The 55,541-nt window shown below is 69.9% G+C and carries 54 protein-coding genes and 2 pseudogenes (1 of these 56 cut by a window edge); 25 read left to right on the top strand and 31 right to left on the bottom strand.

Annotation, left to right across the window (positions count from 1 at the left end; translation table 11 throughout):
• A pseudogene (locus ACZ6B8_RS26355) lies at positions 1 to 812 on the bottom strand (NAD(P)/FAD-dependent oxidoreductase); it reaches 308 nt to the left of the window's first position.
• A 370-nt stretch (positions 813 to 1,182) separates the two neighbouring features.
• A complete protein-coding gene (locus ACZ6B8_RS26360) occupies positions 1,183 to 2,652 on the bottom strand; it encodes a helix-turn-helix domain-containing protein (RefSeq protein ID WP_471608868.1) in 1,470 nt (489 codons plus the stop codon).
• A gap of 244 nt (positions 2,653 to 2,896) precedes the next feature.
• Between ACZ6B8_RS26360 and ACZ6B8_RS26365 the strand changes: the two genes are divergently transcribed.
• Positions 2,897 to 4,240 carry a M64 family metallopeptidase gene (locus tag ACZ6B8_RS26365; RefSeq protein WP_471608869.1) on the top strand — a complete coding sequence of 448 codons (1,344 nt, stop codon included), beginning with the start codon at positions 2,897 to 2,899 and terminating at the stop codon, positions 4,238 to 4,240.
• A gap of 114 nt (positions 4,241 to 4,354) precedes the next feature.
• On the opposite strand, the gene ACZ6B8_RS26370 is transcribed toward ACZ6B8_RS26365, so the two are convergent.
• Complete coding sequence (locus ACZ6B8_RS26370; protein WP_471070913.1) at positions 4,355 to 5,428, bottom strand: LacI family DNA-binding transcriptional regulator; 1,074 nt, start codon at positions 5,426 to 5,428, stop codon at positions 4,355 to 4,357.
• 266 nt (positions 5,429 to 5,694) lie between these two features.
• Here ACZ6B8_RS26370 and uriH point away from each other — a divergent pair, with 266 nt between their 5' ends.
• Both uriH and uriT read left to right on the top strand, forming a co-directional pair.
• On the top strand, positions 5,695 to 6,642 hold the full coding sequence (gene uriH / locus ACZ6B8_RS26375) for a uridine-preferring nucleoside hydrolase UriH (RefSeq protein WP_471608870.1): 948 nt from the start codon (positions 5,695 to 5,697) through the stop codon (positions 6,640 to 6,642).
• Positions 6,639 to 8,090, top strand: a complete 1,452-nt coding sequence (uriT, locus tag ACZ6B8_RS26380) for a uridine transporter UriT (protein WP_471608871.1) — start codon at positions 6,639 to 6,641, stop codon at positions 8,088 to 8,090. The genes uriH and uriT overlap by 4 nt, the downstream gene beginning before the upstream one ends.
• Before the next feature lie 25 nt (positions 8,091 to 8,115).
• Here the strand turns inward: uriT and ACZ6B8_RS26385 are convergent, their stop codons facing one another.
• The gene (locus ACZ6B8_RS26385) at positions 8,116 to 9,042 is read right to left on the bottom strand and encodes an SMP-30/gluconolactonase/LRE family protein (RefSeq protein WP_471608872.1); all 927 of its coding nucleotides are present in this window, start codon (positions 9,040 to 9,042) and stop codon (positions 8,116 to 8,118) included.
• 86 nt (positions 9,043 to 9,128) lie between these two features.
• Between ACZ6B8_RS26385 and ACZ6B8_RS26390 the strand changes: the two genes are divergently transcribed.
• The gene (locus tag ACZ6B8_RS26390; RefSeq protein WP_471608930.1) at positions 9,129 to 9,572 is read left to right on the top strand and encodes an Lrp/AsnC family transcriptional regulator; all 444 of its coding nucleotides are present in this window, start codon (positions 9,129 to 9,131) and stop codon (positions 9,570 to 9,572) included.
• A 134-nt stretch (positions 9,573 to 9,706) separates the two neighbouring features.
• On the opposite strand, the gene ACZ6B8_RS26395 is transcribed toward ACZ6B8_RS26390, so the two are convergent.
• Positions 9,707 to 10,672: an ArsR/SmtB family transcription factor gene (locus tag ACZ6B8_RS26395; protein ID WP_471608873.1), complete on the bottom strand. Its 966-nt coding sequence runs from the start codon at positions 10,670 to 10,672 to the stop codon at positions 9,707 to 9,709.
• A gap of 240 nt (positions 10,673 to 10,912) precedes the next feature.
• On the opposite strand from ACZ6B8_RS26395, the gene ACZ6B8_RS26400 reads away from it, so the two are divergent.
• From ACZ6B8_RS26400 to ACZ6B8_RS26410, 3 genes are all read left to right on the top strand, one after another.
• Positions 10,913 to 11,359: a peptidase inhibitor family I36 protein gene (locus ACZ6B8_RS26400; protein ID WP_471070898.1), complete on the top strand. Its 447-nt coding sequence runs from the start codon at positions 10,913 to 10,915 to the stop codon at positions 11,357 to 11,359.
• 35 nt (positions 11,360 to 11,394) lie between these two features.
• Complete coding sequence (locus tag ACZ6B8_RS26405; protein ID WP_471608874.1) at positions 11,395 to 12,309, top strand: hypothetical protein; 915 nt, start codon at positions 11,395 to 11,397, stop codon at positions 12,307 to 12,309.
• Between the two features lie 311 nt (positions 12,310 to 12,620).
• Complete coding sequence (locus tag ACZ6B8_RS26410) at positions 12,621 to 13,607, top strand: GNAT family N-acetyltransferase (protein WP_471608875.1); 987 nt, start codon at positions 12,621 to 12,623, stop codon at positions 13,605 to 13,607.
• 203 nt (positions 13,608 to 13,810) lie between these two features.
• Here ACZ6B8_RS26410 and ACZ6B8_RS26415 read toward each other — a convergent pair whose 3' ends face one another.
• The 3 genes from ACZ6B8_RS26415 to ACZ6B8_RS26425 all read right to left on the bottom strand — a co-directional run bounded on the left by ACZ6B8_RS26415 (position 13,811) and on the right by ACZ6B8_RS26425 (position 15,612).
• The gene (locus ACZ6B8_RS26415) at positions 13,811 to 14,224 is read right to left on the bottom strand and encodes a VOC family protein (RefSeq protein ID WP_471608876.1); all 414 of its coding nucleotides are present in this window, start codon (positions 14,222 to 14,224) and stop codon (positions 13,811 to 13,813) included.
• Positions 14,221 to 14,805, bottom strand: coding sequence for a dihydrofolate reductase family protein (locus tag ACZ6B8_RS26420; protein WP_471070886.1), 585 nt, complete (start codon positions 14,803 to 14,805; stop codon positions 14,221 to 14,223). The genes ACZ6B8_RS26415 and ACZ6B8_RS26420 overlap by 4 nt, the downstream gene beginning before the upstream one ends.
• Positions 14,806 to 15,114: 309 nt before the next feature.
• Positions 15,115 to 15,612, bottom strand: a complete 498-nt coding sequence (locus ACZ6B8_RS26425; RefSeq protein WP_471070883.1) for a cupin domain-containing protein — start codon at positions 15,610 to 15,612, stop codon at positions 15,115 to 15,117.
• A gap of 575 nt (positions 15,613 to 16,187) precedes the next feature.
• Between ACZ6B8_RS26425 and ACZ6B8_RS26430 the strand changes: the two genes are divergently transcribed.
• The 3 genes from ACZ6B8_RS26430 to ACZ6B8_RS26440 all read left to right on the top strand — a co-directional run bounded on the left by ACZ6B8_RS26430 (position 16,188) and on the right by ACZ6B8_RS26440 (position 18,369).
• On the top strand, positions 16,188 to 16,991 hold the full coding sequence (locus ACZ6B8_RS26430; protein ID WP_471070880.1) for a methyltransferase domain-containing protein: 804 nt from the start codon (positions 16,188 to 16,190) through the stop codon (positions 16,989 to 16,991).
• 97 nt (positions 16,992 to 17,088) lie between these two features.
• Complete coding sequence (locus ACZ6B8_RS26435; RefSeq protein ID WP_471070877.1) at positions 17,089 to 17,661, top strand: putative immunity protein; 573 nt, start codon at positions 17,089 to 17,091, stop codon at positions 17,659 to 17,661.
• A gap of 81 nt (positions 17,662 to 17,742) precedes the next feature.
• Positions 17,743 to 18,369 (top strand): TOPRIM nucleotidyl transferase/hydrolase domain-containing protein, encoded by a 627-nt coding sequence (locus ACZ6B8_RS26440; RefSeq protein WP_471070874.1) that lies wholly within the window; start codon positions 17,743 to 17,745, stop codon positions 18,367 to 18,369.
• Positions 18,370 to 18,490: 121 nt separating this feature from the next.
• Here ACZ6B8_RS26440 and ACZ6B8_RS26445 read toward each other — a convergent pair whose 3' ends face one another.
• The gene (locus ACZ6B8_RS26445; protein ID WP_471070871.1) at positions 18,491 to 19,159 is read right to left on the bottom strand and encodes a hypothetical protein; all 669 of its coding nucleotides are present in this window, start codon (positions 19,157 to 19,159) and stop codon (positions 18,491 to 18,493) included.
• 370 nt (positions 19,160 to 19,529) lie between these two features.
• Positions 19,530 to 21,008 (bottom strand): MFS transporter, encoded by a 1,479-nt coding sequence (locus ACZ6B8_RS26450; RefSeq protein WP_471070868.1) that lies wholly within the window; start codon positions 21,006 to 21,008, stop codon positions 19,530 to 19,532.
• Between the two features lie 468 nt (positions 21,009 to 21,476).
• Between ACZ6B8_RS26450 and ACZ6B8_RS26455 the strand changes: the two genes are divergently transcribed.
• Positions 21,477 to 22,166 carry an SMI1/KNR4 family protein gene (locus ACZ6B8_RS26455; RefSeq protein WP_471070865.1) on the top strand — a complete coding sequence of 230 codons (690 nt, stop codon included), beginning with the start codon at positions 21,477 to 21,479 and terminating at the stop codon, positions 22,164 to 22,166.
• 147 nt (positions 22,167 to 22,313) lie between these two features.
• Here the strand turns inward: ACZ6B8_RS26455 and ACZ6B8_RS26460 are convergent, their stop codons facing one another.
• Positions 22,314 to 22,748, bottom strand: coding sequence for a hypothetical protein (locus ACZ6B8_RS26460; protein ID WP_471070862.1), 435 nt, complete (start codon positions 22,746 to 22,748; stop codon positions 22,314 to 22,316).
• A gap of 677 nt (positions 22,749 to 23,425) precedes the next feature.
• Here ACZ6B8_RS26460 and ACZ6B8_RS26465 point away from each other — a divergent pair.
• Positions 23,426 to 23,830 (top strand): hypothetical protein, encoded by a 405-nt coding sequence (locus ACZ6B8_RS26465; RefSeq protein WP_471070859.1) that lies wholly within the window; start codon positions 23,426 to 23,428, stop codon positions 23,828 to 23,830.
• A gap of 669 nt (positions 23,831 to 24,499) precedes the next feature.
• Here the strand turns inward: ACZ6B8_RS26465 and ACZ6B8_RS26470 are convergent.
• Genes ACZ6B8_RS26470 through ACZ6B8_RS26480 form a run of 3 tightly spaced genes read right to left on the bottom strand, consistent with a single transcriptional unit; the run spans position 24,500 to position 27,047 of the window.
• On the bottom strand, positions 24,500 to 25,150 hold the full coding sequence (locus ACZ6B8_RS26470) for a hypothetical protein (RefSeq protein WP_471608877.1): 651 nt from the start codon (positions 25,148 to 25,150) through the stop codon (positions 24,500 to 24,502).
• Positions 25,151 to 25,191: 41 nt separating this feature from the next.
• On the bottom strand, positions 25,192 to 25,830 hold the full coding sequence (locus ACZ6B8_RS26475) for a response regulator (protein ID WP_471608878.1): 639 nt from the start codon (positions 25,828 to 25,830) through the stop codon (positions 25,192 to 25,194).
• The gene (locus ACZ6B8_RS26480; protein ID WP_471608879.1) at positions 25,827 to 27,047 is read right to left on the bottom strand and encodes a sensor histidine kinase; all 1,221 of its coding nucleotides are present in this window, start codon (positions 27,045 to 27,047) and stop codon (positions 25,827 to 25,829) included. Before ACZ6B8_RS26480 ends, ACZ6B8_RS26475 begins: the two co-directional genes overlap by 4 nt.
• Positions 27,048 to 27,219: 172 nt before the next feature.
• Between ACZ6B8_RS26480 and ACZ6B8_RS26485 the strand changes: the two genes are divergently transcribed.
• Positions 27,220 to 28,308 (top strand): ABC transporter permease, encoded by a 1,089-nt coding sequence (locus tag ACZ6B8_RS26485; protein ID WP_471608880.1) that lies wholly within the window; start codon positions 27,220 to 27,222, stop codon positions 28,306 to 28,308.
• Complete coding sequence (locus ACZ6B8_RS26490) at positions 28,305 to 28,988, top strand: ABC transporter ATP-binding protein (protein ID WP_471608881.1); 684 nt, start codon at positions 28,305 to 28,307, stop codon at positions 28,986 to 28,988. Before ACZ6B8_RS26485 ends, ACZ6B8_RS26490 begins: the two co-directional genes overlap by 4 nt.
• A gap of 130 nt (positions 28,989 to 29,118) precedes the next feature.
• Here the strand turns inward: ACZ6B8_RS26490 and ACZ6B8_RS26495 are convergent, their stop codons facing one another.
• On the bottom strand, positions 29,119 to 29,424 hold the full coding sequence (locus ACZ6B8_RS26495; protein WP_471070840.1) for a DUF1330 domain-containing protein: 306 nt from the start codon (positions 29,422 to 29,424) through the stop codon (positions 29,119 to 29,121).
• Positions 29,425 to 29,612: 188 nt separating this feature from the next.
• Between ACZ6B8_RS26495 and ACZ6B8_RS26500 the strand changes: the two genes are divergently transcribed.
• The 3 genes from ACZ6B8_RS26500 to ACZ6B8_RS26510 all read left to right on the top strand — a co-directional run bounded on the left by ACZ6B8_RS26500 (position 29,613) and on the right by ACZ6B8_RS26510 (position 32,007).
• On the top strand, positions 29,613 to 30,515 hold the full coding sequence (locus ACZ6B8_RS26500; RefSeq protein WP_471608882.1) for a LysR family transcriptional regulator: 903 nt from the start codon (positions 29,613 to 29,615) through the stop codon (positions 30,513 to 30,515).
• 169 nt (positions 30,516 to 30,684) lie between these two features.
• A complete protein-coding gene (locus ACZ6B8_RS26505) occupies positions 30,685 to 31,488 on the top strand; it encodes a hypothetical protein (protein ID WP_471608883.1) in 804 nt (267 codons plus the stop codon).
• Positions 31,489 to 31,803: 315 nt separating this feature from the next.
• A complete protein-coding gene (locus ACZ6B8_RS26510) occupies positions 31,804 to 32,007 on the top strand; it encodes a hypothetical protein (protein ID WP_471608884.1) in 204 nt (67 codons plus the stop codon).
• A 569-nt stretch (positions 32,008 to 32,576) separates the two neighbouring features.
• Here the strand turns inward: ACZ6B8_RS26510 and ACZ6B8_RS26515 are convergent.
• Positions 32,577 to 34,151, bottom strand: a pseudogene (locus tag ACZ6B8_RS26515) (oxidoreductase).
• A gap of 188 nt (positions 34,152 to 34,339) precedes the next feature.
• Between ACZ6B8_RS26515 and ACZ6B8_RS26520 the strand changes: the two are divergent.
• The gene (locus ACZ6B8_RS26520; protein ID WP_471608885.1) at positions 34,340 to 34,747 is read left to right on the top strand and encodes a hypothetical protein; all 408 of its coding nucleotides are present in this window, start codon (positions 34,340 to 34,342) and stop codon (positions 34,745 to 34,747) included.
• Positions 34,748 to 34,959: 212 nt separating this feature from the next.
• On the opposite strand, the gene cobF is transcribed toward ACZ6B8_RS26520, so the two are convergent.
• The 4 genes from cobF to ACZ6B8_RS26540 all read right to left on the bottom strand — a co-directional run bounded on the left by cobF (position 34,960) and on the right by ACZ6B8_RS26540 (position 38,502).
• Complete coding sequence (gene cobF, locus ACZ6B8_RS26525) at positions 34,960 to 35,754, bottom strand: precorrin-6A synthase (deacetylating) (protein WP_471070826.1); 795 nt, start codon at positions 35,752 to 35,754, stop codon at positions 34,960 to 34,962.
• A 300-nt stretch (positions 35,755 to 36,054) separates the two neighbouring features.
• The gene (locus ACZ6B8_RS26530; RefSeq protein WP_471608886.1) at positions 36,055 to 36,456 is read right to left on the bottom strand and encodes a response regulator; all 402 of its coding nucleotides are present in this window, start codon (positions 36,454 to 36,456) and stop codon (positions 36,055 to 36,057) included.
• 598 nt (positions 36,457 to 37,054) lie between these two features.
• A complete protein-coding gene (locus tag ACZ6B8_RS26535; protein WP_471608887.1) occupies positions 37,055 to 37,924 on the bottom strand; it encodes a SigB/SigF/SigG family RNA polymerase sigma factor in 870 nt (289 codons plus the stop codon).
• Entirely contained in the window at positions 37,912 to 38,502 is a 591-nt protein-coding gene (locus ACZ6B8_RS26540) for an STAS domain-containing protein (RefSeq protein WP_471608888.1), read from the bottom strand. Before ACZ6B8_RS26540 ends, ACZ6B8_RS26535 begins: the two co-directional genes overlap by 13 nt.
• A gap of 123 nt (positions 38,503 to 38,625) precedes the next feature.
• Here ACZ6B8_RS26540 and ACZ6B8_RS26545 point away from each other — a divergent pair, with 123 nt between their 5' ends.
• Positions 38,626 to 38,958 carry a helix-turn-helix transcriptional regulator gene (locus ACZ6B8_RS26545; protein WP_471070814.1) on the top strand — a complete coding sequence of 111 codons (333 nt, stop codon included), beginning with the start codon at positions 38,626 to 38,628 and terminating at the stop codon, positions 38,956 to 38,958.
• A gap of 101 nt (positions 38,959 to 39,059) precedes the next feature.
• Here the strand turns inward: ACZ6B8_RS26545 and ACZ6B8_RS26550 are convergent, their stop codons facing one another.
• Positions 39,060 to 39,233, bottom strand: coding sequence for a CsbD family protein (locus tag ACZ6B8_RS26550; protein WP_471070811.1), 174 nt, complete (start codon positions 39,231 to 39,233; stop codon positions 39,060 to 39,062).
• Between the two features lie 156 nt (positions 39,234 to 39,389).
• On the opposite strand from ACZ6B8_RS26550, the gene ACZ6B8_RS26555 reads away from it, so the two are divergent.
• Both ACZ6B8_RS26555 and ACZ6B8_RS26560 read left to right on the top strand, forming a co-directional pair.
• The gene (locus ACZ6B8_RS26555) at positions 39,390 to 39,944 is read left to right on the top strand and encodes a DUF6328 family protein (RefSeq protein ID WP_471070808.1); all 555 of its coding nucleotides are present in this window, start codon (positions 39,390 to 39,392) and stop codon (positions 39,942 to 39,944) included.
• Between the two features lie 327 nt (positions 39,945 to 40,271).
• Positions 40,272 to 41,117 carry a hypothetical protein gene (locus tag ACZ6B8_RS26560; protein WP_471608889.1) on the top strand — a complete coding sequence of 282 codons (846 nt, stop codon included), beginning with the start codon at positions 40,272 to 40,274 and terminating at the stop codon, positions 41,115 to 41,117.
• A 105-nt stretch (positions 41,118 to 41,222) separates the two neighbouring features.
• Here ACZ6B8_RS26560 and ACZ6B8_RS26565 read toward each other — a convergent pair whose 3' ends face one another.
• From ACZ6B8_RS26565 to ACZ6B8_RS26585, 5 genes are all read right to left on the bottom strand, one after another.
• Positions 41,223 to 42,392 (bottom strand): alanine--tRNA ligase-related protein, encoded by a 1,170-nt coding sequence (locus tag ACZ6B8_RS26565; RefSeq protein WP_471608931.1) that lies wholly within the window; start codon positions 42,390 to 42,392, stop codon positions 41,223 to 41,225.
• Positions 42,393 to 42,881: 489 nt separating this feature from the next.
• Positions 42,882 to 43,733 carry an RNA polymerase sigma factor SigJ gene (gene sigJ, locus ACZ6B8_RS26570; protein WP_471608890.1) on the bottom strand — a complete coding sequence of 284 codons (852 nt, stop codon included), beginning with the start codon at positions 43,731 to 43,733 and terminating at the stop codon, positions 42,882 to 42,884.
• The gene (locus tag ACZ6B8_RS26575; RefSeq protein ID WP_471608891.1) at positions 43,730 to 44,332 is read right to left on the bottom strand and encodes a carboxymuconolactone decarboxylase family protein; all 603 of its coding nucleotides are present in this window, start codon (positions 44,330 to 44,332) and stop codon (positions 43,730 to 43,732) included. Before ACZ6B8_RS26575 ends, sigJ begins: the two co-directional genes overlap by 4 nt.
• Before the next feature lie 169 nt (positions 44,333 to 44,501).
• A complete protein-coding gene (locus ACZ6B8_RS26580; protein ID WP_471608892.1) occupies positions 44,502 to 45,050 on the bottom strand; it encodes an HPP family protein in 549 nt (182 codons plus the stop codon).
• A 263-nt stretch (positions 45,051 to 45,313) separates the two neighbouring features.
• Positions 45,314 to 45,823 carry an NUDIX hydrolase gene (locus ACZ6B8_RS26585; RefSeq protein ID WP_471608893.1) on the bottom strand — a complete coding sequence of 170 codons (510 nt, stop codon included), beginning with the start codon at positions 45,821 to 45,823 and terminating at the stop codon, positions 45,314 to 45,316.
• Positions 45,824 to 46,218: 395 nt separating this feature from the next.
• Here ACZ6B8_RS26585 and ACZ6B8_RS26590 point away from each other — a divergent pair, with 395 nt between their 5' ends.
• A complete protein-coding gene (locus ACZ6B8_RS26590) occupies positions 46,219 to 47,805 on the top strand; it encodes an acyl-CoA carboxylase subunit beta (protein ID WP_471608932.1) in 1,587 nt (528 codons plus the stop codon).
• Positions 47,806 to 48,050: 245 nt separating this feature from the next.
• Positions 48,051 to 48,611, top strand: a complete 561-nt coding sequence (locus ACZ6B8_RS26595) for a TetR family transcriptional regulator (RefSeq protein WP_471608894.1) — start codon at positions 48,051 to 48,053, stop codon at positions 48,609 to 48,611.
• Between the two features lie 78 nt (positions 48,612 to 48,689).
• Here ACZ6B8_RS26595 and ACZ6B8_RS26600 read toward each other — a convergent pair whose 3' ends face one another.
• Both ACZ6B8_RS26600 and ACZ6B8_RS26605 read right to left on the bottom strand, forming a co-directional pair.
• Positions 48,690 to 48,893 (bottom strand): hypothetical protein, encoded by a 204-nt coding sequence (locus tag ACZ6B8_RS26600; RefSeq protein ID WP_471608895.1) that lies wholly within the window; start codon positions 48,891 to 48,893, stop codon positions 48,690 to 48,692.
• Positions 48,894 to 48,943: 50 nt separating this feature from the next.
• Entirely contained in the window at positions 48,944 to 49,756 is an 813-nt protein-coding gene (locus ACZ6B8_RS26605) for a class I SAM-dependent methyltransferase (protein WP_471608933.1), read from the bottom strand.
• A gap of 464 nt (positions 49,757 to 50,220) precedes the next feature.
• Here ACZ6B8_RS26605 and ACZ6B8_RS26610 point away from each other — a divergent pair, with 464 nt between their 5' ends.
• Together ACZ6B8_RS26610 and ACZ6B8_RS26615 are read left to right on the top strand one after the other, a co-directional pair.
• Positions 50,221 to 51,177, top strand: coding sequence for an AfsR/SARP family transcriptional regulator (locus tag ACZ6B8_RS26610; protein ID WP_471608896.1), 957 nt, complete (start codon positions 50,221 to 50,223; stop codon positions 51,175 to 51,177).
• A gap of 442 nt (positions 51,178 to 51,619) precedes the next feature.
• Positions 51,620 to 52,441 (top strand): AfsR/SARP family transcriptional regulator, encoded by an 822-nt coding sequence (locus tag ACZ6B8_RS26615; RefSeq protein ID WP_471608897.1) that lies wholly within the window; start codon positions 51,620 to 51,622, stop codon positions 52,439 to 52,441.
• 180 nt (positions 52,442 to 52,621) lie between these two features.
• Here ACZ6B8_RS26615 and ACZ6B8_RS26620 read toward each other — a convergent pair whose 3' ends face one another.
• The 3 genes from ACZ6B8_RS26620 to ACZ6B8_RS26630 all read right to left on the bottom strand — a co-directional run bounded on the left by ACZ6B8_RS26620 (position 52,622) and on the right by ACZ6B8_RS26630 (position 55,460).
• Positions 52,622 to 53,026: an STAS domain-containing protein gene (locus tag ACZ6B8_RS26620; RefSeq protein ID WP_471608898.1), complete on the bottom strand. Its 405-nt coding sequence runs from the start codon at positions 53,024 to 53,026 to the stop codon at positions 52,622 to 52,624.
• Positions 53,027 to 53,314: 288 nt separating this feature from the next.
• Complete coding sequence (locus tag ACZ6B8_RS26625; protein WP_471070771.1) at positions 53,315 to 53,704, bottom strand: ATP-binding protein; 390 nt, start codon at positions 53,702 to 53,704, stop codon at positions 53,315 to 53,317.
• 490 nt (positions 53,705 to 54,194) lie between these two features.
• Positions 54,195 to 55,460, bottom strand: coding sequence for a phospholipase D-like domain-containing protein (locus ACZ6B8_RS26630; RefSeq protein WP_471608899.1), 1,266 nt, complete (start codon positions 55,458 to 55,460; stop codon positions 54,195 to 54,197).
• Between the last annotated feature and the right edge of the window lie 81 nt (positions 55,461 to 55,541).

Here is a 55,541-nt window from a genome sequence, read left to right on the forward strand (position 1 = left end):
GCCACTCCGGGGTCCACGTGGTGTCGAAGCCCTCGCTCTGCGCGGGGTCGGCGAGCCCGAACAGCAGCCCGTCGTCGCTGTTGTGGAAGTACGCCGAGGAGGTGAAGTCGATGGTGAAGGGGACGCGTGGTGCGGCGGGCGACAGGGGCACGGTGAAGGCGAGTTGGCGGCGCAGCGGCCGCACCGGCAGCTCGACGCCGGCCATGGAGCCGATCCGCGCGGACCAGGCGCCGGCCGCGCAGACCACCGCCGAGCAGGCCACCGGGCCTCGGTCGGTGTGGACGACGGTGACGCGGTCCCCGGCGGTGTCCATGCCGACGACCGACGTGTGCGTGGCGATCACGGCGCCGGCCCGCGCCGCGGCGCGCGCGTACCCGCGGACGACCTGTGCGGGCCGCGCGTGCCCGTCGTCGGGCGAGTACGCGGCGGCCACCAGGCCCTCGGTGCTGAGATTCGGTGCTGAGATAGGGACAGAGGGCCCGTGCCTCGGCGGGGCCGATCATGCGGCTCGGGACGCCGAGACCGTTCTGCGTCCGCACACTGTGCGTGAACTCCGCGGCCTGGCCCGCGGTGGTCAGCACAAAGAGATAGCCGACGGTCTCCAGCCCGATGTCCGCGCCGGGACGGCGATGGAAGTCCCGGAACGCCCGCAGACTCCGCCGGCCCAGCTCGATGTTGAGGGGATCGGAGAACTGCGCCCGCACACCGCCGATCGGCTTTCCCGAACTGCCGCCGGCCAGCCGGCCGCGCTCCACGAGGACGATGCGGCGTACGCCTGCCTCGGCGAGGTGGAAGGCGATGCTCGCGCCCATCACACCGCCACCGATGATCACGACGTCGGCGGTGGCGGGGAGGGCGCGGAACGCGTCGGCAGCGGGGGAGGAGGGCGGTGACGGCGACGAGGGCGGCCGGAACGAGGATGGCGAGGACGACGACGGCGTGGGCTGCGGTGCGGGGGCCGACGAGGCCAAGTGGCCGCTCCCTTCCAGGCGTTGGCCTGGGCTGTCATGGCGTGACGCGGAACGCTGAACAGCTGTCTGCCCGCCATGGTGCAGCACACCTCCCGTCGGCGTCCATGAGCCGTCACCGCATCCGGCCCCGTCGCGTCCGGTTCCCGACCGGGCATCTCCGCCCGCTCCCGCCCTTACCTGAGTCGGTGCCCGGTCGGTGCGTCCGCCGGACTTACATCGGGGGAGCGGCGGGCGCGGGACCCAGCGTCGTCGTACCCGGCGCGGCCCGGTGCCCGAGCCCCGTGCGGTACGCGTCCATCGCGGCCTCCACCCGTCCGGTGCGCCGCAGCAAGTCGCCGAGGAGGCGACAGAGGTCGGCCAAGTCGCCCACGGCACTGGAGCGTTCGAGGAGGGAGAGCGCCGCGCAATAGTGTTCCTCGGCGCGTTCCGTGTCGCCCCGCTCCTCGGCGATCAGCCCGAGCAGCCGGTGCGCGCCGCCCGCGTGCACCGCCCCGCGCCCGGCACCGAGCGTCCCCGTGCCGGTCCCGACCGTGTCGGGGTCCGCACCGGTCTGATGCGCGCCCGCCTCGTCCGGTTCGGCCCCGTCCACGTCGGCACCGGAGACGAGCAGCGGCCGCAGGAGGGCCTGCGCCTCATCGGTCTTGCCGCGACGTCTCAGCACGTCGGCCAGCTCGACCTCCACCTGCCCGGTGAAGAGCGCGGCCCGCTTGGAGGCGAGGATCTCGCGTGCCGTGCGCAGTTCGTTCTCGGCGTGCTCCAGGTCGCCGTCCTGAGCGTGGACGTAGCCGCGCATCCAGTGGCAGTGCGCGAGTTCGGTGCGGATGTGCAGATGGCGGTAGAGCTCCTGCGCCTTGGTGAGCGAGGCGTCCGCCTCGGCGATGCGGCCCTCGGCGATGAGGGTGCGGGCCACCCCGCGGTGCATCCCCGCGACCAGCGCCGGGTCGTCGACGCGCGGGGCCAGCGCGAGGGCCAGCTCGGCGGCGTGCGCGGCCCGCGCGTGGGCGCCCATGTCCATGTAGGGGGCGATGGACGCCGTGTAGAGGAGGAGCAGCGCCTCCGGGTCGTGCAGCCCGGCGGCGTTCAGCTCGTCGAGTGTGCTCTCCAGGAGGTAGCAGGCGTACCGGAGTTCGCCGGTGAGGAGGTGGGCGGTGGCGCGGCCCCGGATGGCGGGCACGCGGCGCGGCAGCGGCTCGTCGGCGAGGAGGCGTTCCGCGGCGGCGAAACGGTCCCGGGCGCCGGCGAGTTCACCGGCTTCCAGGAGGCAGTCGCCGAGGCCCAGGAGCGCGTCGGCCTGCTCCTGGGTGAGCGCGTGGGTGACGGCCTCCTCGTGCAGGGCGCGGTAGAGCTCGGCGGCGTCCTCGGGTGCGCCGGTGGCCAGGGCGCGCCGGGCGTCGGTGAGCCGTAGGCGCAGCCCGGCGGCCAGATGCGCGGGGCGGCCGGTGGCCAGCTCCTCGTAGCCCACACCGAGGCGCTCGGCGAGATGGCGCAGCGCGGCCTCGGAGGGCCGGACCTTGCCCGACTCCAGGGTGGAGACGTACGCGGGTGTATAGGCGGGCTCGGCCAACTGCCGCTGTGTGAGGCCGCGTTCACCGCGCAAGCGCAGGACGCGCCGTCCGATCTCGGCCGGGTCGTCGGGTCGTACGCCCTCGGGGGGTCCCTCCTGGGGAACGTTCTGAGCCACCGCTGCCTCTCCGTACGTACGTACGTCACTTCACTGCACCGGACCGATGCGCAGGACCCCTGAACAGGACCGCTGAACTGGACGCGCGGCCCACGGGGTGACGGGCCTGACGGCCGAGAACTCCCCTTCACCACAGGCAACTTGCAGCACACCCATTGCCTGGCGCCCCGGAAGCCTCTACGTTGATCCGCGCCTTAACCCTGCTTAACCCGCCATTTATATCGCGGACTTCGGAAGGACGCCCATGCCCCCCACAAACCGAATACCCGGAGCACCCGGCCGTGCCAGACGCACGCCGCTGAGCGTCGCCCTCGCCACGGGCATCGCGCTCACGGCCGCGACCGTCGCCATGGGTCCCGCGGGCACCGCCATCGCCGCGGATCCGGAACGGACCGCCTCGCAGACCCAGCGCGTCGAGTACTTCACCGGCCCCGACGCCCACCCCCGGCACACAGAAGTCGCCGCGCCCCGTGCTCTGTCCGCGCAGCAGCGCGCGAAGATCGAGGGCGACGGAGACGTGACTCCGATCGTGCAGGCCGGGCCGGCCGCCGACAAGCTCGACGTCGTCTTCATAGGCGACGGCTACACCGCCTCCCAGCAGGAGGACTTCCACGCCGACGTGCGTGCCAAGTGGGCGAAGGTCTCCGCCGTCGAGCCGTACGCCTCGTACAAGGGTCTCTTCAACGTGTGGGCGGTCGACGCGGTCTCCCGGCAGTCCGGCGTCTCCGGCGACCCGACCAGCGACGTCGTCAAGGACACCGCCCTCGGGTCGGCCTTCTTCTGCGACGGCATCGAACGCCTGCTGTGCGTGGACACCAACAAGGTCGAGTCGTACGCGAAGAAGGCCGCGGACCCCGACCTGGTGATCGTCCTCGGCAACTCCACCAAGTACGGCGGCGCCGGCTACAACGACATCACCTCGCCGTCCGGCTACGACGGCATCGCCACCGCCTCCTCGGACAACGCGCAGTCCGACCAGGTCGCCGTCCACGAGACCGGCCACTCGCTGGGCAAGCTGGCCGACGAGTACTGGTACGACGAGTACGGCACCTACACGGGCGCCGAGCCCTGGGAGGCCAACACCAGCAAGCTGACGGCCGACGAACTCACCGCGCAGCGGAAGAAGTGGTACCGGTGGATCGGCCAGGCCTCGCCGGACGGCGGCACGGTCGGCGCGTACGAGGGCGGCGGCTACTACCCGCGCGGTCTCTACCGTCCGACGGAGGACTCGATCATGCGGACGCTCGGCCGGGAGTTCAACCTGCCCGGCCGCGAGGCGATGATCGCGGGCTTCCACCGGCACGCCTCCGTGGTCACCGCGCAGACACCCACGGACCGTGCGGTGCGGCGCGACGACAAGGTCCGGGTGCGGGTGGCGGACGGCATCCGACTGCGCTGGAGCGTCGACGGCCGCGAGGTCAGGAAGGCGCGAGGCGACGCCACCGTGACGCCCCGCTCCCTGGGCACCCCCGCTGACGGCCGCCCCCACACCCTGTCGCTCCGCGCCACGGACCCGACCGGCGCGGTCCGCGACCCAGCCCTGCGCACCCTGCTGACGGACTCGCTCACGTGGCGGGTACGGCGCTGATCCGCCACTCGCTCCCTGCCGACCCTCGAAGGAGCTGAGGCGCGGCCGGACGGGTCGTACGGTCGGGCCCCGCACCCGCGGCGGGGCCCGACCCGCCCTCCGTCGAACCTCCGGTCAGCGACCGGAGTGGTCCAGGGGCGCCGGCACCCGGAGCCGGGCCGCCTCCGCGCGCGCGGCGGCCGCGCCGCCGGGGCCGCTCGACTCGCGGACCACGAGTTCGGGCGCGAGCCGTAGCGCACGCCGCGGTCCGCCGCCGTCGTCGCCGGAGAGGCGCCGCCCCAGCAGTCGTGCCGCTTCGGCGGCCAGCTCGGCCACCGGCTGGCGGACCGTCGTGACGCCCGGCGCGGAGAGCGCCGCCATCGGGATGTCGTCGAAACCGGTGACCGCGACGTCGCCCGGCACGTCGGCGCCGAGCTGCTGCAGGCGTTGCAGGGCCCCGATGGCGATCAGGTCGTTGGCGCAGACCAGCGCGTCGGGCCGGGCGGACCACACCTCGTCGACCGCGGCCCTGCCCCACTCCACGGAGAAGTCGCCGAGGGCCACCCGCTCCGGCGCCCCGGCATCGAGCGCGCCGGCCCCCGCCGCGTAGGCCGCACGCCGCTCGGCCGCGGCCGACGCGGTCCCGGCGGCGCCGAGGAAACAGACCCGACGGCGGCCCGTCGCGGCCAGGTGGTCGAGGACCAGAGCCATACCCGCGGCGTTGTCGACCGCGACGGAGTCGGCGACCGCCGGCCCGCAGCCCCGGTCCATGAGGACGAGCGGGACCCGTTCCGCCGCCGCCGTCACCGCCTCCCTGCTGCGCTCCTCGTGCGCCGGAATCACCAGGAGCGCGTCGACCCGCCGGCCCAGCAGATCGGCGATGTACTCCGCCTCGGCCGCCGGGTCGTCGTCGCAGTCGGCCAGCAGCACGGCCCGCCCCTCGGCGTGCAGGGCGTGCGTCAACTCCCGTACCAGCGTGGGGTAGAAGGGGTTCGTGATCTGCGGCAGGACCAGTCCGACCGTGCCGGTCGAGCGGCTGCGCAGTGCCCGGGCGGCGTGGTTGGGCCGGTAGCCGAGCGCTTCGGCGGCCTCGCGCACGCGGCGGGCGGTCTCGGCGCCGACGGGGCGCGTGCCGGCCAGGACCCGGGAGACCGTGGCGACGGAGCAGCCGGCGGCCCGGGCCACATCTCTCAGCGTTACGTCGGCCACGCCGCGCCCACCCTTCGAGGAACTTCGGCAAACGTTATCAGCGGGCCTGACGGGTCACCAGACCCAATTTTCCGGGTTATTTAGACCCTTCCATCCCTATTTGAAGGCCCTTGGCGGGGGCATCTCTCATGTCCGTTGCGGGGGATTTTGCCGGGGTGTGTCGTCGGCCATTGACAGAATTCGTGCCGGTGCACAAAGTCTTGGGAGAACGTTTTCCCGAGCTCTCGCTCCGCAGCGTCAGCTCAGCCGAACAAAGAGGTTCCGCGATGCCCCGAAAGATCATCCTGGACTGCGACCCCGGACATGACGACGCGATCGCCATGCTCCTGGCGCACGGCAACCCGGATGTCGAGCTGGTCGCCGTCACCACCGTGGTGGGCAACCAGACCCTGGAGAAGGTCACCCGCAACGCCCTGTCGGTGGCCCGCATCGCGAACATCACCGGTGTCCCCTTCGCCGCGGGCTGCCCCCGTCCCCTCGTACGCGACGTCGAGACCGCCCCGGACATCCACGGCGAGAGCGGCATCGACGGCCCCGTCATGCCCGAGCCGACCCTGGCCCTCGACGCACGGCACGCCGTCGACCTCATCATCGACACGGTCATGGCGCACGAGCCCGGCGAGATCACCATCGTGCCCACCGCCGGCCTGACCAACATCGCCCTCGCCGCCCGCAAGGAGCCCCGCATCGTCGAGCGGGTCCGCGAGGTCGTGCTGATGGGCGGCGGCTACCACACCGGCAACTGGAGCCCGGTCGCCGAGTTCAACATCAAGATCGACCCCGAGGCCGCGCACATCGTCTTCAACGAGAGCTGGCCGGTCACCATGGTCGGCCTGGACCTCACCCACCAGGCCCTCGCCACCCCCGAGGTCGTCGAGCGCATCGGCAAGGTCGGCACCGCCCCCGCCCGCTTCGTCAACGAGCTCCTCGACTTCTTCGGCGCCATGTACCTGGAGGCCCAGGGCTTCGACGCCCCGCCCGTCCACGACCCGTGCGCCGTCGCGTACGTCATCGACCCCGGCGTCATGACGGTCCGCAAGGCCCCCGTGGACATCGAGCTCACCGGCACCCTCACGCTCGGCATGACCGTGACGGACCTGCGCGCCCCCGCCCCCGACGACTGCCACACCCAGGTCGCCGTCGACCTGGACCACCAGCGCTTCTGGGACCTCGTCGTGGACGCGCTCGAGCGGATCGGCGACGTGCGCGCATGAACGCCTCCCTCACCGAACCCGCCGCCGCGCCCGGCGGACCCCGCGCCTCCCGGCCGGTGCGCATCGGGGTCCTGGTCGCCGCGCTCCTCGCGGCGTGCTTCGCCTTCCAGCTCAACGCGAGCATGCTCAGCCCCGCCTTGAAGAACGTCGAGGACTCCCTCGGGGCGACCTCCGCCGAGGTCGGCCTGACCCAGACCGCGTTCTTCACGTCGGCCGCGCTCTTCTCGCTCTTCCTGCCGCGCCTCGGCGACCTCATCGGCCGCCGCAAGGTGCTCGCCGGCATGCTGACGCTCATGGTCGTCGGCTGTGTGGTGGCGGCCCTCGCCGAGAGCGTGCCGATGCTCTTCGCGGGACGCGTCATCCAGGGCGTCTCCGGACCCACCGTGCCGCTCTGCCTCATCATGCTGCGCAACGAGGTCCACGAGCCGAAGAAGTACGGCACCCTGCTCGGCGTCATCACCGCCGTCAACGGCGGCATCGCCGGTCTCGACTCCCTCGCGGGCGGCTTCCTGTCCGACCACTACGGCTTCGGTGCGGTGTTCTGGGCGATGGCCGGCGTGGCCGCGATCGCCGCGCTCCTCGTCGCCACCCTCACCCCCGAGTCCAAGGCCGCCGGCACCGCCGACACGCGCATGGACTGGCCCGGCGTCACCCTCCTGGTCGTCTCCGTCGGCGCGGCCCTGATCGCCCTGAACGAGGCGGGCAAGCTCGGTGCCGCGAACTGGCTCCTCGTCGTCGCCCTGTTCGCCGTCACGGCCGTCGCCTTCGCCCTGTTCTGGCGCACCGAGGACCGCAGCAGCCACCCCTTGGTCGCCACCCGGCACCTGCGCCAGCGCTCCACCTGGGCGCTCCTGCTGACCACGGTGCTCACCATGACGGGCGTCTTCGCCGTGATGAACGGCATGATCCCCGCCTTCGCCCAGGACGCCCAGGCCGGCTTCGGCATGGGCGCCGAGCAGTCGGCCTGGTGGACCCTGACGCCGTACGCCCTCGCGGGCCTGGCCATGGGCCCGCTCGCCGGACGCCTCGCCGCCACATACGGCTACGGCCGCATCCTGCGCCTCGGGCTCATCGGGTCGGCCGTGACGGTCGCCCTGATGCTGTTCACGCTGCACGCCGACTCGCGGCTGCTGCTCCTGCTCGCCTCGGTCCTCATCGGCGTCACCTACGCGGGTGTGGGCAACATCGTCCTCAACGGCCTCGGCATCGTGCTCTCCCCGAAGGAGAACCCGGGCTTCCTGCCGGGGCTGAACGCGGGCGCCTTCAACCTCGGCGCGGGCCTCAGCTTCGCGGTCCTGTACGCCGTGCAGACCGCCGCGGAGCCGGCGGACAAGACCTCGCCCGCCGGATACACGGCAGGCATGATCGCCGGAGTCGCCCTCATCGCGGCGGCCTTCGCGACGTCCTTCCTCATCCCCAAGCCGGTGGAGGCGGAAGCCTCGGAGTGAGCGTGCGCGCGGGTCGGGCGGCCGGTCAGGCGCGGACCCTCGGCAGCCCCGTCACGGACACCACCAGCGAGTACAGCGAGCTGGTGGCCGTGATGAAGAGCCGGTTGTTCTTCGGCCCGCCGAACGCGATGTTGGACACCGGCTCGGGCACCCGCAGCCGCCCGATGAGGGTGCCGTCGGGGTCGTAGCAGTGCACCCCTCCCGCGATGGCGGCGGCCCACAACCGGCCGCCGTCGTCGAAGCGGATGTTGTCGAACCGGCTGACGCCGTCCGTCGCCTCGGCGAAGACCTTCCCGTCGGACAGCGTGCCGTCCTCGCGCACGTCGAACACCCGGATGCAGCCGCCCCGCGTGTCCGACACGTACAACTGCCGCTCGTCCGGCGAGAAGACCAGACCGTTCGGCCCTCCGAAGCCGTCCGCGACCAGACGCACCTCACCGGTGGACGGATCGATCCGGTAGACATTGAGGCCGTCGATCTCGGGCTCGGCCCGGAAACCCTCGTAGTCGCTGGTGATCCCGAAGTCCGGATCCGAGAACCACACCGAGCCGTCGGAGCGGACGACCGCGTCGTTCGGGCTGTTCAGCCGCTTGCCGTCGTACCGGTCGGCGAGCACGGTGATCCGGCCGTCGGGTTCGGTGCGGGTGACCCGGCGATTGCCCTGTTCACAGCTGATCAGCCGGCCCTCGCGGTCGAGGGTGTTGCCGTTGACGTGCCCGGCGGGGGAGCGGAAGACCGCGACCTCGCCGGTCGTCTCGTCCCAGCGCAGCAGCCGGTCGTTGGGAATGTCGCTCCACACCAGCTGACGCCAGGCGGGCAGGTACAGCGGCCCCTCGGCCCACCGGCAGCCCCCGTACAGCTTCTCGAGCCGGTCGTCGCCGTTCGCGCACCGGCCGGTGCGGAACCGCTCGTCCAGGATCTCGTACGGCGAGGTGCGGTCGTTGCCGGACATGGGTGCCCCCTGATGAGTCTTCGCTCGAATGACGTTCTGTCGATCATGACTATGCCAGAACGTTGTATGGTTTCGCCATGGTGACTGTGGATGACGTGGACCGCCGGCTGATCGCTCTCCTCCAGGAGGACGCGACCATCTCGTACGCCGCACTCGGCAAGGGCGCCGGTCTCTCCGCGGGCGCTGCCCACGAACGGGTGCGCAAGCTGCGTGAGCGCGGGGTCATCCGGCGCACCACCGTCGAGGTGGACCCCGCGGCGCTCGACCGCGGCGTGCTGGCCTTTGTGATGGTCGACTCGACGGCGTGGATGGGGGAGTCCGCGGACGCGTTCGCGGCCATCCCCGAGATACAGGAGGCGCACGTCATCGCGGGAAGCGCGTCGCTCCTGGTCAAGGTCCGCACCGAGACGACCGCCCAACTCCAGCACGTGCTGCGGCGGTTGTACGCGATCGAGGGGGTCAGCGGCACGCACGCCACGGTCTCCCTGGAGACGTTCTTCGAACGTCCGGTGTCGCCTCTTCCCGGGTGATCCGGAGGCGGCGACGGCTACCGCGGCGGTGGACGATCATCTTGGCGTCGGACTCGTCGCCACTGGAGCAGGTGAGCCTGCCCTCGATGGGGTACCCGGCCGCCTTGAAGGTGAGCTTCCCGGCCTGAGTGCCGTCAGGTGCGAGGACTCACTGAACTCCGGAGCAATTCCAGTCCGAGCGGTGTGCAGGAGTGCCAGACGGACGTGCCGTCTCGCTGGGTGACGATGAGGCGGGCCGCGCGAAGAGCCCTGGTGTGCTCGGAGGCGGACGCTTTACTGATGCTGAGTTCCTTGGCGATGTCCGACGTACTGTGTTCCCGTAGCAGCAGATCCAGGATCGCTGCCCGGGTACGGCCCAACAGAGCGCCCAGGGGATCGGCGGCTGAACCTTCCGGCCGCAGCTGAAGCGGAGCGAAGGCCGGGTAGATGAGAATGCTCGGCGCGTCTTCGTGCAGCGAGATCATGGGGGTGGGCCACAGCACGGACGGCAGCAGCACCACGCCATGGCCGCGCAGGCGGACCTCCACGGTTTCGGGCCGGGGGTAGACCAGGGTCGTTCCCTCCCAGTGCCCTCCGGGCGTGAGGCCGGCCAACGTCGCACGGATTCCGTCTCCGGCCAACAGCCGGGAACGCCAGACGTGTTCAGCGGCAAACGCCGTTTCGATACCTTTCCAGCGCTCCGTCAGCAACGCGGAGTGGGCCGAGCGCAGAGCACGTTCGAGCGTCTGCCAGGCATCCCGGTCCTGGCGGCTGAGGGCCTTGGTCCAGGGCGTGACCGGCCGGCTTGTCGGGCATACACGGCTCAGTTCCGCCCGTACGCGTTGAGTGGGAGTTCCGCGGATCTCGTCGATGCCGTCGTCGATCCCCTTGCTGAGCGGGTCGAGGAACATCGGGCCCCTGGCTGTCGGCGGCACCAGAGCGAGCAGCGCCCGCGCCTCTCGGGGAAGAGTCTTCCGCGCCTTTCGCAGCCAGTACGAATGGCCGGGTACATCGCGCCGCTGGAGCATCGCCACAGCGAAGCCCAGTTCCATCATCGGCGCCGGTCGGGCCGCGTACGTCACCCGTAACAAGTCGTCAGCGGTGAAGTGCAAGCGCAGCAAGGCTTCCTCCTCATGAGCTGCATCCGCCGCACGCCCCCGGTCGTGGCCCTTCACCGGTCACTGTTCGGCCACAACCGAAACCATTGCTGTCCCCGGCGGTCGAGGCCGAGCATGGCTCGCACGAATACGCCCGATGATTTCGGCGGCCCTGCCATGACGAAAGGGCTTCTTCGGCCACCTGTCATGGAGTTCGAGCAAGTCCGTCGCCGCCGGGCGCCGCCACTGTCCTAGGGAGAGCACGTGAAACGGAAACTCGCCGTCCTGTTCGCCGCCACGGCACTGGGTCTGGGAACCGTCCCGGTGGCTCAGGCCTCCGTGAACACGGGGAAGGCCGCTGGGGGGCAGCCAGAGGTACAGGCGTCCTGTCCCTCCGGCTACGCCTGCTTCTGGCCGGGCCAGAACTTCACCGGAAACCGGGGCCAGGTCTCGGGCAACAACCCCAACTTCGCCCTGTTGGGCAACTCCACCAACTCCTGCGGCAGCGGAAAGGGGTGGGAGGACTGCATCAGCTCGCTGCGGAACAGCGGTACACAGTGCACGGTGTTCTTCTACTCGCTCCGTAATTACAGCAAGTCGGGGAAGTGGCACAGCCTCTCCAGGGGGGACGAGGTCGGCAACTTCGCCCGGGACTACAACGATGCCGGCTTCGACAACACCATCAGCTCCAACCGCTGGTGCAGCTCGTAGTGACAACGGCTGCAAGGGGCCTGGGCCGTGCGCTGGTGCTCCTGCTCCTGACCGCGTCGGCCGGTTGCGCGGGCGCGCAACCGGCCGGCCGGTCGGCGACCCCATTGCCGGAGCCGAGGCCCTTCACCGGTCGACTCAGTACTGCGGCGATCGATCTCGCCACGCACTCAGGAACCTGGCCGACGACCCAGCAGACATTGATCACGGCGGAGATCCGGCTTGTCCGGGCCTGTATGGAGGAGAAGGGTTTCCGTTACCCGGCGGGAACTCCTTTGTCTCGACCCGCGCCCGAGGACGAGGCGGCAGCCGTTGAACTGGCCGATCGCCGAAGGACGGGGTACGGCATCTCGACGCCGGTGGCGCCGAACACGAATGTGTCCGAGGCTCCTGTGGACCGCTATTACCGAGGGCTGTCCACCTCCCGGAAGAGGAAATTCGACCTTGCGCTCAACGGACCGGCCGACAAGAAGGCGACGGTGAGCGGAACGGACTGGGGAGAGGTGCGCGTGGCCACCGAAGGCTGCACCGCCGAGAGCCGGGCGCAACTGGCGGGCAGCCCGGCGCTGTGGGCACGCATGCAGTACGTACCGGAGAAATACGACAACGCACTCGGGCAACGCGTGGCTGCGACCCCCGCCTATGCGAAGGCATTGGCCCAATGGCGCTCCTGCATGGCTGACCTGGGCCATCCGTACCGCAGCCCCGAACAGGCCCAGAGAACCTTGCGGAAGGAGCAGCGGAACACAGCCACGGACGAGGCATTCCGCCGCAAGGAGATCACGGTCGCCGTCGCGGACGGTCAATGCGCTCTGCGAAACCATCTGCCTGCCCTGTCACTGCGGGTGCAACGCGAACTCGCCCTCACCATGAGTCCGGACGCGCAGCGAACCCTGTCCGATCTCGCCGCGTACCGCGAGGAGGCACTGCGGCGGGCCCGGACGATTCACTGAGCTTGACCCTGTCGGGGATCTTGGCGTTCGGCTGCCGAAGCTCGCAGGCGTCTGTGCCGTCCTGAACCTGCATCAGCACCACCTCGACCGGACAGTCCACTCCCGGAGTCGGCCGATCGATCTGCCTGCCGGCGGAGTCGATTCATTGTGCTGCGCATGCACCCCTGACAAGATCGCTCGAGGTCGGCGCGACGCGCACCGGTCGTCATACACGACCAGCCGCCGGTGGCGGTCCGGTCGTGGCCCTCTCCTCTCCGGTCGTCCCGCCAGTGCGCCGCCGACCGGTGCTCTCGCACGCGAAGGGTGCCTGAATGCATTTGCTGAGCGGTGCCGCTCCTCGTCTCTCCGCCGTGCCGGGACCCGGCACGGAGCTTGACCAAGTCCTGGCCCTCACCTCGGTGGAGCCCGTGTGGCGGTTGCCCGCCGACGCGTACCGGGAGGAGGCCGCCCAGCGGATGTACCGCCCGGAGTGGACCTGGGCCGCCTGGGGGCCGAACGGCCGGGTGCTGGCCCGCGCGCTGTGGTGGGGGCAGAGCGACAGCGCGCACCCGCTCGCGCTGGACTGTCTCGCCGTCGCGGACGAGGTGCCCGCCACCGAGCGGGCCGCTCTTGCCGCCGCGCTCCTCGACGCGGGGCACCAGTCGTTCCGTGCAGCGGGGGCCGGAGCCTCACCGCTGTACAACCTCATGAAGCTGCCCGGCTCGTGGCGGAACGACCCTGAGCACGTCGCCGCCGTGGCCTGGCGCCAGGAGGCCGCCCTTCGCGCGGGCCTGACGGTCGAGGTGGAGCGACTGCAGTTCGAGTGGACGCCCGAGGTCCCGCTGCCGGCCGAGCCCGAGCGGCTGGTCTTCTCGCCGGAACCGGACGACGAGGTGTTCCTGCAGGCGATGCTGCGGGTCGCCGAGGGCACGCTCGACGCCCACACCGTGGAGAGCGAGGCGGCCAACGGGCCGGAGGCCACGGCCCGCGAACGCCTGCGGTTCTACCTCGACCGCCCCGGCAAGCGGGACTGGTGGCGCCTGGCGCACACTCCCGACGGCGCCCTGGCCGGCCTCGCGATACCGTCGGCCACGCCGTACAGCCGCAACGTCGGCTATCTCGGCGTCGTGCCCGAACTAAGGGGCCGCGGCTACGTGTCGGAGATCCTGGCCGCCATCACCCGCTTCCAGGCCGAAGACGGTGCGGACCGCATCACCGCCACGACCGACCTCGGCAACGGTCCGATGGCGGCGGCCTTCACCCGCGCCGGATACCGCACCACGGAAGTCCGCCTCATCTTCTCCGAACCGCTGGACTAGAACGACGAACCCGCCTGGCGAACGCGGCGGAGGGCGGTGCACCGAGCAGGTTCGTCGAACGACCTTACGCAGTCCGCCAGTTCCTCCCGTCCATGGTGCTGGGGGAAGTCACCTCCTCGCCCCGCAGAGATGGGCCCGGCACCGGGCCGGGCCCGAGCGGTCGGGTGAGTGGGGGACCGAAGAGGCGGCCGGTTCGGCGTGCGTCAGGCGAAGTCCGCCGCGGTCATGCCGGCGGGATGTCCGGGCGGCCACTCCACCAACTCGATCCGGTAGCCGTCCGGGTCCGTGAGCCATGACGTCTTCGGGCCGTGGGATCCGCCCGGATACTGGAGCGCCTCGGGTCTCAGGCCGGCTTCGGTCAGCCTCTCCAGCGTGGCGTCGAGCCCGTTCACCTGGATGGCGAGGTGGTCGAAACCGCTGCCCACGTCGACCGGGCCGCTGCCGGGGCGGTGGACCAGTTCGAGGGAGGCGGCCGGCTCCTCGGGAAACTTGAGGATCACCAGGCGGGCCCCGTCACCGGTCTCGACCCTGCCCAGTTCGCGGTAGCCCAGAGCGGTGTAGAAACCGAGCGATCGGTCCAGGTCGCTGACGCGGTACGAGACGAAGAGCGTCTTCACGCGGCCTCCCCAGGCCGACGCACCCGGTAGCGCAGATGTGTGACGTCACGGTCCTCGAGTCGTCGGACGAGGTCGAGTTCGATGTGGTCGCCGCCCAGGTGGTCGAACAGCCGTCGTCCCTCACCGAGGAGGACCGGAACCACATGGATCTCCATCTCGTCCATCTGTCCGGCCCGGAGCAGCGCTTGGGCCGCCCCCGCTCCGTGGACCATGACAGGGCGGTCCCCAGCGGCAGCGCGAGCCTGACGGGCGCACTCCTCGACATCGGTGACGAAACGCGCGTGGCCGGGGGGAACGTCCGTCTCGTCCACCTGGTGGGTGAGCACGAAGATCGGCACGCCGCCGTGGTGATCTCCCTGCCAGCGTCCGGCGAGTTCGAAGGTGCGACGGCCGGAGATCACCGCGCCGGTCGCCAGCGCTTCGCGGTAGACCTGGCCGCTCGGGCCGTCGGACTCCCGGTCGTCGAGCCAGTTGAAGAGACGTCCACCGTTGCGTCCCAGTTCTTGCCCCGGCCGGTCGTCCGGGCCGGTGATGCAGCCGTCGAGCGACATCGACATGTACAGCCGAATCGGATGGTCCATCCCGGCCACCGTCTCTCCTCTGTGGCGCCGAGGTCCGGCGCGCGTCCCTCTGCCCGCCGACTGGGTGGGCCTGCCGACCATGAAGACTCCAGGTGACCGGAAAAATCATCGGAACAGGCCGATGGCGGCTCACGCGGGCCGTCGGCGCGGTGTCCCGGCGATCTCCACCACACGATCCGGCTGCAAGGTACGCGAGGGCATCAGTAGGAGCGTGGAATCGGCCCACGGGGAACCTTCCTCTACGCCCTGTAGAGGCCTGTAGAGGCCGTAGAGCCCCGTGGGTAGAGCCCCATAGAGCCCGGAGGGTCGTTACTTGGCGGCCTGCAGGGCCTTCTGCCAGACCGGGCTGTCCACGTAGTGGTTGTCGTACAGCTCCGAGGAGTTCTTGATCTCCTCGAAGCTTGCCTCCCCGCGCATCACCCGTCCGAGCAGGCGCAGATAGTCGAAGCGCGGCATGCCCGGGCTGAAGACGAACAGCACGTCCGCCTCCCGCCCCGGAGCCGCGGCGAAGGCGTGCGGGGTGTGCGGCGGCACCAGCAGGAAGTCGCCCTTCTCCAGGACCTTCACTTCGTCGTCGATCAACACCTGGAGGGCGCCGTCCACGACGAAGAACATCTCCGACGCTCTGGTGTGGAAATGCGCGGGAGCGCCGACCGCACCCTTCGCGAACGTGGAGCGGTAACTGGTGAGCGCGCTGCCGTCGCTGCCGTGGTCCGCGAGCAGGGTCATGACGCTGCTCGGGTCCGCGGTGGTCTCGGCGGTGGCGGCGCGGGTGAGGACGGCCTTGGGCGCGGTCTGCTCGTTCATCACGGGTTCTTCCTCTGCTGTGCTGTGCGGCTCCGGGCCTTCCCGGCGCCTTGTGAGTACAACTCTATGGAGCCAATAGACCTGTGATGAGGTGCATTTGAGGGCGTTGTTCATGGGTCAATTTTGTCGGTGTCGCCGACTCGCCGGGGCCGCGGCGGGGCACGCGGAACGGCGGCGCGGTGCGGACGGAATCCGGGGCCGGGTGACGGTCGGCGGCGAGCTCTGCGCGACATCACCCAAGGGGAGCCGGCCGCGAAACCTGCGAGTGAAGACCGTTCGGGACAACTCGCTCAGAAAAGATCAAAGACCCCGGCTGGACGGGGGAGACCAGCCGGGGCCGTGAGAGGTGGCACGCGGAGGGCGGTCGCCTCTCGGCGAAAGGCTCCATGGGGCTTCAGCCGAACGATCGTCCCCATGGGCTATAGGTGAGGCCCGGGGACACTGTCCCCTCCGCAGCCACACCTGAAGGAACGACGCCCGGTCCCGGGTTGTTCCGGACCGACCGCCCCATACCGGGTGACCTATGACACACCGGGCAATCGGCGGCCTGCCGCCCCTCTGCCAGAATCGCTCCCATGGCTGACCGCGACACGGATCACGAGTACCTGCTGGACAACCGGCAATCCGAGGCAGGGATCCGGTTCGAGGCGCTCAGCGAGCTGTTCGACCCGGTCACCTTCCGGCACATCGACGGGCTCGGCCTGACCGCGGGCATGCGGTGCTGGGAGATCGGCGCCGGCGGCCCCTCCGTACCCCTCGGACTGGCCGAGCGCGTCGGACCCACGGGAGCGGTGGTCGCCACCGACATCGACGTGTCCTGGACCCGCGACACCGCGGGCGGCGCGATCGAGGTGCTGCGCCACGACGTGGCCGCCGATCCGCCGCCACCCGGCGGCTTCGACCTCGTCCACGCCAGGCTGGTCCTCGTCCACGTCGCCGACCGCGCCGAGGCGCTGCGCCGAATGGTGCAGGCGCTGCGACCGGGCGGCCGGCTGCTCCTGGAGGACGCCGACCCGGGGCTTCAGCCCCTGCTGTGCCCGGAGGAGTCGGGCCCCGAGCAGCGGCTGGCCAATCGGCTGCGCTCCGGCTTCCGCGCGCTGATGGCGGCGCGCGGGGCGGATCTCGCGTACGGGCGGACCCTGCCCCGGCTGCTGCGCGAGGCCGGTCTGGACGACGTGCAGGCCGACGCGTACTTCCCGATCACCTCGCCTGCCTGTGTCGTCCTGGAGGCGGCGACGGTGCGACAGATCCGCCCCCTGCTCGTGGCCGAAGGCCTGGCCACCGACGAGGAGATCGACCGCCACCTGGCGAACGTGGCCACCGGACGCCTCGACCTCGCCACCGCGCCGATGATCTCCGCGTGGGGACGCAGGCCGTAGCGGCGGAAGGCCGGGGTGGCGGATCAAGGGGCGCGTGGTGAAGGGGAAAGCCGTGGTTGAGGGGGAAGTCGTGATGGAGGGTGAAAGGGAGAGCGGCATGGCGGCGGAAGCCGATGACATCGTCCTGAGCAAGCAGGATCTCCGTGAGGTCACCGCGTTCGCCGCCGCGTGTGCTGAGGCCGTCCTCGACGTGTTCGAGGCCGATCGAGGGGACGACCCGCGCCCGCGGGCCGCGATCGACGCGGCGTGGGCGTTCGCCCGGGGCGGCGAGCGGGGAAAGTCCTTGCGCGACACGGCGTGGGCCGCGCTCAAGGCCGCCAACGACACGGCCGGGCCGGCCGCGCGCGAGGCGGCCCGGGCGGCGATGGCCGCGGCAGGTGCGGCCTACTTGCACCCCCTGGCCAAGGCCACGCAGGTCAAGCACATCCTCGGCGCCGGGGCGCACGCGGCCAGAGCGGCCGAACTGGTCGCCGGGGACGACCGCAATGTCGGTGCCGAACAGGCGCAGCAAACGGCGCGGCGGGCGACCGTCGCCGTGGCCGACGTGCTGGCACGGTTTCCGGCGGCGCCGGGCGGCGGAGGCCGGGTCGGCGAACTGATCCGCATGCTGGACGGGGACGTCCGCGAACTCGGTGCCCTCCGCGACGCCCGCGATCCTTCGGGACCGTGACTTCCGTCGTACGTGGCGGAGGCCGTCTCGCGCACGGAAAATTCCCTGCCGTCACGGCGCCGGAGGTGCAGACTCGCCCCTATGGCGGACATGAAGGCGTTCCGGGACGCGGTCGACGACTGGGCGAGTGGCGGTTCCGACGGTGCCGGTGCGTCGGCGGGGGATCTGGCGGTGCGACTCGGAGTGCGGACCGTGGTGCTGCTGGAGGGGCCGAGCGACTTCGAGGCGGTGGAGGCGCTTGCCGCACGGCGGGGCCGGGACCTGGCCGCGGAAGGCGTGTGCGTCCTGCCGATGGGCGGGGCGATGAGCATCGGCCGCTACGCATCCCTCCTCGGGCCGCCCGGACTCGGGCTGCGCCTGACGGGACTGTGCGACGTGAACGAACAGGGCTTCTACGAACGGGGCCTTGAGCGGGCGGGCGCGCCGCACGACGGCTTCTTCGTGTGCGACGCGGACCTGGAGGAGGAGCTCATTCGCGCGCTGGGCACGGAGACGGTTGAGGAGATCGTCCGGGTCGAGGGCGACCTGCGAGCATGGCAGACGTTCGTGCGCCAGCCCGCACAACACGGCCGCCCCCGGGAACACCAGCTGCGACGCTTCCTGGGCACGAAGAAGGGCCGCAAGATCCGCTACGGCCGCCTGCTGACCGAGGCCCTGGCTCCCGATGAGGTGCCGGCCCCGCTCGACGCCCTCCTCACGAGCGTGTGAGGGCGCCGGCGAGGGCACGTACTACCCGAGTCGGCCGCCGGACCACGTCCCCACCCGCCTTCCGGCATCACGGACACCGCCAACCACCCGCGACGACGCGGTGGTTGCATCACGGATCGCCTCACGTGGCGTCCAGCAGATCGGTGACGAACTTGCGCAGCAGGCCCGCCCGCACGGGCAGGACGCCGTGGATGACCTGCGAGCCGTAGGCGACACCGGTACCCGCCGCGGCGTCGGTGATCCAGCGGGTGCGCTGTGCCGCGCGCAGCCAGGCAGGTTCCGTGTCGTGCAGGTGCGTGTCCGGTGAGGGCGCGTGCGGGAGCCGATGGGTGAGCGGGGTGCCGGGCAGGAAGCCTTCGGCTTCACCGACCACCTCGCCGGACCAGACGGTGTTGCTGGACGTCGTCTCGATGTAGAAGTCGCCGCCCTCGTCCGCGTCTTGTAGGACGACGCCGAGGCGCCCCAGACGGCGCGGGGCGGCGCCGGGTGCGGGTATCCCATCGAGATGGGTGGGCACCGCCGCGCCGGGGGCCAGCTCGGTATAACCCCACGGTGCCGCGGCGCTGATGGAGGGCATCGACTGGCGGATCGCCGGCAGGGCCCGCTCGGCGGCGAACCCGAGGATCTCCTGGGCCGGGGCGGGCGCGGGGAGTACCTCGGCCTGGAACCGCGGGGTCCAGCCGGTGCTTCGCTGCTCGGCGTCCATGATCTTGCGGAGCTGGGAGAGCTCGTCGGGGGTCAGGAACTCCTCGACGGTTTGCAGGGCCAGGGTCTCACTGATGTGAATCACGGTGTCCTCCGGAGCCTTCGGGAGCGGCGCTGCGGGGTGGTCCCCCGACCACCGTCAGGGAGGCGCCGGGGCCGGGCCAGGGTGCAGCGGGGGCGCAGAGAGGCGGACGGGCCCGTTCGCCGGCAGGCGCCGAAGCATTCGGGGGCCCGGGTACGCGGGTACGGCGGCACCATCGGTGAGGGTGCCGCCGTATCAGTGCAGCGGTCAGCCGACCGCACGGTCGGAGGCGCCGCCTCGCTGAGGGGCGCGCACGCAACTGCGCCGGCGCCCATCCGACATGCCGGGCACGCCGAGAGTCGAAGAGCGGCCGAGAGCGGCCCAGGCCCCGGTCGACGTCGTCGTGACCGGGGCCCGGAGACCTGAGGGTGGCTCAGTCCGTCTGCTTGTCCGCGTACTTGGGCAGGCAGAACATCAGCGTCCACATCAGGGCGAGGAGGCCACCGACCCACCACAGCACCGCAATGAACGCCTCGCGGTTGAGCGCGGGGTCGGGGGAGCCGTTGGTGGTGGTGAAGAACACCAGGGCGGTGAGCGCGGTACCGAGGGCGATGCCCAGATGCATGACGGTATTGAACAGGCCCGAAGCCGATCCGGCGTCCTCGTGCGGGATCCGCGCCAGCGACATGTCGGCGAGCGGGCCGCTGACCATGCCGAGACCGAAGCCGATCAGTACGACCGGGGCGGCCATCGCCGACAGGGTCGGCTCCGCCGCACCCGTGTCGGCCTGGATCCCGTAAGCGGCCATCGAAGCGAGCGTGACGAGGACTCCGGCCTGCGGCAGCCGGCGGGCGAAGCGTCCACCGCTCTTCGCCGTGACCGTCGCACCGGCCAGCTCCCCCAGGGAGAGCAGCACGAAGGCCAAGGCCGCGTGGAAGGGGGTCATGCCCAGACCGAGTTGGAGGTAGAGCGTCCAGGTCATGAAGAACAGCCCGCACAGCAGGCCGTGCAGCAACTGCGCGGCCATGCCGCCGGAGAACTGCCGAGTCCGGAACAGGGACAAGGGCACGAGGGGCGCGTCGTTCTGCTTGCGCCGCTGGTGGCGCAGGAAGACACCGAGCACGAGGAGGCCGGTGGCGAGCAGGACGAGGCACCAGAACGGCCAGTGGTGAAGATGTCCTTCGGTGAGAGGGAAGACGATCAGGACGATGGCCAGGGCGGACAGCAGCATGCCGATGAGGTCGAGCCGGCCGGCCTTCTTCATGGTCGACTCGGGAATGAACCTGCGTCCCAGAAGCAGGACGGTGAGGCCGACGGGCACGTTGACCAGGAAGATCGGCCGCCACGTCTGCCCGAACAGGTCCGCCTCGGTCAGCAGGCCGCCCACCACCGGGCCCAGGACGTTGGCGAGGGACATGACGGCGCCGTACAGGCCGAACACTTTGCTGCGGTTCTGCCCCTCGAAGGTGACATGCAGGGTGGCGAGGATCTGCGGGATCATCAGAGCCACTCCCACGCCCTGGACCCCGCGGGCACCGATCAGCACGCCCGGACCGGTGGCGAGGCCGCACAGCAGCGAGGCCGTGGTGAACACGACGGTGCCGATGAGGAGGATCCTGCGCCGGCCGCAGAGGTCGCCGAGGCGTCCGCCGGTGATCAGCCCGACGGCGATGGGCAGTGAATAGCCGGTGGTCAGCCACTGCACCGCGTCCGGCCCGGCGCCGGTCGACTCCTGGATGGCGGGCAGGGCGGTGAGGACGACCGACTGGTCGATCATGTCCATCAGCTCGGCGCCCAGGAGCACCAGGAGGGCGATCCAGGCGCCCAGACCCATCTTCGACAGGCCGGGTGCGGGGTGGGTCGGGGGCTGGGTGGTGTGCTGTGGCTCGTTGTCGAGTGCGAAGGAGGACACGACGGGAAGCTCCTGATCCGAAGGAATCGGGGGAGCCCTGCGGACAGCCACACCAAGGCCGGAGAACACGAAGGCCGGGGGCAGACGGCAGAGCTGCACCCGGGAAGGAAAAACTGCGGGAAGGGTGACGCAACTCAGGCCAGCGCGACGTCCGCCCCGGACACGTGCGACAAGACAGCACGTGGGGAACGCGGACGACTACATGGCCTGGTTAATAGGTCGTCACCTCAAGATCGATGCAGAAGGAACAGGAGCCTCGGCCGCCGAGATCCCCGACGCCGAGTCCTGACCACCGTATGCCACCTCAAGGGCCCTTCGCACCTCAGTATGCGAAGGACCGGGGCGGCTTCTGGACGGTCGGTCGGCTGGTCGCACAGCTGCGGCACTGCTCGGTTGATCGAGTGCGTACGGTGGCCGTGAGCGGGGCCGGGCCTTTCGGAGGCGGGCCCGAACGGGGAGGTGCGCGGGGTGGGCGAGACATGGACCGGTGTGAGAGAGCGCGTGCTCGCGCTTCGGGACGCGCCGAACCGGCGGGCGGTGTTCGGCGCGTACTTCAAGGAGTCCGGGCACGAGTTCGAGCTGCGGCCGGTTCTGACCGAGGAGCAGATGCGCGCGGTGGAGCGGCAGCGCGGAGTGCGCTTCCCCGCGGAGTACCGGAGCTTTCAGCTCGAGGTGGGCGCGGGCGGTGCGGGCCCGGACTACGGACTGTTCGCGATCGAGCCGCCTGAGCCAGGGGAGACCGCCCCGCCCCGCCGTGCCCTGCCGTTCCGCCCCGAGCGTACGGCGGAGTGGGAGCAGCACCAGGCGGCGGAGCCCTACCGTGCGGCCTACGGCGACTCCGCCGAGGACCACGAGCGGTTCCGCGCGGCCTACGCTGCCTGGGACGCACGCGACGACGAGCTCCTCGAATCGTTGACCGAGGGCGCGCTCTACGTGAGCGATCAGGGCTGCGCCTATTACACGCTCCTCGTGCTGACAGGTCCCGAGCGCGGCACGATGTGGCAGGACGTCCGAGCGGCGGCGGAGGGCGTGATCCCGTTCCATTTCCTCGACAGCACGGACCGGGTCACGTTCGCGCAGTGGTACATGCACTGGCTGACCTGCACGGAACGGCTGGCGTGGCGGGCGCCGGAGAGCGCAGAGGGAAGCGGGTCCTGAGGCATGCCGACGGGTCAGCGATCCCTGAGCCGTCCCTCATGGAGCCGGCTCGGACAGGGGAGTGTGGGGCGGGCCCGAGCAAGGCGAAGGCCCCGGAGCGTCCGCCACTCCGGGGCCTTCTGGCAACCAGCGGCTTTCCAGGGCCAGTTACTGCTTGTCGGACTCCTTGCCCATGACGATTCCGTAGGCCCAGTCGTCGTCGGTGTCCGCTTCGAGGGTGAGGGGCAGGACGCCCCGCACGCCGCGGAAGCGGACCTTCACGGTCACGTACTTCTTCGGGTCGACGGCGAAGTCGGCGGTCATCGGCCGCTGCGCCGCGTCACCCCACTTCGCCACCCACCTCTCCGCGGTCTTCTCGGCGTCCTCGCCGTCGTACGACAGCTTCGCCAGACCCTCCTCGTCATGCCGCTGGAGGCGCACGAGGGCCTTCTCGACCAGGGCCAGGGTCTCCGAGGCGGGCTGCCCGGTCACGGAGAGGTCGAGGTCGGCTCGGCCGTCCTTGACGTGCGGGGGTGTGTGATCGGTGGTGCACGCCCCGAGCAGGAGAGCCGTGGCCGCGACCATGGCGACCGCGGCGGTCAAGGGGGCCCGGCCGCGACCCCGCCCGTATCGGCTTCCACGTCTCAACTGCGCCTCCCGGGCTTCTCGTCCCGCGCACGCAGGCCCAGTGTGTTCTCGTTGTGCGGGTCGGCGGCCCACGCCTGCGCCAGTGACGTGACGTCGGCGCTCGCCCTGCCGGTTGGCCTGCACCGTCCTGGTCTCGGTGCGTTCCCCGACGACCTCGACGCGCTCGTCCTCGGGGCGAGCCCGAAGGACGGGGGCGGTGGCGTCGTCTCCGGCCGCTGGTTCGGCCACGGCGCTCACGCGCGCGGTGGCAGCCGCCTCGACCGCGCCGAGACCCGATACGGCGGCCTCCACGACAAGCAGTCCGGACAGCGGGAGGCACGTGGTCAACACACACCCGGATCTGCGCCTGCGACGTGTCGTCACACGTTCCCCTCCCAGTAGAAACAAGATCAAGAGGAGGGAAAGGTAGCCTGAGAATTTCGTGAACTAGGGGGCCGTAAGCACTGAAACGGACAGGCTGGAGGTCCTGAAGCGGACAGTCGGCCGGTGTTGTGCGTCACGGTGGACGGCCGTACGCCTTGGGAGCCCGTCGGATGACCGTGTGTGACATCGAGGCGATCTGCCGCGCTGCCGCCCCCATGCCTATCCTCACTCCGGAAAGGCAGAAGCACTGGCGCAGGAGGTATCGCGGCATGTCACCGTCCATACTCACCGTCGGACTTGATCCCGCGCTGGTGGACGCCGCGCCCTCGTCGCGGGCGGCGTTCCCCGAGCTCGACGCCGAGACGGTCAGGGTCGGGGTGGCCGCCGAGCGGGCGCGGCTCCAGGAGCTCGGCTTCACCGTCGACCTCTGCCTGCTCGACTACGGTCGCACGGCCGAGGCGGTCTACCGCGCCGCGCTGTCCCGGAAGGACTACGACATCGTGGTGATCGGCGCCGGCATCCGGCTGGACCCGGTGCTGACGCCGCTCCTCGAGGTCTTGGTCGACGCCACCCGCGAACTGGCACCCGGCGCGAAGCTCTGTTTCAACGTGAGCCCGACGACGACCGTTGAGGCCGTCCAGCGGTGGTGGCCCGAACGCAGGCCCCTGGTCTAGCACTTCTACCAGGTCTGCCCGTCAGCGCTGTGCTGGTCAACGGCTTGGGTGTGAGACGTGGCGCGCTGGGGGAGGGGCGGGTCGGTCGTTGGCGCCGACGCCGTGGTTCACAAACGATCTCCAAGGCCTGGGCGTCGGGCCGAGAATGCCCCGGTGCCCGACTGCGGGCGCGCTACGGTGCGATGGGCCCAGGCGTCTCGTCCGGCGGGGGAGAGGCGGGTGAAGGTGATGCGCTGTTGCTCGGGCTGGGCGGCAGGGGAGTGTCGGCGGGGACTGATGAGTCGCCCCGTGTGAGGAGCCGTGGCAGCAAGAGGAGGACGGCTGCCAGTACGGCGGCCAGAAGGACTACCGGGGCCTTGCGCAGTCCGGGGTGGATGACCCTCCGTACGCGGGTCGATGGCGAGGAGGTCGGGCTGAGGGCGGTGACTTGGCCGGCCCGGGCGTGCAGTGCGGCGCGGAGGCGGTCCTCGACGGCTGTCATGGCGTCTCCCTGAGTCTTCTGGCCAGAGCCGTGAGTAGCGCGGCTCGCCGTGGACTTCACGACGCCCCGGTCCGCGCCGCCTCCGTCTCGGCAGCCTGCAGCCTGATCGTCGACTTCCCACGGCCTCGGCCGAGCCACCCGCGCCTCAGGTCACCGGCCCCGGAATGATCCAAACAACCCCGTGAAGATCATTCCATTGGGAGTTCTTGGGCTCGGTCCGGTTCCAGGAGAGGGGATCCGATGTTCAGGTCCTCGTCGAGCTTCGCGACGACGGTGGTGGCGAGCGACGGGGCGTGCCGTGTAGTCCATTTTTCGACGGACGCCAAGAAGCCGAGCAACTGGTCCTGAACGGAGCCCAGGAGGTACGGCAGTTGCGCACGTGGCAGCTCGATGGGACGTCCATCCCGTTCATCTGCGTCAGGCCACAGCCGCACCATCGCCCCGACGTGTTCGATGCCCGGAGTAGGGTCGTGGCCGAGCCACGGCTCCTCGCCCCGCATCAGTGCGAGCCAGTCTCGCCAGCTCTCCAGGCCGAAGCAGCATCCGGGCACCACGGTGGCGCCGGTGTCGGTGCTCCGGATCCTCAGTCCGCCGGGAGCAGCGACATCCTCGGTCCTCAGCAGCTGGCTCATCTGCTCCGAGATCTCGGCGGAACCGTTGGCCTCAGTCTCACGATCGTCCACGTTGTAGCAGGTCAGAGCCGCCATTGCCGTGCCGAGCTCTCGCTCGGACAGTTCGCCGGACAGCGCCAGTAGATGATCTGAGGTCGGGTCAGCGAGGGGCCAGCGAGCGAAGTCGGTGGCGCCGTGGGTCTCCAGCACGGCATCCATGATCAGCACGACTCCAGTGTCGCTGTTGGGTGGCCTCACTTTCGCCCCGCTCAACGCCGGATGAGGCCGAGGTCCGTGGCCGTGGCGACGGCGGCGGTGCGGGAGTCGACGTCGAGTTTGGCGTAAATGCGGGCGAGATGGGATTTGACCGTGCCTTCGGTCAGGTGCAGACGTGCGCCGATTGCCTGGTTGGACAGACCGTCGGCGACCAGGGTGAGAACTTCGGTCTCGCGCCGGGTCAGGGCGGCGCCGGGGGAGCGGAGCCGGTTCATCAGCCGGTCCGCGACGCTGGGAGCGAGTGTGGTGCGGCCCGTGGCCGCGGTCCGTACGGCGGCGGCCAGGTCCTCGGGTGGGGCGTCCTTGAGGAGGTAGCCCGTGGCGCCGGCTTCGATGGCGGGCAGGGTGTCGGCGTCGGAGTCATAGGTGGTGACGATCAGTACGCGGGGGGCTCCGGGCCGGGCGGTGATCCGGGCGGTGGCCTCGGCGCCGCCCATGCCCTTGCCGAACTGCAGGTCCATCAGGACGACGTCGATGTCGCCCTCGGCGGCGCGGCTGACGGCGTCCTCGGCGGTGGCGGCTTCGGCCGTGACGACGAGGCCGGGCTCGGTTTCCAGCACGGCGCGCAGTCCGGCCCGTACGACCGGGTGGTCGTCGGCCAGGAGCAGGCGGATGGGTGCGTCGTCGGTCACGGGCGGTCCTCGGGCTCGGTGCCGGCCGGCTGGGAGAAGGGCAACCGGACGGCCAGGGCGGTGCCGTGGCCGGGGCCGGACTCGATGGTGAGGGTGCCGCCGAGGGCCTGGGTGCGGGCACGCATGGCGGCCAGCCCGAAGCCGCCGGTCTCGGGGTCGGGGGAGGGCAGGAGGGTGGGGTCGAAGCCGCGTCCGTCGTCGACGACGTCGAGGACGACATGGTCGACGAGGCAGTTGAGCGTGACGTCGACGGTGGCGGCCTCGGCGTGCTGGACGGTGTTGGCCAGGGCGGACTGGGCGATGCGCAGCAGTGCGACCTCGTGCGCGGTGGTGAGCGGGGCGGGGTCGCCGGTGAGGTGGAAGCGTGCGGTGATCCGGTGCCGGGCAGAGGTGGTGGTACACAGGCGTTCCAGGGCGTCGGCCAGGGTGGTGCCTTCCAGCGTGGGCGGGGTGAGGGCGGCGACGAAACGGCGGGCCTCGGCGAGGTTGTCGACGGCGGCCTGCCGGGCCTGGTCGACGTAGCGGGCCGCGTTCTCCGGGGCGTGGGGCAGCGCTCGATCGGCGGCGCGCAGCAACAACTGGATGCTGGCCAGGCCCTGGGCGGTGGTGTCGTGGATCTCGCGCGCCAGACGGTCGCGTTCGGCCAGTACGCCCGCGGTGTGCTGGGCTGCCGCCAGGTCGGCGCGGGTGGCGGTGAGTTGCTCGATCAGCCGGCGGCGGTGTTCGCTCTCCCGGTACAGGGCCTGGTAACCCCACACCACCGCGACGGCGACGGCCGCGCCGAGGGCAGGGCCGATGGCCATGGCGGGACCGAAGGAGTGCTGGTGGGCGGCGAAGCCCGCGACGGCCGAGGCGGCGGTGGCGGTCACGGCTGCCAGTGCGGTGCGGCGGGGCAGCAGATGCAGCTGGAGGAAGTAGAGCGGGAAGGCCACCCACACGGCGTCGGGGGACAGGGCCAGCAGCACCAGCCAGCAGGTGCCCACCACGGCCAGCCACAGTGCGGCGGCCCGCTGTGAGCGGCGTACGGCCGGCAGCGCGGGCCCCGCCGCGTACACCAGACCGCACACGGCTGCCGTGGCGATGATCCATCCGTCGTGGGGCCGGTCGTCGGCCACGGCCCGGCCGGCGGCCAGGGCGAGCAGGCCGACGATCAGCAGGTGCAGACACCAGGCCAGGGTCCGGGTGGTCGGGGTCAGGGCAGGGGCGGCAGTGTTCACAGTGCGTCCCAGGTTACGAAGCCGACGCCGGAGGAGCCTCCATCAAAAGTTAGAACCCGCGCGCCGTCTTTCGGCCCGCCAAGAGCTCTCCTGCGGCAGACGCGCGCACACGGGGCCGACGGCGACGGTGGAGGCCTACCGCTTCCGCCGCCGGAAAGGACAGGCCAAGGCCGTGTTCGTCGCCTGGAGAGACCTGAAGTTCGCCAAGGGGCGCTTCGCCCTCATGGGCGCCGTCATCGTGCTGATCACTCTGCTGGTCGGGCTGCTGTCCGGGCTGACGGCCGGCCTCGGACGGCAGAACATCTCCGCGATCACATCCCTGCCCGCCGACAAGATCGCCTTCCAGGATCCCGGCGGCGGTCGGGACCTGTCGTACGCCAATTCCACCGTCACACAGGCACAGTGGAGGAAGTGGTCCGAGGCGCCCGGTGTCGAGAGTGCCGATCCGCTGGGGATCGCCACGACCAGGGCCACCGCGGGGGATACGAGCATCGGGGTCTCGGCCTTCGGCGTCGGGCCCGGCTCCCGCCTCGCCCCGGACAGCGACAGGATCACCGGCAGCACGGCGGTGCTGTCCGCCGGCGCCGCCGACGACCTCGGCGTACGGGCCGGAGACTCCCTCACTCTGGCAGGCCGGCAGCTGACCGTGGCCGCCGTCCAGGGCGACGCCCACTACAGCCACACCCCGGTGATCTGGACCAGCCTGGACACCTGGCGCAAGACCGCCCCACCCGCCGGCGACGCGGACGGACCGACCGCGACCGTCATCGCCTTGAGTACCACCTCCGAAGCCGATACGGCGGCCACCGACCACCAGGCCGGCACCAAGACGGTCCCCACCGGCGACTCGCTGTCCGCGATCGGCTCCTACGCCTCCGAGAACGGCTCCCTGCAACTGATGCGTGGCTTCCTCTTCGCGATCTCCGCCCTTGTCATCGGGGCCTTCTTCACCGTCTGGACCATTCAGCGCAGCGGTGACGTCGCCGTCCTCAAGGCTCTGGGCGCCTCCACCGCCAACCTGCTCAAGGACGCCCTCGGCCTGGCAGTCGTCCTGCTCGTCGGCGGCACCCTCATCGGTACCGGCATCGCCGCCGCCCTCGGCGCACTCGTATCCGGCTCCGCCGTGCCGTTCCTCCTCACTCCCGCCACTGTCCTGATCCCGGCGGCCGTGATCATTCTTCTCGGCGCGCTCGGGGCCGCCCTGTCCATCCGCCGCATCACCTCTGTCGACCCGCTGACCGCCCTGGGGAGCGCCCGATGAGTCTTAACCTGACCGGAATCACCCTCACTTACCCCGACGGCGAAACCCGCCTGACCGCTCTCGACCAGGTCAGCCTGGCGGTCGCCAAGGGCAGCCTGACCGCCGTGGTGGGCCCCTCCGGCTCCGGCAAGTCCAGCCTCCTCGCGGTCGCCGCCACCCTGATCACCCCCGACACCGGCACCGTCACCATCGACGGGCAGAGCACCACCGGCCTCACCCGTGGCGAACTGACCGAACTGCGCCGCCACAAGATCGGCATCGTCTTCCAGCAGCCCAACCTCCTCCCCTCCCTCACCGCCGCCGAACAACTCCAAGTCATGGCTCAGATCGACGGCCGCAGGCCCCGCACCGCCCGCACCCGAGCGCTGGAACTCCTCGATGCCGTCGGCCTCGCCGGCCAGGCCGATCGCCGCCCTCACCAGCTCTCCGGTGGCCAGCGCCAGCGCGTCAACATCGCGCGCGCCCTGATGAACGACCCCACCGTCCTCCTGATCGACGAGCCCACCAGCGCCCTCGACCGTGAACGAGGCGCCGCGGTCCTGGACCTCATCACCCGCCTCACCCACCAGCAGGCCACCGCGACAGTCCTGGTCACCCACGACCGCACCCACCTCACCGCCGCCGACCGCATCACCGAGGTCCACGACGGGCGCCTTTGCCTTCCATCCACGTGCCGGTGAGGGAGCGGCTCACCGGCAACGGGTCGGCAACGGGCTACGCGTGGTTTAGAACATTCTCGTGAGCCCCCGTTCAACGTGCGCCGTGGGCGTATCAGGCGGCGGACGCTGATCGACGGCTGTGCCCCGCCGATCAGTCGACTCCTTCGATGATGCGGAAATCGCGCTGAAAACCGTCAGGGAGGGCCACCATCGCCTCCTGGTATGCCTCGCTCTCGTATGCCGCGACGGCCTGTTCGAAGGTGTCGAACTCGATCAGAACGGCGCGTTGCGTGATGCCGGCCTCGTGGGCGACGACTCGACCGCCACGGGACGGAATCCGGGACAGGGCGCGACCGCCCCCAGCCCGGACAGCCGCACCGGCCAGCTTGTCGTAGGCGGTCAGCCTCTCAGGGTCGGAATCGGCGGGGTAGACACTGACCCAGTAGCCCTTACCCATGAAAACCTCCTGTGTTCGGCCGGACACGTCCGACGTCGAATTGCCCCTCGGATCGATCGATCCCGACGACGAGTGCCGCAGTCAATTGCACCGTCATACGCGCAGGTTAGGGCTTGATGCGCGGCCGAGGGAAAGACCGGTTCGGGATAGGCTCAGAACGGATCGTTATCAATCGGCGGGGAGGGCGCGTGGCGCCGGATACGGTGAGCCTGCGGTACTTCCTGGTGCTGGCGCAGGAGTTGAACTTCACCCGCGCGGCCGCCCGGATCGGCATCGCACAGCCCGCACTCAGCGCCCGGATACGCCGGTTGGAGGCGGAGCTCGGGACGGCCCTGCTGGTCCGCAACACGCGTAGCGTCGTACTGACCACGGCCGGTGCGGCTTTGGCGGAGTCGGCGCCGCCCGCGCTGGCGGCGCTGGACCGGGCCTGGGACACCGCTCGGAGCGCGGCGGCCGGTGAACTGGGTACGCTGCGCATCGGATACAGCCTCAGCACCGGGGCCGAAACGGCACCGGCCCTGGTGGACAGGCTGATTCGCGGCAACACCGGACTCGATGTCGGCGCGGTCCCGATGGCGACACCGGAGATCTCCCCCGCGGTCGCCGACGGGCGTATCGATGCCGGGATCACCCGCGGTGAACAGCCGGGCCGCGACGTGCGGCGGTCCCTGCTGCGGCGTGAGCGCGTCGGGGTCCAGCTGGCGCAGCACCATCCGCTGGCCGAACTCCCGGAGATCGAGGTCGCCGACGCGGCCGCGTATCCACTGCGCCTCCCGGACCGTGCGGCCAACCCCGTGATCCACGATCAGCTGTCCGCACTGTTCCGGGACACCCGACCACACCCCCGATTCCGCACGCCCGCAGTCTCCTTCGACCTGTCTCAGCGCGACCTGCGCGACGGGGTCACCCTCGCCCCGGCCGGAGAAGCCGCGGCCACGGCACAACCGGCCGGTCTCACCTGGCGACCGCTGCGAGGCGCGCCCGGCCTGACGATCCACCTGGTCCTCCCACGCGACCAGTCGCCGCTGCACCGCCGCATCCGCGCCGTCGCCAGAACCCTGGCGCACGAGCTGCGCTGGCTGCCGGACTGACGCGCGAGGGGTCAAGCGAGACGGATGCCGTGAGGTGGCGAGGCCGAAGACCGTGCGCCCGGCGGATGTCACGGGGACCTCCTCGACGTCGTGGCCGCGCAGAACCTGACGTGCACGCGTCGCTCTATAGTCGGCCGTGGGATCACAGATACTCGGGGGGCTCGAACACATGCGACGTACAAGACCAGGGGGCGTGGTCGCTCTGCTGAGCGCTGTCGGTCTGCTGCTGCTCACTGCTTGCGGGACGCTGCATGCCGGGCCGGCCGGCGCGGCGAGTCCGACGGAGTCGCCGCGTTGGCAGACGTTCGCGCCGTTCGGGGTGACCGCCGCCCGCCTCGCCGACGACCGGCGCACGCTCAGCGTCGACGCCGAGGTGCCCGGCGGCGGGAAGACATGTGCCCGCGATCTGAAGGCGGTCGTCACCGACACCTCGAAGCGCACCGTATGGGTGCAGGTGACGTTCTCCGCCCTGACGGGCGGCGCCCCGCACGACGACTGCCGTGCAACCGCGACGGCCACGGCGAAGGTACGGCTGCCCTCCCCGCTCGGTCACCGTGAACTGGCCATGGACACCAACACGGCGTTCACCGCCGACGGCGCCCACCTGCCCGAGCTGCGCCTGTGCGGCGAACGGGGCTGCCACCCCGCTCCCACCGGCTGCACCCCCGCCTCCTACGACCAGGCGGTGATGGCTCTCGACGTTCCGAACCACACCATGCGCGGCGAGGAGCACTGCGATGGGAAGTGGCTGGTGTTCGACGTCTCCTCGCGCATGGGCCCGGCCTGCGCCGAGGGCGCCGGTCAGGGCTGCGGGGCGAGCCTCGGCGACCGGTGGTTCTTCCGTGCCGAGAAGACGGGCTGGAAGCCGATTGCCCGCAGCAAGAAAGGCGGATGCGTCGACGTGCACCGCATCGAGCCCGCCTTCCCGTCCGCCCTGTGCGCCGGCCTCCAGCCGCTCGGCAAGTCGAACTAGTGCCGCATCAGCCAACGTTCGCCCTGTAGTGCCTCAGATCGCGGACGGCGAAAGTCTCGCCGGACGTGATGTCGGGAATCCGTCAGCATGCTCGCGGCCGGTCGGGCGAGAATCCGCTCATGATCGCTGCAACGCAGGGAATCCGCATCCGGCATCGCGGGTATGAACCGCAGGTCCATCCCACCGCCTACGTCGCCCCGACGGCCACTCTGGCCGGTGATGTCCGCGTGGGGCCGAGAGCGCGGGTGTCGCTGGCGGCGCCCTCGTCCATGCGCGAGCCGTTCTGCCGGACGAGTACTTCGTGCCGCCCACACCGTGGCGCTCGACGCGCCAGTGCGCCTGCTGGCCCCCGGTGATCCGGGCTTGGCCGAGGCCGTCGGGCGGGTGGGCTTCGCGCAGGTGGCGTTCGGTGTCGACGCGGAGTGGACCGACCGGATCAGCCGGTACGAGCAGATCGCGGAGGTGCGCGTCGCCGAGCTCGGCACGCACGCGGACGATGAGGTTCTGAATCCCGGCTAGCGCCACATCAGTGACCCTTGTGCTGTGCTGTGCTGAGGTGACGCGGCGCCGTCGGGATTCCACTCCAGCGGCGCGCGTCCGGCACGCTGTGCCGGTGGCGGAGCGAGTGCGGCTCCGGTTGTCCGGTCCGAGCCGGACGACAACAGAGCCTCGCCGTACCCGACGCCCCGGCATCGCGCTCCGACACCTGGAGTGCCGTGGTGCTCCGGCCCTGAGCGACGGGCCCTGCACGACCGGTCAACTACGGGAGCGGCTCGGAGGCATCACCTCCACGTGGCGGGCAACGGTGGGCGTCGGCCCCGTCCGAGGAACCGCGATCAACCGACGCACACGACGAAGTGCGTGAAACCCCGCAATATCTCCCTGCTGTGGGAACGGAAGTCCAGGTGGAACTTGGGACCCATGAGACTGGCGTCGCCCGAGCGCAGGATGGACACGTGCACTGAAGTACCTGCAACACGGTTGTGCCGGCCAGCGGCGCGCCGGCCCCACCCCGCCACGGGGCTCGTCCCGGCGAACCAGGAAGCGGCGAGGGCGTATTCGTCCGCCGGCACGGACGCCGTCGTACCTCAGTTCCTCTGCAGGGTGCGGGTGACGCCCGAGATGAGGGCGGTCGTCAGCAGCCAGCCGAAGGCGATGAGCAGGTAGGACAGCCACTGGAGGCCGCCGTGCGACCAGTACCAGGCCGTGCGCTGACCCAGACCTCCGATGGGGATCAAGAGGTCGAGGGTGTAGACGAGGGGCTGCAAGGGCGCGCCTTCGCCTTGCTTGACCGGGCTGGGGGAGTGGGTGCCGAAGGACACCGTGCCCAGCAGAGTCAGTGCGAGCAGCCAGACGCCTGCCAGCCAGGGGCGATAGCCATAGCCGACGGTCGCGTCGATCAGGTGCCCCCACGCACGCGCGGCCGGACGCAGCGTCCGACGCCGATGGCGCTGTTTGGCCAGGAGTACGCGCCGCGCCTCGTCGTCGTGGCCGGCCTTGCGTTACCAACTCGCCAACTGCTCATACGGCTGCGGGCTGTAGCCGGGCCCGCGACGGATCCACGCCACGCGGCGCGCGACGGAATCCCTGCCCCCCACCGAGTCCCTGCGCCCCGCCGCGTCGTCCCGTCGCCCGCCCGTCTCGTCCGACCTGATGGAGCCGTAGACGAAGCCGTCCAGTTCCACCACCTCCGGCCAGCTCTGGTCGCTGTCGTGGAGGTACGACACGTGCGCGCCCCGCAGGTCCACGACACCGGACGGCGGCCGGGCCGGCGTGAAATCGAAGTCGACGGCCTGCACCAACGCCGCCTCCACCGACGGTCCGTGGCTGTCCGGGGGTCCGTGCAGGACGGCCCCGGCAAAGGTCAGATCCGAGGCCTGAGCGCCCCGCAGCCGCACCGTACCGTGAGCGGTGAACCCGTCGGAGAAGTCGAGCGTCGAGGCCACGGCATTGTCCAGGGCGAGCGCCACCCCGCGCGGGCCGGGATGGTCCAGCAACGCTCCTCGCATGTGCAGTCCGTCCGGCAACTGCGCCCCCATGAGACGGACTTCGCCGTGCGCGACAAAGCCGTCCTTGCAGTAGAAGCCCCCCTCGGCGACCAGCCCGCCGGCCGAGAGCGCCCACTCCCCGGGTGCGTTGATCTCGGCACCGTTGAGGTTCACGGCGCCGCTCACGTGGGCGTTGATGAGGGACAAGGCGGTGACCCGACGGTGGAAGGGCGAGGCGGATCCGCTTTCCAGGCGGCAGCGCCGCAGATCGAGGCGCCCCTCGACCCGGACCGAGCCGGCCTCCACGCCCGGCACTCGGCTGCTCACGATCGCGATGGACTGGGCCGAAGCTCCGGAGAGGTCCACTCCCTCCTCGAACCAACAGTGCTCCAGCCAGAGGGCGTGAGCGATCTGTGCGCCGGCCAGGTTGAGGCGTCCGGATATCCGCGCCCCGGCGAGCCTCAGACAGGCGACGGCGCTCGGCTGCTCGGCGTTGGCCCCCTGGAGGAGTGCCACGATCACGGCGGCACGGACCGTCCGCTCGGGGCCCCATCGGTCACCTCCGAAAGCGTGGTCGTCCTCGGGCACACCCGCGCACAGGTCGACGTGGCGGCCTTGGGGGAACGCGTCCCACAGCGCGCGCTCGGGAGAAGTCAACTCGTCGTATGAGAGCACTCGTTCAGCGTAGTGATCTTCTCGAGAGGTCGACCGACGCGGTGATGTGGGATTCGCTCGTGCTCGGCGTATTCGACGTGCGTGAGGGCTCGGGGGACTCGGGAGACTCGGGGGCTCGACCCGATGGACGTTGGGTCAGTGGCCCTCTTGACCGTGGCAGGATGGCCCCATGTTGATCCGAAAGGGCGATGCCGCGTAGGCGCCCCAAGGCCGTCCGCGCGCAGCGGTGGCGGCCCCGATGGCAGTATCCGGTCCTGCGGGTCTCCGGCGTCTCCGCGCGGACTCGCGCGGCGATCCGCCGCGTCGAGGACCAGGAGATGTGGCCCAACGCGGTCGCCCACGCCCTCGCGTGCCTAGAGCACCGCTTCCAAGAATCCGGGCGCTACTTGGAGGCCACAGCGTTCGACTCGCCCGGTGTGTGTGACGCCCGTGACGACCTGGAGTGGGTGATGCTCTACCTTCCACCCGGAGCCAAGCGGGACTTGGGACGATTGATCACACGCATCGACGAGGAGCTCGAGCGCCGCACCTTGCCGGAACGCAACCTCAACGAATGGGCGGCGCGCTGGTGGTGGACCAGAATTCCGGAACGTTGACGACCGCCGTGCTGGCCGTCCCCTCCCACCCCCACCCCCTCCGCGACCGCTCCCAACGACCTGTTCCAGGGTGAGTCCGCCGAGCGAATAGCCCTGGTTCGCGCTGACATTGACGCGCCAGCAAGCCAGCAAGCCAGCAAGCCAGCCAGTTGGCCAACCTCGACGACCACAGCCGCGTGCGCGCCTCCGCGCGGGCGGCTACGGGGCCGCGCTCACTCCGGCGAACTCGCGCCCTTGACGATCCGCAGCAGATACGTGTCCATGATCCACCCATGCCGCTCCCGGGCCTCCGCGCGGATCCGGCGGATACGGTCGGACACCTCACGCAACGGCCCCGCGACGAGGAGTTCTTCGGGGGTGCCCAGATAGGCGCCCCAGTAGATCCACACGTCGTCGCCCTCGACCTGGGTGAACGACTCGTGTGCGTCCAGCATGACGACGATGTCGCCGTCGTCGTTCTGGCCCACGTCGGCGAGGCGACGGGCCGGGGTGATGTGCACCGGTCGGCCCACCTGGTTGAGCGGGATGCGGTGCCGGGCGGTCAGGGAGGCGACGCTGGTGATGCCGGGGATCACCTCGACCTGGACGGAGAGCGCGCCGCGGTCCTCGATGTCGCCGAGGATGCCGAGCGTGCTGTCGTAGAGGGAGGGGTCGCCCCAGACGAGAAACGCGCCCGTCTCGCCGGCCGTCATCTCCTCGCGCATCGCGCGTTCGAAGATGTCACCGCGCCGCTCGCGCCAGTCCTGGACGGCCGCGGCGTAGTCGGAGCGGTCCATCGGCCGCCGGTCGCGGCTCGGATCCTCGACCTCCACCACGCGGTACGGGCCCTGCGCGTGCTCCTCGATCATCTGGTGGCGCAGGTCCGTGAGGGACGCCTTGTGAGGGCCCTTGCCGACGATGAAGAAGACGTCGGCCCGGCGAATCGCCTTCACGGCCTGGAGGGTCAAGTGGTCGGGGTCGCCGGCCCCGATGCCGATGACGAGGATCGCGCGCTGCTCGGTGTTCATGCGGGCAGTCTTCCAGGGCCGGATCGGGTGACGCGCACAGGCCCAGGGCGCCGGTCACGGGGGAACGGACGGTGGCCCGGGCGCCACCCGCTCTGCTTTTCGGTTCCTCTTCGCCGCTGGATACGAGAGGACAGCTCGGTGCCCGGGGTGAGCCGGATTCCTCACGGTGCGCGATCGGGTCCATCACCGCTTCAAGCCCTGATCCGGACCCCCCCCACGCATGCGTTCGCGTCGTGGCGCGTCGCGGCCGTCGGCGTCGGCGTCGGCGGCCGGGCAAGCCGCTCACGTCACCCGAGACGCTCAGGCCGGCTGGTCGGGATCGCAACTCGCCCGGCGCCGACCGATGGCCAGCTGGGCCGCGCGAAGGGCGGCCCGGTCGCCGTGGCGAACGACGTGCACGCTGCCCTCGACCTCCTCGAGGAAGGCGGATGCGACCGGCGCCTGCGAGGACAGGTGCCAGATCACGCCACTGGGCGGCTGCAGGCCACGGACACCTTGGAACAAGGTACCCAGCCCCTGCCCGGCGGCGCCGGGAGCGGAGCTGTCGATCAGCACGATGTCGGGCAGCAGCGCGCGGGCCTGGGCCAGGGCCTGGACGGGCCCGCTCGCGTGGGAGATCACCCGAAAGTGCGGGCCGTCCTGCACGAGGGGACGCAACGACGCGGCCACGGCGTCGTCGGCCACGATCAGCACGGTCATCATGCAACCAGCTTGCCCCCGCCGCGGGGACTGTGCTTGTTCGGCAGCCCTGGCGGAGGGAGCGGGGGCGCGGAGCGCCTGCCTGGCTGCTGCGTCGGCCCCACCGGAGGTGGGCTGCTGAGCATTTAGAGCAGGCGCCGTGGACGCCCCGCGTCTGCGTCACGGTGCGTAGTCGCCGAGCGCCGCGAGTAAGCGCGCGGGCCGTCGCGGCGAGCGGGGGCACGAGCCCATGACGCCTTTACGTTCAGGTGCAGGTCGCGCAGGTCGCGGTAGCTGAGCGACCGGGCCGTACAAAAGTAAGTGTCGTGCCCGTCGTGAATGCGGGAGGATCCTGTGCCCGAACTGGTCGGACACGTAAGAGTGGTCGCTCTCCACCTTCAACTCCCCGTCCTGCTGGGCGCCTTCGAGCAGGCGGGCGAGGTCGAGGCAGTGGGTGAAAGCTTGTTGGTAGAGAGCTCCGAGGGCACCGGCGTAGTCGGCGGATCAGGCGTAGTCGGCGGATCAACCCGCCCACGACTTGCCCCCGACCACGGCAGAGCTCCGCGTCGCCACGAGGCGAACGCGGAGCTCTGGGCCGGCTGAGCGTGTGTGTGGGGGGCTGTTACTCGGTTGCCGTCAGGCCGGTGCGGAGCTTGGCGATGAGCTTGCTGATGAGGCGGGAGACGTGCATCTGGGAGCAGCCGAGTTCGGCGGCGATGTCGCTCTGGGTGTGCTCTTCGACGAAGCGGAGGTGGATGATGCGGCGCTCGCGCTCGTCGAGGTCGGCGATGAGGGGGGCGAGGGAGTGGAAGTTCTCGACGAGTTCGTAGCGGTCTTCGTCGATGCCGATGAAGTCGGCGAGCATGGTGTCGGACTCGTCGTCCTTGCCGGAGACGGCGGCGTCCAGGGAGACGCTGCTGTAGCCGTTGGAGGCCTTCTGTGCCTCGGTGACCTCGGAGGGGTCGAGTTGCATCAGTTCGGCCAGTTCGGCGGTCGAGGGGGAGCGGCCCAGGCGGGTGCGCAGTTCCTCGGTGGCCTTGGACAGTTCGATGCGGGCTTCCTGCAGGCGGCGGGGCACGTGGACGGCCCAGGAGGTGTCGCGGAAGAAGCGCTTGATCTCGCCGGTGATGTAGGGCACCGCGAAGGAGGTGAACTCGACTTCGCGGGTGAGTTCGAACCGGTCGATCGCCTTGATGAGGCCGATGGTGCCGACCTGGACGATGTCTTCCATCTCCTGCTGGCCGCGGTGCTTGAAGCGGGAGGCCGCGTACTGCACGAGGGAGAGGTTCATCTCGATCAGGCAGTTGCGGACGTAGCTGTACTCGCGCGTGCCCTCTTCGAGGTGGGTGAGGCGGTCGAAGAAGTGCCGACCGATCTCACGGGCATCCGTGGGGCGGACCGAGGAAGGGTCGGCGTAGGCGCGCTCGATCAGGTCGTCCGGGGTCCGTGCGGCTGCGTGGGGGGTGTGCTCGGGTGCCGTCACGGCGTGCATGAGGGTGCTCCCTGGGTGGTGTCGGCGGATTGCGGCGAGGTGTCGCGTGAGTGGTGGGGTCTCGACTGTTGGGTCATGCGCGCTGCCGTAAGACGGCTGTCGGCGCGAGAGCTGTCCGCAGGCGTGATGGCACGGCGCGTGGAGGGCAGCGCGAACTCGGTGGGGGAGCAGGCCACTGCCCTCCCCGGCTCGGCCGTCGCGCTGAACAACCTGTCGGTACGGGTGATGCGCAGCAGCCGCGCGACGAGAGGACTGGCCGAGCGGATGCGCAGGGTCTTGCCCGCCTCCAGGGCCGCCGTGCGGACCTGCAGCAAGACCCTGAGACCGGCGACATCGCAGAACCGCAACGGCTCAAGTTCCAGATCCAGTCCTGCAACCGACAGGTCCAGGGCGGTGCGCAACGCCTCGTGGAAGGCGGAGGCGACATCGATGTCGACCTCACCGCGTACCAGCACGTCGATCCGCTCGCCGCGATCGCAGGTCTCGATGAGGGGGACCGTGGGAACCGTATGGACGGACAGCGGATCGCCGTTCGTATCAACTGCGGTCCAGATCGCAGGCTCCATACCGTCGAGCACCGCCCCCACCTCCCGTTCTGTTCGTTGGCGCCCCACAGCTTGGTACGAACTTCGAATCACGTCAACTGAGACCGGAAAAGTAATTCGTGTTTCATGTGGCGGGTGACGTTCTAGACTGGCCGGATGGAGGAGCTGACCACGTCACACGCTGGGTGGACGTTCTTGACCAACCACGCCCGAGTGCTGGCCGCGATCGCCGACAACCGGCAGGTCCGCATACGGGATCTGGCGGTGCACTGCCGCCTGACCGAGCGGGCCGTCCAACGCATCATCACCGACCTCGAAGAGGCCGGTTACCTTTCCCGCACGCGGGAGGGCCGCGGCAACATCTATGCGATCGACCCCTCTAAGATCCTGCGTCACCCGGCTGAGGCCGACGTGAGCGTGGCCTCTTTGCTGGCGCTGCTCGCGCGCGACGAAGCCGACCGCACCACCCCCGCACTGCACATGTCCTGAACAGGGCACGACATGTCCTGAACAGGGCACGGCACACCACAAGCGTGTGGGGGCGCCTCCCATGGAGCAGGGGCGCCCCCACACGCTTGTGGTGCGGTGCTTCAGTGCTTGCCGATGTCCTTGACCTTCTCCTTGGCCTGGCGGGCATCCCCGGTCATCTGCTGGGCCTTGCCCTCGGCGGTGAGCCGTTCGTTGCCCACGGTGCGTCCGGCAGCTTCCTTCGCCGCGCCGGCGGCCTGGTCGGTCTTCGCCTTGGCCTTCTCGTTGGCGGTCATGTCAGCTCACGCTCCCTGGCTTCGACTATGGGTACGTCATCGCGGTTGTCCGCCAGAACCTCTCCTAAACATGATCGAAGTCGCCGACCACGACGTCCGGGCAGACGTAATCGCCGCGAGGGTGGGCATTGGAGGTCTCTGCGAAGGAGGCAGTCGGTGACTACGGACGAGATGGCAAGGCCGGACACGCCTACGGAAGGCGACCGGGCGGAGAGACACGACCGGGAGGAGAGGCACGACCAGGAGGAGAGACACGAGAGAGTCAATCGGCGCTGGGCCGAGGTGCTGCAGGAGACCCGGGTCGCGCAGACCGGTGTGCAGATCCTTTTCGGGTTCCTGCTGAGCGTGGCCTTCACCTCACGCTTCGACGACCTCGGCACCTTTGACACCACCATCTACGTGGCGACGGTCATTCTGGGAGCCGCGGCCACCGGGGCGCTGATCGCTCCCGTATCGCTGCACCGGCTCCTGACGGGCCGGCAGATGAAAGACGACCTCGTGGCGATGGCCGGACGGTTCATGGTGACGGGGCTGGTGCTCCTGTCGCTCACGATCAGCGGCACGGTGCTCCTGATACTGCACGTGGTGCTGCCGGATCTGCTCGCGGAGATTTTCGCAGGATCGATTCTCCTGTGGTTCGGCGTGTGTTGGTACGGGCTGCCGCTCTACCTCAAGAGGCGCTCCACCCGACGTGAACTGACACGCGGCTGAGGAGACGGCGGGCCGAAGGAGAGCGTTTGCACGCTCGCTCACTCGCTTGGACCGGGCCGGTCGAGAGGGCGATGGGGCAGCGGTGTGCCGTGGTCGTATACGACCACGGCTACGACCACGGCACTGTCGACGGCAGCGGCGATCTTGTGGCTGGATTTACAGATGCGCCCTTTCCGGGCTCGCGGGTCGGACGGTATTCCTGGTCGAAGCCGAGGAGGCCCCGACCCGGGAAGGGACACTGCGATGACGCATGCGAGGCCCTACGGTCAAGGCGACCTGGAGAGCGCCCCATCACCGCTTGTACCGGCCGCGGGCGGTCAGAGGGCGATGACCTCGTTCGACGAGGCGTACGACCAGCCGGACCCCAGGCTTTTCTTCCGCCTCCTGGGCCAGTGGGACTACCGGACACCTCACCATGCGCAGGCGGTATTTCGGCGTATGGCTACCGCCCGCGCGCGAGCCGTCCGCACGCGCACCGCTCGCGCCGCAGGCCCGCTCACGGTGCTGGACATCTGCTGCTCGTACGGCATCAACGCGGCCCTTCTCAATCACGACCTCACCCTGGAGGACCTGTACGCCCACTACACGTCCCCACAGGCCGCAGCGCTCACCACGGCGGAGCTGATCGAGCGGGACCGCGCCTACTACGCCGCTCATCGACGTGCCGACGCGCACCGTGTGATCGGGCTCGACATCGCAGCCAACGCCATCTCCTACGCTCTCGCCGTCGGTCTGCTGGACGAAGGCTTCACCGAGAACCTCGAAACGGGTTCTCCCACCCCCGCTCTCTTGCACGCCGCGCAGTCGGTCCTTCTGATCACCGTGACCGGCGGGGCGAGCTTCTTGTCCCCGCGCACCTTTCAACCGCTCCTCGCCGCGGCTCACGACCCGGTGTGGGTCGCGGCGTTCGTCCTGCGCACCGGCTCCTACCGTCACATCGCTGACGGGCTGACACACCATGGCCTCATCACCGAGAAGGCGGCTGCTCCGAGTTACGCGCAACGCCGGTTCACGAGCGTGCAGGAGCAGCGGTACGCCATCGCTGCGGTGACGGCTGCCGGCGAGGACCCCCAAGGCAAGGAGAGCGACGGCTACTTCCACACCGCTCTGCACCTGTCACGCCCCGCGAAGGACGCCGCAGCCCTGCCACTGGCCGCCTTCACATCCGACTGAGAGGTCGAGCACTCCCAGGTCGCTCCTCTCGGATCCTGACCCGGTAGAGATCGGCCCCGATCGGCTGATGCGATGCCATCCCCGCCGCCACCCTGCTGGACTCCCTCACTCCGGCCGCAGGCTCAGGACGAGGTCGCGTGGCAAGCCGTGGGTGTCGTGGAGGTAGTGCAAGTCCTCCTCGCCGAGGGGGCCTTGGAACCGCGGCCGGGTCAGGATCCGACGGCCGCGTTCCAGCAGCCGACGGAACCGCTGCTCTTCCTCGAGCAGGATCTCGCGCACGGCCAGGGGGTCCATGTCCTGCCGGAAGTGATCGAGGGTGTGCCGGACCAGCTGGTCCGGCAGGTCCCCGAGGGTGCGGGTGGGGTCCTCGCGCCACAGGACGGTGAGGAGGCGCCGCATCAGGCGACGCAGCACGTAGCCACGACCTGTGGTGCCCGGGCGGACCCCATCGCCGATCACGGCCATGGCCGACCGCAGGTGATCGGAGACGATCCGTTGCGACGGTTCGTCCACGCCCCACAGCCCCGGTACGAGCAGACGCCAGAGGGCGAAGACGTCGGACTCGAACACCGACGATGTGCCTTGCAGCAGCGAGACCAGTCGTTCCAGGCCCATCCCGGTGTCGACGTTGCGCTGCGGCAGCGGCACGAGCGAACCATCGTCGAGCCTGCGGAACCGCATGGTCACGTGGTTCCAGACCTCCACCCATCGCTCGTCCCGGGTGGGCGTCGACCGGGGCGGGGTGTCACCCGTCCACAGGAAGATCTCCGAATCGGGACCACACGGTCCCGTCGGACCGTTGTCCCACCAGTTGTCCTCGACGGTCAGCTCCACCGGAACCCCGACCTCGTCCCATACCTCCAGGGATGAGGTGTCAGGGCCGACCCGGTCGTCACCGCCGAAGACCGTGGCGTACATCACCCGTGGATCGACGCCGAAGCCGTCCGTGAGGAGGTCGTACCCCCAGCGAAGGCTCTGCGGCCCCTCGTAGTCGCCCAGCGACCAGCTGCCGAGCATCTCGAAGACGGTGAGATGCGTGGGGTCACCCACTTCCTCGAGGTCGGTGGTGCGAAGGCAGCGCTGCACGTTGACCAGCCGTCGGCCGAGGGGGTGCGGCCGTCCTTCCAAGTACGGGGTGAGGGGGTGCATGCCCGAGGTGGTGAAGAGCACGGAGTCGTCGCCGGGCGGTGGCATCAGGGTGGACCCGGTGACGCGTCGGTGTCCGCGCTCCTCGAAGTACTCGATGAACGTGCGGACGACGTTCTCGGTGTTCACCCTGGGGTCGGTGTTCACCCTGGGGTTGCTGTTCACGGTGGGGTCGGTGTTCATGGTGTGGCTCCTTCACGCATACGAGCGGGGAAGGCGCCGGACAACGGGTCCGCACGAACGGGGGATCGTGGCAGGTGAGGGGGCCACGGGCTCATCGGCGGGCCGTTTCCGGTCGCCGATGGAGAGAGAAAGACGTCAGACGGCGGCAACCGGCGAGCTGGTCGCTCGCGCGGCTGCGGTGAAGCGTGTGAGCCTCCACGGGAGGCGCCGGCCGATGACGTTCATGGCTCCGACGGTAACGCGCTCGGACCACCGAGTCACATGATTTTTGGGAGTGGGATCCGGGGCCGGGGCTGGGCCTGGGCCTGCGTGGTCGTCGGCCGGGGCGGTGGGGTGGGGGGGATGGCAGGCCGCGGGTTGGGGCGGGACACCCCGGCCCAACCCCCAACCCCCAACTGCCCCACCCTCCCGTTCCCGCAGTCCCGGCCACCCGCCCTATCGGGCGAGTTCGGCCGGCGCGTCCAGGCGTGTCAGCTTGCCCGGGTTCGCCACCGCATAGATCCGGGTGACCCGCCCGTTCTCCACCACGACGCTCATCGCGGCCACCCGGCCGTCGATCTCGATCCGCCCGGCCGTTGCGCCGTTGAGCGAGACGAGCGACACGATCCGGCCGGGGCGGGCGAGGGCCGCCGCCACGACCTCGGCCCCGCGAACCGGCACCAGAGCGGCGTGCGCGAGTCCGCCGCCGTCGGCGACCAGGACCACGTCCGGTGCCATGACCTCCATGAGCTCCCGTATCTGTCCGGTGCGCAGCGCGGCCATGAACCGTTCGACCACGGCTCGCTGTTCCGACGGGCTCACCCGAACCCGTGGCTGTCGGGCCGACACGTGCTCGCGGGCCCGCCGAGCGGTCTGGCGCACGGCCGCCGCGGACTTTCCGACGGCGTCGGCGATCTCGCCGTACGGCATGTCGAAGACCTCACGGAGCACGAACACGGCGCGCTCCGTCGGCCCGAGCGTCTCGAGGACGGTCAGCATCGCGATCGAGACGCTCTCCGCCAGCTCGACGTCCTCGGCGACATCGGGACCGGTCAGCAGCGGCTCCGGCAGCCACTCACCCACGTAGTCCTCACGGCGCCGCGACAGCGTGCGCATACGGTTGAGCGCTTGGCGCGTGACGATCCGGACGAGGTACGCCCGGGCGTCGGTCACCTGCTCCTGGTCGACAGCGGCCCACCGCAGCCATGAGTCCTGCAGCACGTCCTCCGCGTCGGTCGCCGAACCGAGCATCTCGTACGCGACGGTGAACAGCAGCCTGCGGTGGACGACGAACGGATCCGCGGTCAAGAAGCCGACGCTACGGTGCCGGGCTGCCCAGGACGTGCGGCCAGCGGAATCTCGCAGGCGTCGGAGAATCCCTGTGACGAGATCCCGTGCGCCGTGTTGTTCCTGGTCGACATGTTGGTGAAGGCGATGAACACGGTGAGCTCGACCATGGCCGTCGAACCGAGCCGGTCGAGCAGGCGCGCGTACAACTCGTCGGTCACGGTCGTCGGCGTGTCCGTCATGGCCTCGGCATACTCCAGAACGTCCCGCTCCAGCGGGGTGAACACATCCGAGGTCCGCCAGCACGGCACCTGACTCGCCTTGGCCACGTCCAGGCTCTGGTTCTGCACGTCCAGGCTCTGGTTCTGTGCGTGGAAGTAGTTGATGTCGAGGCACCAACTGCAGCCCACCTGGGCCGCGACGGCCATGTGCGCGAACGTCTTGAGACTCTCGTCGACCGTATTCCACGTGGCCACCTCGCCGGCGAACTCCGAAGTGGCGGTGGCGGCGGCGGGATGGTGCCACGCGACCTCGACGGGCTCGGGAACGGCGCCGAACCGCTCGGTCATGCTCTTGCCGAGCTCGGCGGGGAGTTCTGCCTTCGCGATGCGTAGCGTCATGGTGTCCTCCTGAGTGCGGGCACCAGCCGACACTGCGCATGTATGCGGTTGCCCGTCCCTGCTGGTGTTCGGCGGTGCGCTTGCCTGTACGCCCATGAAGACACCGCGCGGTCGGAGGATGTGACGGATCGGCGTGTGTCACCGCTCAGCGGGTGGGACAGCCGCCTGGTCACCACCAGTAGACGGGGTAGGGCGGTGCGCCGGGGCGCGCGCAGGATGCGGCCCAGCCCGCGAGGACGAGCAGCACGCTGGAGCCGACGAGCAGGGGAACGAAGGTCGTGGGCTGCGGGGTGTTGAGGACGATGACGACCGAGGTGGCGCATGCGGGCGAGTGCGGGGTACGCGTCACGGTCATCACGGCGAGGCTGATCCCGGCGGCCGCCGCGGCGGCCCAGGACGTACTGCCGAGGGCGGCGAGGACCGCGTACCCGACGGTGGCACACAGCAGATGTCCGACGATCACGCTGCGCGGCTGGGCCAGCGGCAGCCCCGGCGCGCCGTGGATGATCGCGGCGGAGGCGGCGAGCGGGGGTATCAGCACGGGTTCATGGATGAAGGAGCCGACGGCGACCAGGGCCAGCAGGACGGCGGTGGCCGCGCTGATGTTGTGCACGGCGGTGACCGGCGAGGGAGGAGCCGGTGCGCGACCGGCGAGACGGGCGAGGACGCGGGAACCGGGGGACGAGGGCGGGGCCTCGGTGATTTCGTCGGTGCTCAAGACAGTGGTTCCAGGGCAGGGCCGACGGGAGACCCGGACGGCGAAGGCGGGGGGACAGGAGTCGGCCCGGCTTCCTCGCGGTCGGCAGGGAACGTGGGCATCGGCGGCGGTCCGGGGGTCGGGATATCCGCGTACTCGCCACCGATTCTAGGAGATGCCCTTGAGTCGCTGCAGGTCAGGGTCTTGCGGCGTTCCGAAGGCGGAGTTCTGGCCGAGGCTCGGTGCGGCCTGAGAGCATCAACGGTCGGCGCGACGCCGGCGTTTCAGCTCGGCGGCGTCTGAGACCGTCCGATGTCAGGGAGTGCCGGATGCCAGGGGCCGTCCGGCGCCAAGGTGTCGAGCACGGTCAGCAACGGCGGCGGCTCAACCGGGTCCGGCAGGGAGGCGAGGTCCGACCATACGACCCAGGCATGGGTGTCCAGGCTGGCCAGCTCGTCGGGCAACAAGCCGGTCCGTGTGAGGGGTGGCTGCTCGTCGGCGAACCGAGCGACGAAGAAGTGCTCTGCCCCGACATACCGCTTGCCGTTCCACCGCAGATCGCGGTCGACGAGGACCGACTGATCCAGTACGCCGGCGGGATCGAGACCTGTCTCCTCCATCAGTTCACGTCGCGCGGCCGCCAGTGGTGTCTCGCCGGGCTCGATTCCGCCGCCGGGCGGTTCCCAGACCCACGTCCCGTCGAACGGATCCCGCCAGCGCAGCAGGAGCAGGCGGTGGGCGGCGTCGAGGCAGACGACTCTGGCGGCCGGGCGGGGTGCTTGCGTCTTGTCCACCGCTGTGACGCTATGCGGTGCTCGATATGCCGATCAAGAGAGATCGGCCGAACGATAGCGAACTCAGATTCCGTTTCGGCCCAGGACCCGGATGCGACCCCGAATTCGGATCCGACCTCGACAGCCGTGCTGGACTTGGCGCGCGTGGGATCTCTTGAGGGCGCTCTCCATGCTTTGAGCGGACTGATTGCTGCGCGCTAATTCCTAATTGTGCGGGGGGGGGGGAGAGGCCTGGGGAATTAAGAAACCGGCGTGCCGGTTTCTGCAGTTTTCGTATCACTCGCTCTGTTCTTCCGTCGCTCCGGCAGGAGGCGCAGGCTCCGGTTCCTGCGGGGGTTCCAGGGGCATACGAGCCTGTTTTGAGGTGGGGCGCCGATGGTTGGCGTACGCATTGGCTGGGACAGGGGGACGCCGTGACGGGGGCTGGGTTGGGTGGGGTGCGGGGGCGGGTGGCGGAACTGGCCGCCGTCCGGGCGCGAGCTGTGGCCGGGCCGGGGGAGGAGGCGACTCTGGCGCAGCGTTCCAAGGGCAAGCTGCCGGTGCGCGAGCGGATCGAGTTGCTGTTGGATCCGGGCTCGTTCAACGAGGTGGGGCAGCTGCGCCGGCACCGGGCGACCGGGTTCGGGTTGGAGGCGAGGCGGCCGCACACGGATGGGGTGGTCACCGGGTGGGGGACGGTGGAGGGCCGCACGGTCTTCGTCTACGCCCACGACTTCCGCATCTTCGGCGGCGCGCTCGGCGAGGCACATGCCGAGAAGATCCACAAGGTGATGGACATGGCCATCGCGGCCGGTGCGCCGCTGGTCTCCCTCAACGACGGGGCGGGGGCCCGCATCCAGGAGGGGGTCAGCGCGCTCGCCGGGTACGGCGGGATCTTCCAGCGCAACACCAAGGCCTCCGGGGTCATCCCGCAGATCAGTGTGATGCTCGGCCCGTGCGCGGGCGGAGCCGCCTACTCCCCCGCCCTGACCGACTTCGTGTTCATGGTCCGGGACACCTCGCAGATGTTCATCACCGGCCCCGACGTGGTCCGCGCGGTGACCGGCGAGGAGATCAGTCAGAACGGGCTCGGCGGCGCGGATGTGCACGCCGAGACGTCGGGCGTGTGCCACTTCGCGTACGACGACGAGGAGACCTGCCTGGCCGAGGTCCGCTATCTGCTCTCGATGCTGCCGGCCAACAACCGGGAGAACCCACCGTCCGTCCCGGCCGAGGACCCGGCCGACCGTGACGCGGGGGCGCTGCTCGACATGGTCCCGGCGGACGGCAACCGGCCGTACGACATGCACCGGGTGATCGAGGAGATCGTCGACGACGGCGAGGTGCTGGAGGTTCACGAACGCTGGGCGCGCAACATCATCTGTGCGCTCGCACGGCTGGACGGACAGACGGTGGGGATCGTGGCCAGTCAGCCTGCCGTGCTCGCCGGTGTGCTGGACATCGAGGCCTCCGAAAAAGCGGCCCGTTTCGTGCAGTTCTGCGATGCGTTCAACATTCCCCTGCTCACGCTGCTGGACGTGCCGGGCTTCCTGCCGGGGGTCGACCAGGAGCACGGCGGCATCATCCGACACGGCGCGAAGCTGCTGTACGCGTACTGCAACGCGAGCGTGCCGCGGATCTCGCTGGTGCTGCGCAAAGCCTATGGCGGCGCCTACATCGTGATGGACAGTCAGTCGATCGGCGCCGATCTGACCTTCGCGTGGCCGACGAACGAGATCGCCGTGATGGGCGCCGAGGGGGCCGCGAATGTCATCTTCCGCAAGCAGATCGCGGCCGCCGACGACCCGGAGGCGGTGCGCGCGCGGGTGGCGAAGGAGTACAGGGCGGAGCTGATGCACCCCTATTACGCGGCTGAGCGCGGCCTGGTCGACGATGTCATCGATCCTGCCGCGACGCGTGAGGTGCTCGTACGGTCGTTGGCGATGTTGCGTACGAAGCATGCGGATTTGCCGGCTCGCAAACACGGCAATCCGCCGCAGTAATGCTCCGCGGCAGTTCTGTGGCTGTTCCTCCTGGGTGTGGCTGGAGTGCGGTGCCCGCCTCCGGTTGCGGCGCTGGCCGGCGGCGCAGCGGGGATGGGCGGGGTGGGGTGTGTCCGAGTCCGGGAATGGCCCGTGGCGCTAGAAGGGCCGGGGCCGGGTCCGGGACACGTCGGGTGAGGTCGGTCTGGGCGGGAGGGATGTCGGTGTCGAGGAGGGAACGGGCCGCGCGTACCCGGGAGTTGGTGATGCGTGCGGGGGCGGAGGTGTTCGCCGAGCAAGGGTTCGTCTCGGCGAGGGTCGGTGTCATCAGCCGGCGGGCCGGGGTCACTCCTGGGGGGTTCCACTTTCACTTCGCGAACAAGCAGGCTCTGGCGCGTGCGGTGGAGGCGGCGGCGCTGGTTGCTCTGCACCGGATCACGCGGGAGGCAGCGGAAGAGCACGAGGGTGCGCTGCGGCAGCTCGTGAGGGCGGGGCGTGGTCTGATGCGGGCCTTGGAGCAGGATGTGGTGGTGCGGGCGGGCTTCCAGCTGGTGGGCCCCGCTCCGTGGCGGACCGAACCGTTGGATCTGCGGGGTGCTTGGCAGGGTTGGGTGGAGGCGCTGCTGCGCACAGCGCGGCGCGAGGGGGCGCTTGCCGACGGGGTCTCGCCTGCGGGGGCTTCGAGCGCTGTCATCGCTGCCACGGTCGGCTTCGCGGCTCTGGGCATGAAGGAATCCCGGTGGCTCTCTCAGGGTGCGCTGTCCCAGTACTGGGACGTGATGCTCCCTTGCCTCGCCTCCTACCCCGACGAATCCCTGGCTTTCTGACGCACGACCACCCTGCCCTCCGACTTTCTTGTCGGGAGGGCAGGGTCCGGTGACCTGGGGAGGCGCCCGCGTAGACCTTCAGACGGCCCGCGGGCCGCGGGCTTCGGCAAGGCGGGTGCGGTCGTTCCCGATCTCAGCGAGGAGCCGGGCAGCGAGTTGGATGCCGAGCTGGATGAGGAGCGCGGTGAAGCGCAGCAGAAGCTCGGCGTCCGGGTGCTGAGGGAACAGCGCTGAGGGGACGATGCTGAGGGAGCGCCCCTTCCACCGCCTCACCGAGCTCATCTGCGGTGGTTCAGGCGCCCTTGAGTGTGAGTCGGCGGCTGGGAGGCGGATTACCGGCGGATCGCCGAGATCAACCCGCCGGGGCGCTCTTCGCCCTGCGCTGGGGCGCTGATCGGACGGCCGTAGGCGGCACCGCGCTCGCGCAAGGTGTGACTCTCGGCCTCCCAGCCGTGCCCGGCCAGCCAGCCCACCGGGTCGTCGGGCATCTCTGAGACCCACAGGGACGCCGCCGATCCCGGCGCGGCGTTCGTGCCGAAGCGCTCGATCGCGCCGCGCGAGCCCAATGTCAGCCCCATGCGACTGCCCGCCGCTGACTGCGCGCCGATCCGGGCCAGCAGCAGCTCCACCGCGTCCTCGGACAGGTAGATCAGCAGCCCTTCGGCGATCCACGCAGTCGGCTCGGTCGGATCGTGCCCCCCGGCGGCGAGTGCGGCCGGCCAGTCCTCACGCAGGTCAACCGCGACGGTGATCCGCTCACAGCGCGCCACGGCCTGCTCCTGGCGAAGCACGGATGCCTTGAAGCCGAGTGGTGCTGCGGTGTCGACCTCGAACAGCCGTGTGCCGTCGGGCCAGTCGATACGAAAGGCCCGGCTGTCCATGCCGGCGCCGAGCAGCACGACCTGCCGGACTCCGGCCGCAGAGGCCTCCTGCAACAAGTCGTCGAGGAACCTCGTCCTGATGACGATCGAGTACGAGACGGCCAGACGGCGGCGCCGTGCAGCCTCGTCGTCCGGGGGTGGGGAGGAAGGCCACAGGTCGCCGGCTGCGGCGAAGGCTCGGGCCAGTGGGTCGCGGAACAGTGCGTTCTCCCGCTCGGTCTCGAGCGCTCGCACCCTGGCCACCCCTACGGCTGTCGCCCACACACCCGAGGGCCGCTCCTGCACCTGTCCCTGTTCCTGTTCGCCAGCCACCGCGCCAGCCTAGTGATCGTCTCCGTCGGGGAGGGGTAGGGGGCCGGCCGAGGGGACGTGCTGGGCCGGCCCGTCATCCCTGGGTTCGGAGGTGTCCCGGTCGCAGGTGCTGCCTGCCTCTTCCGCGTGCGCTGAAGGGTGTCCGCCTCCCTCATGCCGACCTGCTCCATGTGTCTGGCTTATGTGCTCTTGGGGTCCGTTGGGTTCCCCGACTGAAAACAGCGAAAGTTGGCTGTTTCGGTGGGCGGTTGGGCTGGTGCGTGGGTGGTGTGGTGGTGGGTTGCAGGTGGGGACTGGGTAGAAACCAGCTGTGCGGTTTTCTATTGACAGGGGGCAGGGGGATCCAATTGACTTTGGGTGCGGTTGGGCGTGGTTTTGTGGTCGGGTTTTTTTGATCTTTGTTTTTGGGGGTTGTTGTGGATATCGGGGTGCTGGGCGGGTTGGTGGTGCGGGTGGGGGGTTATTCGGTGGTGCCGTCGGCACCGAAGCCGCGGCAGGTGTTGGCGGTGTTGGCGCTACGGGTGGGGCAGTTGGTGCCGGTGTCGGTGTTGGTGGAGGAGTTGTGGGGCTCGACGCCGCCGCGGAGCGCGCGGACGACGTTGCAGACGTACGTGTTGCAGTTGCGGGAGCTGATCGCCGGGGCGTTGGAGCGTGAGGCCGACGGTTCGCCGCCTTCGGAGCTGGCGCCGGGGTCAGGGTCGGGGGTGGGGCGCCGTCTGGCGAAGGATGTGCTGGTGACGGTGCCGGGTGGCTATGTGCTGGCTGCGGGCGCGGGCGTCGGTGCGGGCGCGGGTGCCGGTCTGGGCGCAAGTGCCGGTGAGGGTGCCGGTGCGGGTGGAAGTACCGACGCGGGCGCTGGGGCTGATGTGGTGTGCGATGTGGGGGTGTTTGAGAAGTGGGCGGGTTTGGGGTACCGGGCGTTGGACGGGGGTGACTTCGCAGGGGCGGCGAGCTGGTTGCGTCGGGCGTTGGGGCTGTGGTCGGGCGCGGCGTTCGCCGATGTGTCGCGGGGGCCGGTGTTGGAGGTGGAGGCCAAGCGGCTGGAGGAGAGCCGGTTGTGTGCGTTGGACCGGCGGATCGAGGCGGATTTGCGGCTGGGCCGACACCGGGAGTTGTTGGCGGAGTTGACGGTGTTGGTGAACGGCTATCGCACGCATGAGAGTTTGCATGCGCAGTTCATGTTGGCGTTGCACCGGTCGGGGCGACGCGGCGAGGCGTTGGATGTGTACGAGCGGTTGCGGGCGAGGTTGGTGGGGGATCTGGGGCTTGAGCCTTCGGTCCGGTTGCGGCGGTTGCAGCGGTCCATCCTGATGGCCGGGCGTGAGGGGGCCGTTGTGGGGCGGGGTGGGGGGCCGTTGGCTGCTGCGGGGTAGTGCGGGGTTGGGGCTTCTGGCGCTCTCGGTGCGGCTGCTGTGAGGGCTCGGTGAGGGCAACGTTGTCCTGATGGCCGCGTGGTCGTCGTTCGAGGCTGTTTTTTCCTGGTCTCCGAGGTCTAACGTGCGAGGTTGCAGGGGGTGTTGACGGGTTGTCAGCAAACCGGACGCCCGTGCCGCAGAGACCTGTCGGCGGTGCTTGATCTAGGTATCCGTTGGCGGGGCATCAAAGTACTGCGGCCGGTGGCGTGTTGTCGTACACACCGTGCTGGAGCACTTCTCCTTCTCCCTTCGGGGGTGGGCTGCGTCTGGCCGCGATGAGGTGAGGGGAGTGTCGGTGTCCGCCGTGGGATTGGCGCGGTGGTAGTCCGACGAACTGTCCAAGCGGGTTGGCTGTTGTGGCGTTGTGGTTGGAATTCGATGATGTACGGGGGAGTTTTCCATGAAGGTTCAGGTTTTGGGTCCGTTGAGTGCTGAGGTCAATGGGCAGTCGATTGTTCCGACGGCGGGGAAGCCGCGGCAGATTCTTTCTCTTTTTGCTCTTTATCCGGGGCGGGTTGTGCCTGTTCCGACGTTGATGGAGGAGTTGTGGGGGACGGAGCCGCCGCAGAGTGCGTTGACGACGTTGCAGACCTACATTCTGCAGTTGCGGCGGCATTTGGGTGCGGCGTTGGGGGCGGGTGGTTCTGGGTCGGCGAAGGATGTGCTGGCGACGCGGCATGGGGGGTATCTGATGCAGATACCTGTTGAGAGTGTGGATGTGCAGGTGTATGAGCGTCTGGCGGGGGAGGGCCGGGCGGCTTTTGATGGTGGTGATGATGCGGGGGCGGCGGATTGTTTCCGGCGGGCGTTGGCGTTGTGGCGTGGGCCGGCGTTGGTGGATGTGCGGGTGGGGCCGATTCTGGAGATTGAGGTGATGCGTTTGGAGGAGAGCCGGTTGGGGACGGTGGAGCGGCGTATCGATGCTGATCTGCGGTTGGGCCGGCATGCGGGGTTGATTGCGGAGCTGACGGAGTTGACGGCGCGGTATCCGCAGCATGAGGGGTTGCATTCGCAGGCGATGGTGGCGTTGTACCGGTCGGGGCGTCAGGCGTCGGCGTTGGAGATTTATCGCAGGTTGCGGATCAGGATGATCGAGGGTTTGGGGGTGGAGCCGTCGCCGCAGGTGCAGCGGTTGCATCAGGCGATGCTGGCGGTGGATCCGCAGTTGGATGTGGTGGCGGGGCCGCGGCGCAGTTCCACGTTTGATCTGTACGCCGCCTGAGGTCCGGACGCTTGCCGGGGTCGTTCCGCGCGCCGGTGGCTGCACGTGGGTTCCGGTCAGGGTTGGTGGTCGGCGTTCCGGCTTCGACCAGGGCGCCGGCCGCTGGCGCCCTGGTCGAAGCCCGGGGCCGCCCCTGTGATGCCTGCGGGCGGCGCCTCGGTTACTTCTGTTCTGTAGAGGTCAGATGCCGGCGGCGGGCTCTTGACTGCTCGTCGCGGACTGGTCGACTGCGCGGAGTCGCTGAAGGCCCTCGAGCACGGTGCCGGCGAGGGGGACCACGGTGTCGGTTCCGGTGACCTGCAGCAGTCGTTGAACTGCCGAGTGCAGGGGCCCGGTGAGGACGAGAGGCCTGGCTGCGGCGGTGTGGTCGGAGAGTGTCTGGAGGAGCTGGTTGAGGAAGGTGCTGTCGGCGAAGGTCACTTCCGACAGGTCGATCAGTGTCGCATCCGTCGACGGGTCGGACAGCACCTGTGCGAAGCCCGCGGTGATGCCGGCGAGATGCTCCAGGTCCATGTCGCCGAACGGAGTGATCACCGCCACACGTTCCTGCTGGTCAAGTCGCACGTTCGCTCTGCCTGAAGTCATGCACAGCACCCTGACACACGGGACTCCCCGAACGCACCCCACCCTCCGGCCCGGGGATGACCAGAGGGTGGCGGCCTCGGTGCCCGATCCGTCGCGCTGTGGGCGGCCGGGGCGTCGTCGGTGGTCATCAGGCCGGTACGGAGCTTGGCGACGAGGCACGCGATCCATCAGGGCACGCGCATCTGCGCGACCCTGAGTGCTTCGCCGATCTGCGCCGGATTCCGCTCCTTGACGAATCGCAGGTGGAGCAGGTGCGCTCCCGCTCGTCCAGGTCGGCGACGAGCGGGGTCAGGGGAGAGCTAGGGCGGCGGTGATGGTCTTGCCGTCGGGCTGTATGTCGACGGAGACGCGCGAGGCCAGGCGCTGGGTGATCATCCAGCCGAAGCCGCCGGGGCGTCCGGGGCTGGAGCGTACGAGGTGAGGCGGCGTCGTGCTGTGATCGCTCACCTGGATCAGCAAGGATCCGTCCTCGACAAGGGCTTGGAACCGGGTCGGCCCGCCGCCGTGCAGGATCGCGTTGGACGTCAACTCGCTGGCCACCAGCAGGGCATCCTCACGAAAACGCCTGGCCAGGCTCGAGGGCATGAATCGGCAGGCGGGTTCCATGACTGCCCTGACCTCGGCGCGTGCGTCGTGACAGGCGATCTCCTGAACCTCGGGCGCCGTGTGCGTGGTCACGAGGACCTCAGCCCCTCTCTGCATCATTCTGCGAACGTCAATCGGGAGTGAACTGTCGCGCTATCCCGTCTGCCCGACTCTCTGCATATGACACTTGTCGGCTCTCGTCCGCCCGATGGAGATGTCGAGCTTGCCCAGCGGCTCCTGCCGTTTGCCCTCGCGACCTGGCGGATCATGAACAGTGCAGCCACAGCGCCAGCACGACGACCGCGATTCACCACAGGGCCTTAAATGCAACGCCCGGCATGCCATGGAAATGATCAAGGATGCCGGCAAACATGAGTCGGCCGTACAAACTGGCTGAGGTGGGCCCCTGAGAGGGCCCACCCCCGCTTCTGCATGAGCGAACCCCGCGACGGAATTGGGTCCGGACCAGTAACTGGACCGATGTCGGCCAAGCCGTGGCCCCCGTGTCCAGAAGGCGGGTCAGCTGTCGCGGATGGTGGAGTCGAATGTCGTGTGCTGCCGCGCAGGCCCGGCGCCTGATGGGTCAGAGGAAGCGACGGATGGGCAAGACGACTGCTTCCTTGGCGCGCTGAAGGAGGGAGCGGCGCTTCCAGCGTCCGGGACTGATGAGCACGCTGTGTTCGAGATCCTCCACGAAATGACCGTCCAGCGTCGCCGTGAACTTCTGGTCCAGGACGGCGAGCATGACCTCTTCGTCGTGGTCGAGGGAGCGGCGGTTGAAGTTCGTCGATCCGACGAGGGCCATGGTTCTGTCGATGGTGACGACCTTGGTGTGCAGCATCGTCGGCTGGTACTGGAAGACCTTTACGCCGCAGGCGGTGAGGTCTTCGTAGTAGTGCTGGCCGGCCAGCTGGCAGACCCGCTTGTCGGTGTGCGGGCCCGGCAGCAGGATCTCGACCTCGACGCCGCGGCGTGCGGCGGCACACAGCAGCTCGATGAAGTACGCGTCAGGTGCGAAATAGGCCGTGGCAAGCCGTATTCGCTCCTCCGCCGATTCGATGGCCACGCGAAGCAGCGTCTGCATGTCCTGCCAGCCGAAACTGGCCGAGCCCCGCACCACCTGCACGACGGCGTCGCCGTGCGGGGCGTGGTGGATGAACCGGTCGCGGTCGTCGAAGAGCTCGTCGTGGCACTCGGCCCAGTTCTGGGCGAACGCGGCAGCCAGTCCGTCCACCGCGGGCCCGCGTACCTGCACGTGGGTGTCGCGCCACTCGCCGGGATTGCGCGCGTCGCCGCACCACTCTTCGGCGATCCCGACCCCGCCGGTGAACGCGGTCTCCTCATCGACGACGAGGACCTTGCGGTGACAGCGATGGTTTTGCTTCAGCGGTGAGAGGTAGAGCGGTTTGCGGAACCAGGCCACCTGCACGCCGGCCCGCTCCATCGCCTCCAGCTGGTCCTTCTCGATGAGCCGGCTGCCGAACCCGTCCAGCATGAGGCGCACCCGCACTCCCTCACGCGCCCGCTCGGCCAGTGTGTCGGCGAACTGCTGGGCGATCTCGCCCTTCCAGTACACGAACGTCATCATGTCCACGGTGTGCCGGGCAGACCGGATCCCCTGCAGCATCGCCCCGAAGATCTCATCCCCGTTGCGCAAGGGGACCAGCCCATTACCTTCGGTTGCCGCAACCCCTATGAGCCGTTCCAGTCGGCGTCTGGCACGCCGGGCCCGCTCCTCGAGAACTCCGCTTTCGTTCTCCTCCCGCGCCTCTGCCGAGGGGGAGGGGGACGGCCGGGTGGCTCCGACCGTCTCGGCGGTGTCCGCGAGGACGTCTTGCGTGTGGGTCATGAATGCTTCTCCGTGTAGTTCAGCGTATTGCTTCTGATCTTGAAGGGGCCCGAGAGCCTTCGCCGGCTCTCAGGGAGTGGT

The sequence above is a fragment of the Streptomyces sp. NPDC041122 genome (assembly GCF_055592445.1).

What these genes read in the sequence shown, in the direction of transcription:
- ACZ6B8_RS26365 (WP_471608869.1), top strand. Translation starts at nt 2,897, where the DNA reads ATGCCCCCCACAAACCGAATACCCGGAGCACCCGGCCGTGCCAGACGC.
- uriH (WP_471608870.1), top strand. Translation starts at nt 5,695, where the DNA reads ATGCCCCGAAAGATCATCCTGGACTGCGACCCCGGACATGACGACGCG.
- uriT (WP_471608871.1), top strand. Translation starts at nt 6,639, where the DNA reads ATGAACGCCTCCCTCACCGAACCCGCCGCCGCGCCCGGCGGACCCCGC.
- ACZ6B8_RS26385 (WP_471608872.1), bottom strand. Translation starts at nt 9,042, where the DNA reads ATGTCCGGCAACGACCGCACCTCGCCGTACGAGATCCTGGACGAGCGG.
- ACZ6B8_RS26410 (WP_471608875.1), top strand. Translation starts at nt 12,621, where the DNA reads ATGCATTTGCTGAGCGGTGCCGCTCCTCGTCTCTCCGCCGTGCCGGGA.
- ACZ6B8_RS26420 (WP_471070886.1), bottom strand. Translation starts at nt 14,805, where the DNA reads ATGGACCATCCGATTCGGCTGTACATGTCGATGTCGCTCGACGGCTGC.
- ACZ6B8_RS26425 (WP_471070883.1), bottom strand. Translation starts at nt 15,612, where the DNA reads ATGAACGAGCAGACCGCGCCCAAGGCCGTCCTCACCCGCGCCGCCACC.
- ACZ6B8_RS26430 (WP_471070880.1), top strand. Translation starts at nt 16,188, where the DNA reads ATGGCTGACCGCGACACGGATCACGAGTACCTGCTGGACAACCGGCAA.
- ACZ6B8_RS26435 (WP_471070877.1), top strand. Translation starts at nt 17,089, where the DNA reads ATGGCGGCGGAAGCCGATGACATCGTCCTGAGCAAGCAGGATCTCCGT.
- ACZ6B8_RS26440 (WP_471070874.1), top strand. Translation starts at nt 17,743, where the DNA reads ATGGCGGACATGAAGGCGTTCCGGGACGCGGTCGACGACTGGGCGAGT.
- ACZ6B8_RS26465 (WP_471070859.1), top strand. Translation starts at nt 23,426, where the DNA reads ATGTCACCGTCCATACTCACCGTCGGACTTGATCCCGCGCTGGTGGAC.
- ACZ6B8_RS26490 (WP_471608881.1), top strand. Translation starts at nt 28,305, where the DNA reads ATGAGTCTTAACCTGACCGGAATCACCCTCACTTACCCCGACGGCGAA.
- ACZ6B8_RS26495 (WP_471070840.1), bottom strand. Translation starts at nt 29,424, where the DNA reads ATGGGTAAGGGCTACTGGGTCAGTGTCTACCCCGCCGATTCCGACCCT.
- ACZ6B8_RS26505 (WP_471608883.1), top strand. Translation starts at nt 30,685, where the DNA reads ATGCGACGTACAAGACCAGGGGGCGTGGTCGCTCTGCTGAGCGCTGTC.
- ACZ6B8_RS26520 (WP_471608885.1), top strand. Translation starts at nt 34,340, where the DNA reads ATGCCGCGTAGGCGCCCCAAGGCCGTCCGCGCGCAGCGGTGGCGGCCC.
- cobF (WP_471070826.1), bottom strand. Translation starts at nt 35,754, where the DNA reads ATGAACACCGAGCAGCGCGCGATCCTCGTCATCGGCATCGGGGCCGGC.
- ACZ6B8_RS26530 (WP_471608886.1), bottom strand. Translation starts at nt 36,456, where the DNA reads ATGATGACCGTGCTGATCGTGGCCGACGACGCCGTGGCCGCGTCGTTG.
- ACZ6B8_RS26535 (WP_471608887.1), bottom strand. Translation starts at nt 37,924, where the DNA reads ATGCACGCCGTGACGGCACCCGAGCACACCCCCCACGCAGCCGCACGG.
- ACZ6B8_RS26545 (WP_471070814.1), top strand. Translation starts at nt 38,626, where the DNA reads ATGGAGGAGCTGACCACGTCACACGCTGGGTGGACGTTCTTGACCAAC.
- ACZ6B8_RS26550 (WP_471070811.1), bottom strand. Translation starts at nt 39,233, where the DNA reads ATGACCGCCAACGAGAAGGCCAAGGCGAAGACCGACCAGGCCGCCGGC.
- ACZ6B8_RS26560 (WP_471608889.1), top strand. Translation starts at nt 40,272, where the DNA reads ATGACCTCGTTCGACGAGGCGTACGACCAGCCGGACCCCAGGCTTTTC.
- ACZ6B8_RS26575 (WP_471608891.1), bottom strand. Translation starts at nt 44,332, where the DNA reads ATGACGCTACGCATCGCGAAGGCAGAACTCCCCGCCGAGCTCGGCAAG.
- ACZ6B8_RS26595 (WP_471608894.1), top strand. Translation starts at nt 48,051, where the DNA reads ATGCGTGCGGGGGCGGAGGTGTTCGCCGAGCAAGGGTTCGTCTCGGCG.
- ACZ6B8_RS26600 (WP_471608895.1), bottom strand. Translation starts at nt 48,893, where the DNA reads ATGAGCTCGGTGAGGCGGTGGAAGGGGCGCTCCCTCAGCATCGTCCCC.
- ACZ6B8_RS26615 (WP_471608897.1), top strand. Translation starts at nt 51,620, where the DNA reads ATGAAGGTTCAGGTTTTGGGTCCGTTGAGTGCTGAGGTCAATGGGCAG.
- ACZ6B8_RS26620 (WP_471608898.1), bottom strand. Translation starts at nt 53,026, where the DNA reads ATGACTTCAGGCAGAGCGAACGTGCGACTTGACCAGCAGGAACGTGTG.
- ACZ6B8_RS26630 (WP_471608899.1), bottom strand. Translation starts at nt 55,460, where the DNA reads ATGACCCACACGCAAGACGTCCTCGCGGACACCGCCGAGACGGTCGGA.